This window comes from Pseudoalteromonas sp. S408, assembly GCF_005886645.1.
Classification (GTDB): domain Bacteria; phylum Pseudomonadota; class Gammaproteobacteria; order Enterobacterales; family Alteromonadaceae; genus Pseudoalteromonas.
In genome coordinates this window covers 288,358-346,028 of record NZ_PNDY01000004.1, presented here as the reverse complement: position 1 = coordinate 346,028, position 57,671 = coordinate 288,358, and the positions used below count along the sequence as shown (strand labels likewise).

Annotated in this window: 50 protein-coding genes, 10 tRNA genes and 1 other RNA gene (2 of these 61 only partly in view); 18 read left to right on the top strand and 43 right to left on the bottom strand. The window is 40.2% G+C overall.

Going from position 1 to position 57,671, the window contains the following annotated elements; translation table 11 throughout:
• The 4 genes in view from CWB62_RS05510 to CWB62_RS05495 are tightly spaced (at most 34 nt apart) and all read right to left on the bottom strand, a layout consistent with a single transcriptional unit that may run on beyond the window.
• On the bottom strand, window positions 1-312 hold the 5' end (the start) of the coding sequence (locus CWB62_RS05510; RefSeq protein WP_138529811.1) for an FAD-dependent monooxygenase. Its footprint begins 855 nt before the window's first position; only the first 312 of its 1,167 coding nucleotides appear in the window; it begins with the start codon at window positions 310-312; the stop codon falls past the left edge of the window.
• The gene (gene ubiH, locus CWB62_RS05505) at window positions 309-1,496 is read right to left on the bottom strand and encodes a 2-octaprenyl-6-methoxyphenyl hydroxylase (protein WP_138529812.1); all 1,188 of its coding nucleotides are present in this window, start codon (window positions 1,494-1,496) and stop codon (window positions 309-311) included. Before ubiH ends, CWB62_RS05510 begins: the two co-directional genes overlap by 4 nt.
• Window positions 1,497-1,510: 14 nt before the next feature.
• Entirely contained in the window at window positions 1,511-2,833 is a 1,323-nt protein-coding gene (gene pepP / locus CWB62_RS05500; protein WP_138529814.1) for a Xaa-Pro aminopeptidase, read from the bottom strand.
• 34 nt (window positions 2,834-2,867) lie between these two features.
• A complete protein-coding gene (locus tag CWB62_RS05495; RefSeq protein ID WP_058405129.1) occupies window positions 2,868-3,431 on the bottom strand; it encodes a UPF0149 family protein in 564 nt (187 codons plus the stop codon).
• A 193-nt stretch (window positions 3,432-3,624) separates the two neighbouring features.
• On the opposite strand from CWB62_RS05495, the gene ssrS reads away from it, so the two are divergent.
• Window positions 3,625-3,807: non-coding RNA, 6S RNA (gene ssrS, locus CWB62_RS05490), on the top strand.
• A 155-nt stretch (window positions 3,808-3,962) separates the two neighbouring features.
• Here the strand turns inward: ssrS and CWB62_RS05485 are convergent.
• The 9 genes from CWB62_RS05485 to CWB62_RS05445 all read right to left on the bottom strand — a co-directional run bounded on the left by CWB62_RS05485 (window position 3,963) and on the right by CWB62_RS05445 (window position 11,022).
• A complete protein-coding gene (locus CWB62_RS05485) occupies window positions 3,963-7,046 on the bottom strand; it encodes an efflux RND transporter permease subunit (RefSeq protein ID WP_138529816.1) in 3,084 nt (1,027 codons plus the stop codon).
• The gene (locus CWB62_RS05480; protein WP_058405131.1) at window positions 7,043-8,338 is read right to left on the bottom strand and encodes an efflux RND transporter periplasmic adaptor subunit; all 1,296 of its coding nucleotides are present in this window, start codon (window positions 8,336-8,338) and stop codon (window positions 7,043-7,045) included. The genes CWB62_RS05485 and CWB62_RS05480 overlap by 4 nt, the downstream gene beginning before the upstream one ends.
• Entirely contained in the window at window positions 8,328-9,743 is a 1,416-nt protein-coding gene (locus CWB62_RS05475; protein ID WP_058405132.1) for an efflux transporter outer membrane subunit, read from the bottom strand. The genes CWB62_RS05480 and CWB62_RS05475 overlap by 11 nt, the downstream gene beginning before the upstream one ends.
• A gap of 530 nt (window positions 9,744-10,273) precedes the next feature.
• Window positions 10,274-10,349: transfer RNA gene (locus tag CWB62_RS05470), tRNA-Thr, on the bottom strand.
• Window positions 10,350-10,428: 79 nt separating this feature from the next.
• Window positions 10,429-10,504: transfer RNA gene (locus tag CWB62_RS05465), tRNA-Phe, on the bottom strand.
• A 49-nt stretch (window positions 10,505-10,553) separates the two neighbouring features.
• A tRNA-Thr gene (locus CWB62_RS05460) sits at window positions 10,554-10,629 on the bottom strand.
• Between the two features lie 60 nt (window positions 10,630-10,689).
• Window positions 10,690-10,765 (bottom strand) — tRNA-Phe (locus tag CWB62_RS05455).
• Window positions 10,766-10,814: 49 nt separating this feature from the next.
• Window positions 10,815-10,890, bottom strand: a tRNA-Thr gene (locus CWB62_RS05450).
• Between the two features lie 56 nt (window positions 10,891-10,946).
• Window positions 10,947-11,022 (bottom strand) — tRNA-Phe (locus CWB62_RS05445).
• A gap of 339 nt (window positions 11,023-11,361) precedes the next feature.
• Between CWB62_RS05445 and CWB62_RS05440 the strand changes: the two genes are divergently transcribed.
• On the top strand, window positions 11,362-14,136 hold the full coding sequence (locus tag CWB62_RS05440) for an ATP-binding protein (protein WP_058404845.1): 2,775 nt from the start codon (window positions 11,362-11,364) through the stop codon (window positions 14,134-14,136).
• A 59-nt stretch (window positions 14,137-14,195) separates the two neighbouring features.
• Here the strand turns inward: CWB62_RS05440 and CWB62_RS05435 are convergent, their stop codons facing one another.
• On the bottom strand, window positions 14,196-14,468 hold the full coding sequence (locus CWB62_RS05435; RefSeq protein WP_058404815.1) for an oxidative damage protection protein: 273 nt from the start codon (window positions 14,466-14,468) through the stop codon (window positions 14,196-14,198).
• Between the two features lie 34 nt (window positions 14,469-14,502).
• On the bottom strand, window positions 14,503-15,564 hold the full coding sequence (gene mutY / locus CWB62_RS05430) for an A/G-specific adenine glycosylase (protein WP_138530618.1): 1,062 nt from the start codon (window positions 15,562-15,564) through the stop codon (window positions 14,503-14,505).
• Window positions 15,565-15,727: 163 nt separating this feature from the next.
• On the opposite strand from mutY, the gene trmB reads away from it, so the two are divergent.
• From trmB to arcA, 4 genes are all read left to right on the top strand, one after another.
• On the top strand, window positions 15,728-16,453 hold the full coding sequence (gene trmB / locus CWB62_RS05425; protein ID WP_006794328.1) for a tRNA (guanosine(46)-N7)-methyltransferase TrmB: 726 nt from the start codon (window positions 15,728-15,730) through the stop codon (window positions 16,451-16,453).
• Between the two features lie 45 nt (window positions 16,454-16,498).
• On the top strand, window positions 16,499-17,524 hold the full coding sequence (locus tag CWB62_RS05420; protein WP_138530620.1) for a methyltransferase: 1,026 nt from the start codon (window positions 16,499-16,501) through the stop codon (window positions 17,522-17,524).
• Between the two features lie 150 nt (window positions 17,525-17,674).
• Window positions 17,675-19,279, top strand: coding sequence for a sensor histidine kinase (locus tag CWB62_RS05415; RefSeq protein WP_138530622.1), 1,605 nt, complete (start codon window positions 17,675-17,677; stop codon window positions 19,277-19,279).
• Window positions 19,280-19,731: 452 nt separating this feature from the next.
• Window positions 19,732-20,448, top strand: coding sequence for a two-component system response regulator ArcA (gene arcA, locus CWB62_RS05410; protein WP_138530624.1), 717 nt, complete (start codon window positions 19,732-19,734; stop codon window positions 20,446-20,448).
• A gap of 7 nt (window positions 20,449-20,455) precedes the next feature.
• On the opposite strand, the gene arcB is transcribed toward arcA, so the two are convergent.
• Window positions 20,456-22,774: an aerobic respiration two-component sensor histidine kinase ArcB gene (gene arcB, locus CWB62_RS05405; protein ID WP_138530626.1), complete on the bottom strand. Its 2,319-nt coding sequence runs from the start codon at window positions 22,772-22,774 to the stop codon at window positions 20,456-20,458.
• Between the two features lie 215 nt (window positions 22,775-22,989).
• Between arcB and folE2 the strand changes: the two genes are divergently transcribed.
• The 4 genes from folE2 to CWB62_RS05385 all read left to right on the top strand — a co-directional run bounded on the left by folE2 (window position 22,990) and on the right by CWB62_RS05385 (window position 26,374).
• Window positions 22,990-23,910 carry a GTP cyclohydrolase FolE2 gene (folE2, locus tag CWB62_RS05400; protein ID WP_138530628.1) on the top strand — a complete coding sequence of 307 codons (921 nt, stop codon included), beginning with the start codon at window positions 22,990-22,992 and terminating at the stop codon, window positions 23,908-23,910.
• Between the two features lie 104 nt (window positions 23,911-24,014).
• Window positions 24,015-24,608, top strand: coding sequence for a DUF2726 domain-containing protein (locus CWB62_RS05395; protein ID WP_006794335.1), 594 nt, complete (start codon window positions 24,015-24,017; stop codon window positions 24,606-24,608).
• A gap of 113 nt (window positions 24,609-24,721) precedes the next feature.
• The gene (gene mtnN, locus CWB62_RS05390; RefSeq protein WP_138530630.1) at window positions 24,722-25,429 is read left to right on the top strand and encodes a 5'-methylthioadenosine/S-adenosylhomocysteine nucleosidase; all 708 of its coding nucleotides are present in this window, start codon (window positions 24,722-24,724) and stop codon (window positions 25,427-25,429) included.
• Window positions 25,430-26,374, top strand: a complete 945-nt coding sequence (locus tag CWB62_RS05385) for a cobalamin biosynthesis protein CobD/CbiB (RefSeq protein WP_138530632.1) — start codon at window positions 25,430-25,432, stop codon at window positions 26,372-26,374.
• A 67-nt stretch (window positions 26,375-26,441) separates the two neighbouring features.
• Here CWB62_RS05385 and tyrS read toward each other — a convergent pair whose 3' ends face one another.
• Complete coding sequence (gene tyrS, locus CWB62_RS05380) at window positions 26,442-27,641, bottom strand: tyrosine--tRNA ligase (RefSeq protein WP_058552097.1); 1,200 nt, start codon at window positions 27,639-27,641, stop codon at window positions 26,442-26,444.
• 323 nt (window positions 27,642-27,964) lie between these two features.
• Here tyrS and CWB62_RS05375 point away from each other — a divergent pair, with 323 nt between their 5' ends.
• The gene (locus tag CWB62_RS05375; RefSeq protein WP_138530634.1) at window positions 27,965-29,278 is read left to right on the top strand and encodes a peptidoglycan DD-metalloendopeptidase family protein; all 1,314 of its coding nucleotides are present in this window, start codon (window positions 27,965-27,967) and stop codon (window positions 29,276-29,278) included.
• Between the two features lie 152 nt (window positions 29,279-29,430).
• On the opposite strand, the gene CWB62_RS18625 is transcribed toward CWB62_RS05375, so the two are convergent.
• The 5 genes from CWB62_RS18625 to CWB62_RS05355 form a co-directional block, all read right to left on the bottom strand.
• Window positions 29,431-29,607 carry a hypothetical protein gene (locus CWB62_RS18625; RefSeq protein WP_171034629.1) on the bottom strand — a complete coding sequence of 59 codons (177 nt, stop codon included), beginning with the start codon at window positions 29,605-29,607 and terminating at the stop codon, window positions 29,431-29,433.
• 12 nt (window positions 29,608-29,619) lie between these two features.
• Window positions 29,620-30,591, bottom strand: a complete 972-nt coding sequence (locus CWB62_RS05370) for an aldo/keto reductase (protein WP_058404825.1) — start codon at window positions 30,589-30,591, stop codon at window positions 29,620-29,622.
• A gap of 139 nt (window positions 30,592-30,730) precedes the next feature.
• The gene (locus tag CWB62_RS05365) at window positions 30,731-31,861 is read right to left on the bottom strand and encodes a sodium ion-translocating decarboxylase subunit beta (RefSeq protein WP_058404826.1); all 1,131 of its coding nucleotides are present in this window, start codon (window positions 31,859-31,861) and stop codon (window positions 30,731-30,733) included.
• Between the two features lie 12 nt (window positions 31,862-31,873).
• Window positions 31,874-33,655 (bottom strand): sodium-extruding oxaloacetate decarboxylase subunit alpha, encoded by a 1,782-nt coding sequence (oadA, locus tag CWB62_RS05360; RefSeq protein ID WP_138530636.1) that lies wholly within the window; start codon window positions 33,653-33,655, stop codon window positions 31,874-31,876.
• A gap of 11 nt (window positions 33,656-33,666) precedes the next feature.
• Complete coding sequence (locus CWB62_RS05355; RefSeq protein ID WP_138530638.1) at window positions 33,667-33,912, bottom strand: OadG family protein; 246 nt, start codon at window positions 33,910-33,912, stop codon at window positions 33,667-33,669.
• A 523-nt stretch (window positions 33,913-34,435) separates the two neighbouring features.
• Between CWB62_RS05355 and CWB62_RS05350 the strand changes: the two genes are divergently transcribed.
• From CWB62_RS05350 to CWB62_RS05340, 3 genes are all read left to right on the top strand, one after another.
• Entirely contained in the window at window positions 34,436-34,609 is a 174-nt protein-coding gene (locus CWB62_RS05350; RefSeq protein WP_006794345.1) for a DUF1328 family protein, read from the top strand.
• A gap of 51 nt (window positions 34,610-34,660) precedes the next feature.
• The gene (locus CWB62_RS05345; RefSeq protein ID WP_006794346.1) at window positions 34,661-34,852 is read left to right on the top strand and encodes a hypothetical protein; all 192 of its coding nucleotides are present in this window, start codon (window positions 34,661-34,663) and stop codon (window positions 34,850-34,852) included.
• 133 nt (window positions 34,853-34,985) lie between these two features.
• Window positions 34,986-35,453 carry a YcxB family protein gene (locus tag CWB62_RS05340; RefSeq protein WP_058404829.1) on the top strand — a complete coding sequence of 156 codons (468 nt, stop codon included), beginning with the start codon at window positions 34,986-34,988 and terminating at the stop codon, window positions 35,451-35,453.
• Window positions 35,454-35,504: 51 nt separating this feature from the next.
• On the opposite strand, the gene csrA is transcribed toward CWB62_RS05340, so the two are convergent.
• The 6 genes from csrA to CWB62_RS05310 all read right to left on the bottom strand — a co-directional run bounded on the left by csrA (window position 35,505) and on the right by CWB62_RS05310 (window position 41,573).
• A complete protein-coding gene (gene csrA, locus CWB62_RS05335) occupies window positions 35,505-35,696 on the bottom strand; it encodes a carbon storage regulator CsrA (protein WP_004587515.1) in 192 nt (63 codons plus the stop codon).
• A gap of 91 nt (window positions 35,697-35,787) precedes the next feature.
• Window positions 35,788-37,005, bottom strand: a complete 1,218-nt coding sequence (locus CWB62_RS05330; RefSeq protein ID WP_138530640.1) for an aspartate kinase — start codon at window positions 37,003-37,005, stop codon at window positions 35,788-35,790.
• A 6-nt stretch (window positions 37,006-37,011) separates the two neighbouring features.
• Window positions 37,012-39,612, bottom strand: a complete 2,601-nt coding sequence (gene alaS / locus CWB62_RS05325) for an alanine--tRNA ligase (protein ID WP_138530642.1) — start codon at window positions 39,610-39,612, stop codon at window positions 37,012-37,014.
• A gap of 19 nt (window positions 39,613-39,631) precedes the next feature.
• Window positions 39,632-40,084 (bottom strand): regulatory protein RecX, encoded by a 453-nt coding sequence (locus CWB62_RS05320; RefSeq protein WP_006794350.1) that lies wholly within the window; start codon window positions 40,082-40,084, stop codon window positions 39,632-39,634.
• On the bottom strand, window positions 40,084-40,872 hold the full coding sequence (locus CWB62_RS05315) for a BPSS1780 family membrane protein (protein WP_058404832.1): 789 nt from the start codon (window positions 40,870-40,872) through the stop codon (window positions 40,084-40,086). The genes CWB62_RS05320 and CWB62_RS05315 overlap by 1 nt, the downstream gene beginning before the upstream one ends.
• Window positions 40,873-40,949: 77 nt before the next feature.
• Complete coding sequence (locus tag CWB62_RS05310) at window positions 40,950-41,573, bottom strand: GTP cyclohydrolase II (protein WP_006794352.1); 624 nt, start codon at window positions 41,571-41,573, stop codon at window positions 40,950-40,952.
• Between the two features lie 628 nt (window positions 41,574-42,201).
• Here CWB62_RS05310 and CWB62_RS05305 point away from each other — a divergent pair.
• Window positions 42,202-43,314 (top strand): energy transducer TonB, encoded by a 1,113-nt coding sequence (locus CWB62_RS05305; RefSeq protein ID WP_138530644.1) that lies wholly within the window; start codon window positions 42,202-42,204, stop codon window positions 43,312-43,314.
• A 79-nt stretch (window positions 43,315-43,393) separates the two neighbouring features.
• On the opposite strand, the gene CWB62_RS05300 is transcribed toward CWB62_RS05305, so the two are convergent.
• The 3 genes from CWB62_RS05300 to CWB62_RS05290 form a co-directional block, all read right to left on the bottom strand.
• Window positions 43,394-43,906: a hypothetical protein gene (locus CWB62_RS05300; RefSeq protein ID WP_138530646.1), complete on the bottom strand. Its 513-nt coding sequence runs from the start codon at window positions 43,904-43,906 to the stop codon at window positions 43,394-43,396.
• Window positions 43,907-44,002: 96 nt separating this feature from the next.
• Window positions 44,003-44,452: a low molecular weight protein-tyrosine-phosphatase gene (locus CWB62_RS05295; protein ID WP_138530648.1), complete on the bottom strand. Its 450-nt coding sequence runs from the start codon at window positions 44,450-44,452 to the stop codon at window positions 44,003-44,005.
• A gap of 21 nt (window positions 44,453-44,473) precedes the next feature.
• Entirely contained in the window at window positions 44,474-44,980 is a 507-nt protein-coding gene (locus tag CWB62_RS05290) for a DUF3087 domain-containing protein (RefSeq protein ID WP_138530650.1), read from the bottom strand.
• 146 nt (window positions 44,981-45,126) lie between these two features.
• Between CWB62_RS05290 and CWB62_RS05285 the strand changes: the two genes are divergently transcribed.
• The 3 genes from CWB62_RS05285 to CWB62_RS05275 are packed head-to-tail and all read left to right on the top strand — an operon-like array spanning window position 45,127 to window position 46,965.
• On the top strand, window positions 45,127-45,762 hold the full coding sequence (locus CWB62_RS05285) for an energy transducer TonB (protein WP_138530652.1): 636 nt from the start codon (window positions 45,127-45,129) through the stop codon (window positions 45,760-45,762).
• Between the two features lie 14 nt (window positions 45,763-45,776).
• Window positions 45,777-46,367: an RNA polymerase sigma factor gene (locus CWB62_RS05280; RefSeq protein ID WP_138530654.1), complete on the top strand. Its 591-nt coding sequence runs from the start codon at window positions 45,777-45,779 to the stop codon at window positions 46,365-46,367.
• Entirely contained in the window at window positions 46,354-46,965 is a 612-nt protein-coding gene (locus CWB62_RS05275; protein WP_138530656.1) for a hypothetical protein, read from the top strand. The genes CWB62_RS05280 and CWB62_RS05275 overlap by 14 nt, the downstream gene beginning before the upstream one ends.
• Before the next feature lie 254 nt (window positions 46,966-47,219).
• On the opposite strand, the gene CWB62_RS05270 is transcribed toward CWB62_RS05275, so the two are convergent.
• From CWB62_RS05270 to recJ, 12 genes are all read right to left on the bottom strand, one after another.
• The gene (locus tag CWB62_RS05270) at window positions 47,220-48,056 is read right to left on the bottom strand and encodes a hypothetical protein (protein WP_138530658.1); all 837 of its coding nucleotides are present in this window, start codon (window positions 48,054-48,056) and stop codon (window positions 47,220-47,222) included.
• Window positions 48,057-48,483: 427 nt separating this feature from the next.
• Window positions 48,484-49,860, bottom strand: coding sequence for a Na+/H+ antiporter NhaC family protein (locus tag CWB62_RS05265; protein WP_138530660.1), 1,377 nt, complete (start codon window positions 49,858-49,860; stop codon window positions 48,484-48,486).
• A 177-nt stretch (window positions 49,861-50,037) separates the two neighbouring features.
• A complete protein-coding gene (gene pbp4b / locus CWB62_RS05260) occupies window positions 50,038-51,690 on the bottom strand; it encodes a penicillin binding protein PBP4B (protein ID WP_138530662.1) in 1,653 nt (550 codons plus the stop codon).
• Window positions 51,691-51,699: 9 nt separating this feature from the next.
• Complete coding sequence (locus tag CWB62_RS05255) at window positions 51,700-52,875, bottom strand: exo-beta-N-acetylmuramidase NamZ family protein (protein WP_138530665.1); 1,176 nt, start codon at window positions 52,873-52,875, stop codon at window positions 51,700-51,702.
• 241 nt (window positions 52,876-53,116) lie between these two features.
• Window positions 53,117-53,193 (bottom strand) — tRNA-Arg (locus tag CWB62_RS05250).
• A 49-nt stretch (window positions 53,194-53,242) separates the two neighbouring features.
• A tRNA-Arg gene (locus CWB62_RS05245) sits at window positions 53,243-53,319 on the bottom strand.
• 148 nt (window positions 53,320-53,467) lie between these two features.
• Window positions 53,468-53,544, bottom strand: a tRNA-Arg gene (locus CWB62_RS05240).
• 35 nt (window positions 53,545-53,579) lie between these two features.
• Window positions 53,580-53,672 (bottom strand) — tRNA-Ser (locus tag CWB62_RS05235).
• Window positions 53,673-53,800: 128 nt separating this feature from the next.
• Entirely contained in the window at window positions 53,801-53,983 is a 183-nt protein-coding gene (locus tag CWB62_RS05230; protein ID WP_058405874.1) for a hypothetical protein, read from the bottom strand.
• 281 nt (window positions 53,984-54,264) lie between these two features.
• Window positions 54,265-55,800, bottom strand: coding sequence for a lysine--tRNA ligase (gene lysS / locus CWB62_RS05225; protein WP_138529064.1), 1,536 nt, complete (start codon window positions 55,798-55,800; stop codon window positions 54,265-54,267).
• A gap of 26 nt (window positions 55,801-55,826) precedes the next feature.
• Window positions 55,827-56,925, bottom strand: a protein-coding gene (gene prfB, locus CWB62_RS05220; RefSeq protein ID WP_096801177.1) for a peptide chain release factor 2 whose coding sequence is annotated in 2 segments (ribosomal slippage) — window positions 55,827-56,849 and window positions 56,851-56,925 — 1,098 coding nt in all. Because the reading frame shifts where the segments join, the coding sequence is not laid out codon by codon here.
• A gap of 144 nt (window positions 56,926-57,069) precedes the next feature.
• Window positions 57,070-57,671: the end of a single-stranded-DNA-specific exonuclease RecJ gene (gene recJ / locus CWB62_RS05215; protein ID WP_138529066.1), read on the bottom strand. It continues 1,120 nt past the right edge of the window; only the last 602 of its 1,722 coding nucleotides appear in the window; its start codon lies beyond the right edge, outside the window — the gene reads right to left on this strand; the stop codon is at window positions 57,070-57,072.

The window sequence follows — 57,671 nt, the reverse complement described above, 5'->3', positions numbered from 1 at the left end:
GCCTAAATGATCGAGCTCAAGTTGTTCGTTATTAAAGGTTATTTTACCAAAGCTGTCGGCATCACGAACATCCATACGCGTATAGGCACACGCTCGCTCTGCTACTATATGTGGCCATACGTTTAGCTGCTCTAATAATGTTTGGCTTGCAATACTCAATGCGCTTACGCGTAAACCGTATTCATTATTTGGAGGGGCTTGTGTTGATGCCGCATCGAGCACCACTACACTAATATTAGCCTTAGCTAAGCCTAAAGCTAACGTTAGCCCTACGCAACCACCACCAACAATACAAACCTGTGTTTGCTTCATAAACGTGAACCTTGTTTAACTTGCCCCATTAGCTGTTTTGCTAATGGGGCTTTTAATGCGGGAAATAAATCCATCGAAAACAATCCAATACTACGACCTAGCGCTAATACTCGAGATGAATTTGAAAATAACCTCACTAATGCATCAGTTAAGGTCATCACCGTATTTATATCTTGGCGGCGCAACTGTTCGTACTCGCGTGTAAACGCATAGCTCCCTAACTCATTAGGGCTATTGGCAATTAAGTCACTCAGTACTTGTACATCACGCAGGCCTAAATTAAAGCCTTGCCCCGCAATAGGATGAATAGCATGGGCGGCATTACCAATAACCACCGTTCTATGAGCTATTAGCGATTCGGCTTGCCCATAAACCAGCGGGTAGCTTGCGCGCATGCCCACTTTTACAAATTGCCCTGCGCGGTAACCAAAGGCTGATTGTAATGCACTTAAGAACTCGATTTCATTTAAAGCCATATACGAATCGGTTTGGCTTTTTTCCATACACCATACTAATGAATAACGGTTGTTACTCATTGGTAATAGTGCCATTGGGCCATGCTGGGTAAAGCGCTCAAATGCATGGTTATTATGCCCTGCAGCTACTTCTATATTGGCGATAATAGCGCCTTGCTCATAAGGCTGGGTATTAAAATTAAGGCCCATTAGTTGGCGTGTGGGAGATTGCGCGCCATCGGCTACAATAATTAGCTTAGCGTTAAGTTGTTTGCCACTTTGCAAAGTCAGTGCGTTGCTATGCAGCGTTTGCTTTATATCGGTTACGCTATCGGGGCAAAATAAACTCATGTTTGATTGCACTAATCGCTGATAAAGCGCGCGCCCAAACGGATTAACCTCAACTACATAACCTAAAGAGGGTTTTGCAAATTCATCACACTGTATATGGGTTTTACCAAAATGCCCCTTATCAGACACGCTGACTTTTTTTATGGCCGCTGCATAGGGAGCATTTATTTCAAATAAATTGAGGCTTTGTAAATACTCTACCGATTGCTGGGCAAGTGCGATGCTTCTGTCATCAAAGCTTGGGTGATAATCGGTGGTTACCTGATTTGCTTCAATCACTGCAATATTTAAGCTGGGATTTTTTTTACTTATACTCAGAGCACAACTCGCGCCGACTAACCCACCACCAATTACTACAACATCAAACTGCTTAGCCACTTTACTCTCCAAGCTTATGCGTTTTTAGCGCTTTGCATTAGCGCTTCTATTTCACTAATTGTTTTAGGCACGCTAATGGTTAAGTTGTCGAAGCCCGACTCGGTAACGAGTAAGTTATCTTCAATACGAATACCAATACCTTTGTATTTTTGTGGCGCATTTGAGTCTTCGCTAATGTAAAGCCCAGGCTCTATAGTTAAAACCATCCCGGGTTCAAATTCTCGCTCAACATTATTTATTTTATAGTCGCCTACGTCGTGCACATCTAACCCCAGCCAATGCCCAAGGCCATGCATGTAATAGTCTTTACATGCCTGCTGCGCCATTAGTTCATCAAAGTCGCCGGTTAAAATACCTAAATCAAGCAAACCTTGGGTTAATACTTCCATTGCTAATTTATTGGCATGCGACATAAACCCGCCGGGTTTAATTTCTTCAAAAGCCACTTCTTGTGCTTTAAGTACAATGTTATAAAGCGCGGCTTGCTGTTCGTTAAACTTGCCATTTACGGGAAAAGTACGCGTAATATCGGCGGCATAGCCTTGCAGCTCACAACCTGAGTCAATTAATACTAGGTCGCCATTTTTAAGCACATCGCTATTTTGCGTGTAGTGCAAAATATTAGCGTTATCACCGCTTCCTACTATTGTGCCGTAAGCTGGATGGGGCGCACCGTTCATTGCGTAATGATGATGAAGCTCTGCTTCTAATTGAAATTCAGTTGCCCCTGCATGTGAAAAGCGCATAGCACGCATGTGTCCACGGGCGCTAATCTCACAAGCTTCTCGCATTATCTCTATTTCGCCCGGCGATTTAAACAAACGCATTTCATGAATAAGGCCGCGTATTTCTTTTAACGTACTGGGTGCTTTAAGGCCTTTTCGAGCACCACTTCGAAGTGTGCCTAATAACGAAAACACTTTACTATCAAATGAAGCATAAACTCCTTGTGCAAAATAAATCGCATTTTTAGCATTTAGCAGTTCAAGCAGCTGCTCTTCTAAATCACTTAATGGGTAGGCTTCGTCAAATAAGTAGTCGCTTTTAGCTTTATCAAAACCAACACGGCGGCCATGCCAAATTTCAGCTGATTTGTCTTTATCAAGGCAAAAAAGGGTACTGGGTGTATCGCTGTTATTACAAAGCACGAGTACAGCATCGGGCTCGTTAAAACCGGTTAAATAAAAAAAGTCGCTGTCTTGTCTGAAAGCATATTCAGTATCACGGCTTCGCGTTACTTCACTAGCAGCCGGGATCAGCGCAATGCTGTTATCATCCATTTGTGCAAGTAGGCGCTCTCTGCGTGCTTTAAACTCTGACTTTTGTATTTCAACCATTATTAGCTAACCCGTAGTACTTTTTTAATTAAGTTTAGTGAAGCGTTTTTTTATCATTTTGGCTGCTTTGCTCTTTACCCAGCTCAGCAAAACAAAGTAGTGCCGATACACGTACATATTCAATCACTTCGTGCAGTGCGTTAGCATCTTCTTCAGTTTCTTCGAAAGTCGTATCTAGGCGTGTTATTTCGCTAAAGTCGCTAATAACTTCTTTCACGTCGGCCGACAGCTTACCGTAGTCTTTTTGCTTTAAACCAAAGCCAAGCATAAATCCCGATACCCATGATACGAGGCCATTAGCCTGATCGATGAGTGTTTCGTCATCACTTGGTAAAAATAAATCAAACTGAAATTCTTCATCATTAAAGCTTGCAACAACTTGCTTATAAATAGTGCCAAAAAACGTTTTTAAACCGTTACCGAACGATTCACCATCGTTAAATACATCGCTTAAAAGGCCTAGGTACTCTTTGTCATCAATGCTTAGACCGCATGCTAATAAACCACTAATAACGCCATGCGCTTCGGCAGGAGAGACAAATATTTCGTTTTTTTCTAAAAGTAGTTGGGCTTTTTCGTAATCTGGTAAATCGTTCATAATCAAGTCTTCGCTTTGCTAGTTAAAGCAATGCTACCACTCGATAAAAAGCAACTCCAATTAATTGTATGATCAAGCTCAAAAACCACGCAATAAAGTAAACAGTGAGTTAAAGATGCAGAAAAACTAAGCGAACAACTTAATTTTTTACGTTTTGGGTTTAAGGATTGGACTATGTCTTATATACTTAATTCGTTCCCTGGGATACTGGAGCTGGGTTAAGTCCCTGAGCCGATAAATTTTATACCAGGGTTTCTGTTCGTCTACTATTGTGCAAGCTTGGCATGTACCGAGAAGCCTACGGTAAACCGCAGATTCCCGCCCTGAAACCTTCTGGTTTCAGGACTGAAACCGAGTACCGTATCTTGGGGAACATCATTATCTAACTGCGTTCTCTCACGAACATCCAAACTTCTTCATCTATCTACGCTTATCCATCTGACTAAAAAAACTCTCAATTTTGTACAGCTAAAAACAAAAAAGCTGCAGGCAATTGAATACCTACAGCTTTTGTATTAACCCGTTTTAATATTATTTAAACCAGCCCTGAAAACGTTCCATCAACATGTAATTGACTGGGACTAGCAATAAAGTAATAAAGGTCGCAAAAATAATCCCAAACCCTAAACTTACCGCCATAGGTATTAAAAACTGCGCCTGAGTTGCCTTTTCAAACAGCAATGGCATTAAACCAATAAAAGTGGTTAAACTGGTGAGCATAACTGGGCGAAAGCGCGATGCGCCAGCGAGTTTAACGGCCTCTATTAAATCGCCACCTTCGCTGCGTTTTTTATTGATGAAATCGACCAATACAAGCGAATCATTCACTACCACGCCTATTAACGCAAGCATACCTAGTAAGCTCATAATGGTTAAATCCATACCCATTATCCAATGCCCGACTACAGCGCCAATCATGCCAAATGGAATAACGCTCATAACAATAATTGGTTGCAGGTATGACTTAAACGGAATGGCTAATAGTGCATAAATAATGAAAAATACAAACACTAACGCCCAAGCCAATGACCCAAACGACTCTCTTTGCTCTTTGGCTTCACCTTCGAGTTTATAGTCAACACCCGGGTATTGTTGCATTAGTTCGTCTAGGTATTGTGCTAGGTCGGCTTGAAGCACCGTCATGTTGGTGTTATTTTTTTCTATATCAGCTGTCACATTTAGTGTGCGGTAACGATCAATGCGGTTTATAGTTGACGGGCTTTGCCCTGCCGTAAGTGTTGCCACGTGCGACAATGGCACAGAGCCGCCATCGGGGGTGTTAATTAGTATATTTTGTAAATCAGCTATCGAGCGGCGCTCATCGATAGGCAAGCGCACCATTACACGCACGTCGTCTCGTCCACGCTGAATTCGCTGAACCTGCGAGCCAAAAAACGAATTACGTACTTGTCCTGCTACATTTACACGGTTTAAACCAAGCGCTAAACCTTGTTGTGTAAGCTCTATACGCAACTCTTCTTTACCATCAGACATACTATCGGCAATATCAAACACCGTTGGGTACGTTGCTAAACGGTTTTTAATGTTATCAGCAACATCTTGTAATATTGTTAGTGAAGTACCACTTAGTTGAACGTCTATTGGGTCTGAGCTTCGGCCAATTTCAGCTCTAAATGTTAGGCTTTCTGCTCCAGGAATCACACCAATTAAATCGCGCCATTCACTAGCAAGCTCCCGCGAACCTATATCTGACTCACGCTTTTCTGCAGGTGTAATCTCAAAGCGTACCGCGCCAGAGTTTGACACACCGCCACGTCCGCCAGTAGTCGCTAGTATATTTAAAATAACGCTTTCGCCTGTATCAGGGTCGCGATATTTGTCTTGTAATTGCTGCGCCTTTTCAGACATATCAATTACGTATTTATTAGTTACTTCAAACGGTGTACCTGTTGGCAGTGTTAGATTGACTCGTACAGTTTCGCTAGGAATACGTGGGAAAAAGATAAACTTAGTCCAACCACTGGTGATCATGGTTAAAATAATAAAAAACACACCAACAAATAAACTGACCGTTGCTAATTTATGGCGCAAAGCAGTGTTTAATATAGGTTGGTAATATTTTAAAATTGCACTTTCAAAGCCATCTGCAAAGCGTTGTTGAATCGCTTCAAGCTTTGATGGTTCACCTTTTTGGTGGCGTAGTTTTATGTATTTTAAATGTGCTGGTAACACAAATTTAGATTCAATTAGCGAAAACAGTAACACCGGAATAACCACTACCGGAATTTGTGCAAATAAAGCGCCCCGCGCCCCTTCAATAAATGCTAAAGGTAAAAAGGCAGCAACGGTAGTCAGTACACCAAAGGTAACCGGAGTAGCAACTTCTTGAGTACCCAATATAGCAGCCTGCTCACCCGATTCTGCGGTTTTTAAATGGGTATACACGTTTTCGCCGGTTACTATGGCGTCATCAACCACAATACCAAGTACTAAAATAAAGCCGAATAGGCTCATTATATTTAACGTTACACCAAAAATTGGCATCGCAATAAATGCACCCATAAACGATACAGGAATACCAATAAACACCCAAAATGCAATTGCTGGGCGTAAAAATAGCGTGAGCAGTGCCAGTACTAAAATACCACCTTGTAAAGCATTACTGGTCAAAGTAGCGATACGGCTTTTAACTAGCTCTGAGTCGTCATCCCAATAACTTAGTTTAAAACCCTGTGGTAGCGTGGCTTGCTGCTCTTCAATATAATTTTTAACATCGTCTGCCACGGTTATCGCGCTTTGCGGGCCAATTCGGTAAACGTCTATAAACGCCGCTTGCTTACCATTAAAACGGGTGCGTACTGGCGTTTCTTCAAAATCGTCTTTAATTGTAGCAATATCACCTAAACGGATAATCGTTCCGTCGGCTTGGTTTTTGACTACTATGCTAGCAAATTCGTCTTTACGATAAGCCTGCCCTTTTGAGCTAATTAGTACATCGCCGCCTTCTGTTTTTAAGTTACCAGCAGAAATATCAGAACTTGAATTAGCAATAGCACTCGATATTTGCGCAAGGCTTAGGTTGTACTGGCGAAGTGTGTCTTGGCTAACTTCAATGGCTAACTCGTAGTCTCGTACACCACTTAACTCTACCTGCGTTACGTTAGGTAAGCGAAGTATTTGATCTCGTACTTTTTCGGCATATTCACGCGTTTCTTTTTCGCCGTAATCGCTTGATACGGTAACGGCTATTACTTCTCTTTTACGCTCAGCTAGCGCAACAATTGGTTTTTCTGCATCGCCAGGAAACGTATTAATTGCATCTACTCGGCTTTTAATATCAGCTAATAACTCACGTGGGTCATAACCACTTTCAACCTCAATAGTTACAGAGCCTGCTCCCTCTGACGAGCGGCTAAATATTTGTTTAATACCCTCTAAGTCTTGCACCGCTTCTTCTATACGAATAGTCACGCCCTGCTCTACATCTTCAGGGGTTGCACCACGCAGGCTAACACCTACGCTTATCATATCGGTTTCAAAGGACGGAAATACTTCCAGTGGTATTTTACTGGATAGGCTAAATAGTCCCGACAACAACAAAGTTACTAACAATAAGTTGGCAGCAACATGGTTTTTGGTAAACCAAGCAATCATGCTTTATCTCCTTGCTTGGCCGCGCGACGTTTTTTTATTAGCTCTTCAACACTTATACCAAGCTCTTTTGCTTTTTGCTCTAGCTGCTCACGAGTCGGACGCTTACTTTTAGATACTTTTTCTTTTGGCTGCGCACCTAAAATACTCACTTTAGTGCCTGAACTTACTTGCCCTAGCGGCGTAACAACTAATTTATCGTTCGCTTTTAAACCGGTTTTGATCATTGCTTGGTTGGCGTTTTGCCATGCAAAAGTTACGTCTTTACGCTTTAATACATCACCTTCAACTACGTAAACATAGGTGCCTTGATAAATTGTACTGTTAGGAATGATCAACGCATTTTGCACCGTTTTACCCGCTATTTGCGCTTTTATGTATTGCCCTATTTTAATGGGATACTGATTACTAGCGGTCGATTTATATGGGTCGTCTATTTTTGCCACCACGTATAGTTGCTGCGCGTTTTCGTCAATTGCGCCCTCGGTGCGTGCCAGTTGACCTTGCCATGTTTGCTCACCCACTAAATCAGAACTAAATTTAACTAACGAACCCGCTTGGTTTTTAGCACCATCACGGTATTGCTCTGGCAGGTTAACAAACGAAAGGTCTTTATTTTTTATTGGTAAGCGAATTTCAACACTATCAATAGCGTAAATAGTGGCAAGTTGGGTATTGTTACTCACTACTTGACCTAAATCGACACTGCGACTCAGTATACGCCCAGCATAAGGTGCAGTAACCTTTGTACGCTCTAAATCAAGCTCTGCTTTTTCAAGGGTAGCCTGAGCCGATAGCACTTGTGCTTGCGCCGCTGCTAATTGCGGCTCACGCAATACCAAGCTGCTGGCTTGGCTTGAACCACCAAGACGCTTCCAATCAGTCAGTGCTTGTTGCCCGCGGGCCTTTTCTTCTAATAAGCTTTGCTCTGCTGTGAGCAAGTTAGCTTGCGCAGATTTAACCTCTGCCTGATGATCTCTATCATCTAGCTTTAATAACACGTCGCCTTTTTCAAAAAAGCCACCTTCTCTAAACTCATCACTCACTTCAGTTATTTGCCCAGATGCTTGAGCAACAAGTAAGCTTTGAGTTCTTGGTTTTACCGTACCATAGCTGTCTATCATTACTTGATAGCTTTGAGGCACAAGCTCAAGTACAGACACACTAATTGCTGCTTTTGGTGCTGAGCCAAAACGTCTCGCCTCTGGCGGATTACTCTTTATAAAAAATACAATTAAAAGAGCGGCAACAACAACCGCGGCTGGAATAATAATTTTAGCTGTTTTAGTTTTCATCGTTATTGCTCTTTAAGTCGCCTGACGGTTTTTCAAAATCACCACCAAGGGCAACATGTAGGTTGATTCTATTTGCGATTAATTGATTTTTAATTTGTATTAATGAACTTTGCGCATCAAATGAGCGACCTTGTGCATCAAGTACCGTGGTATAAGTTACTAAGCCACTTTGATATTGCTCAAACGATAACTGCTCGGCAGCAAGTGCATTTTTTTGTGCTTCAAGGGTGCTGGTGTACTGCGCTTTTAAAGACTGCTGCTGCGATATTGCATTTTCTACATCAGCAAATGCATCGTACAAGGTTTGTAAATATTGCTGTTCTTGCTTTTGTGTATTCAGGCGCGCAATTTCTTCATTGGCTTGTAAACGACCGCCCTCAAAAATAGGTGCCGAGATACTTCCGAGTAAAGACCATGCAAGGCTTGAAGGGGAAAACAAATCACTCACTCTGTCGGTACTATCACTTAAGCTTGCCGCTAAGTTTAAGCTCGGAAAGCGCTGCTTATGTGCATAAGCCAGTGACGCATCAGTAGCTAATAACTCGTACCAACTAGCAAGTAATGCGGGCTTTCGAGTGATGAGTTCTGAAGGAATTCCAACTGGGATTTCGGTCTCAATAACCGGTAAGTCAGTACTTGCTGCAATGGCCCCTTTTGGGTACTCACCTAATAAGCGCTCAAGCACTCTTGCTGCACTTGATAGACTCGCTGTTTGAGTGGCAATGCGTGAGCGCTCGTTATTAAGCTCATTGCGGGCTAAATAAACATCAAGTGCCTCGTTAATACCTTGGCGATAACCCGACTCAATTATATCGAGGTTTTGCTTAGCATTTTCTTCACGGCGCTTATATAAATCGAGTAACTGCTGCGCAGACACAACATCAAACCAGCCTTTTACAACATCTGAAACGAGTTGTTGTTTTGCTTGTTCAAAACGCGATTTTTGCGCTAAATAAGAAAGGTTAGCCTCACGCTTTGAATCCGACAGCTTGCCCCACAAGTCAACCTCGTAATTTAAGTTTAAGCTTACCGAGCTAGCATTGTTATAACTAACAGGCCGGTTATTTTTACTACGGCTAGTACGCGTAGATAAATCCAAACTTGGCCATAGCGCTGCCCCTGTTGCTATAAGTTGCTGCTTAGTAATTGCAACATCGTAGCTATTTTGTAAAAGTTGTTGGTTGTTTTTAAGCGCCTGTTCAACATATTTTGTCAGTAGCGGAGTGTTTAGTTGCATTAACCATTCATCTTCCACTTTCAAAACTGAACTTGCTGCTTGTTGTGACCACTGCTGCGGAAGAGCGTTCGGCGCTTGTTCGCGCTGCGAAGGATTTAAGTTACTCGCACAGCCACTGAGCAGCATCACACTAAGTGCCAATAAAGTTGGCTTGCATTGCCAAATCATAATTTAACCTGAATTACTGCTATTTATGAATGTAATTCAAGCACCTTGACTAATTTTGCTCAACTTACTTTACATAACATTACATAGCTAGCGGTGAGTAAACGAATAATTAAGTTATACGGCAAAAATGATTAAATGATCAGCAACAGTGCAAATAAACACACTAATCAAAAACTCCAATATTTAGCTTACAAACAAACAGCCCATAAAAGTTATTAAAAATTTTATAGGCGTTTTAAAGTTGCAAAAATACAAACAACAAAACGTAATAGGCAAATTTTTAATTTAAAGATAAGTGATCAACACTACAGAATAAGTAGGTTACTTAAGCAGACTGCTGATTGCAGTACATTGAAATTACTGTTGAATGAATGGTGCCGACTAACCGAGTAGAACTGGGTAACTTATACAGACTACTGATTAAAGTACATTGAAATTACTGTTGAATGAATGGTGCCGACTAACCGAGTCGAACTGGGTAACTTATACAGACTACTGATTACAGTGCATTGAAATTACTATTGAAGGAATGGTGCCGACTAACCGAGTCGAACGGTTGACCTACTGATTACAAGTCAGTTGCTCTACCAGCTGAGCTAAGTCGGCACGCTAAATTATTTGAAAAGGTAGGTTTTAACACGGGTTAAAAACAAAAAAGCCCTGCATAAGCAAGGCTTTGTATAAATGGTGCCTCGACCCGGAATCGAACCAGGGACACGAGGATTTTCAATCCTCTGCTCTACCAACTGAGCTATCGAGGCACTTAAACAGTGCTAGTTAAATATTATTAAAACACTTAACTAAAATAAATGGTGCCGACTAACCGAGTCGAACGGTTGACCTACTGATTACAAGTCAGTTGCTCTACCAGCTGAGCTAAGTCGGCACACTAAACTGTGTGCTAAGGCACTTTATCAATTTTAAAGATTGATAACTTTTTTGTAAATGGTGCCTCGACCCGGAATCGAACCAGGGACACGAGGATTTTCAATCCTCTGCTCTACCAACTGAGCTATCGAGGCACTTAAGCAGTGCTAATTAAATGTTGTTAAAACACTTAATCAAAATAAATGGTGCCGACTAACCGAGTCGAACGGTTGACCTACTGATTACAAGTCAGTTGCTCTACCAGCTGAGCTAAGTCGGCACACTAAACTGTGTGCTAAGGCACTTCATCAATTTTAAAGATTGATAACTTATAAATGGTGCCTCGACCCGGAATCGAACCAGGGACACGAGGATTTTCAATCCTCTGCTCTACCAACTGAGCTATCGAGGCACTTTAACAGTGCTAATTAAAAATCTTAATAGATTTTTAATGCAATTCCCAACAACCTATACTGAGCCAGCTGTCTGGGCGTGCGGCGTATTAAACGAGTTTTGCCCTTACAAGTCAACTTTTTTTTTATCCTTTACGACTGTTTGAACGGTTTTCAAGCAACTCAGTACGTTTTTTATTGATAACGTGCATTTTTACCACAAACCAGTCTATATATATGAAATATTATAACTAAATCAGACTAAAACCGTAGTGAATTATTTTTGGTAAATGGTACGATTAGTTCAGATACCTATGCTAATGGCTAAAGTAGCAAAAACACATCAATGGGAACATTCAATGCAGAGTAAATTCTCTTCGCCGGTAAAAGGGTTATTACCACTTTTTTTAATATTTAATATTGCAGTTACCGCACTTGCCGTATTTGGTTACTCGTTCTACGTAAAAAATAAAACACAAGTAGTTCAACCTGAACAATCGGTAAATATTAAAACACTTGCATCTACATTAAACCAGCCAATGATCGACGCGCTAACAATGTATGGCCAAGACAAGGTTAAGCAATTACTCGACTTAACATCCTCTTTAGATGATGAGTTTGAATACACTCTTTATCGTTTCAGCGCGACTTCTGATACACAGCTCGTTTATAGCAATAGCGAGACCGCACCTGAGTCTATTAAAATTACACAATATAATGAGAACACAGGTGTGTTGCATCATATTCTCTTACTTAACGACCAGCCAATTGGTGAGCTAATTATTAAGCAGGAGTTAGCCCCACCACCATTAAGCATGCAAGACTCTCAAGTAATTGCGTATGGCATTGCAATCGCAACTGTTATTTCTTTATTTATCTTTGCGTTACTTTTTAATGTGTATATTAATGGGCGTTTGCGTAAGAGTACCGACTCACTGTCACAAGAGCTTCAAGCTATTACGGAACAAGGTAACTATAATAGTAGTATTAATGAACAACTTGATATTGGTTTAGGCGTCGTTGCACAAAATATAAATGTACTCCTTAAACAAGTACAAACAGCCCTAAGCGATAACGAGTCGGTACAAAAAGAACTGAAAAAACTACAAAATGGCTTAGAGTCAGAGGTACAAAACCGCACTATTGCACTCGAGAGAGAAACCTTAAAAGCACAAAGAGCTAGCGAAACTAAAACCACCTTTTTAGCTACTATGAGCCACGAGATCAGAACGCCGATGAATGGTGTTATTGGTACCATTGATTTACTGCGTCAAACCGAGCTAGATGGTGCTCAGCATCGCTTAAGTACTATTATTCGCGAATCAGCATTCTCATTACTGAGTATTTTGGACGATATTTTAGATTTTTCTAAAATTGAAGCCGGTAAGCTTAATATTGACCCAACCCCTTTTTCAGTTGGCGATACCTTAGAAGAAGTAACTCGCGTTTTGTCGTCGGTTGCTAAAAAACGCGAACTCGACTTAGAGCTATCAATTGCGCCAGATATTCCAGTAAATCTAGTCGGTGACAGCGTACGTGTGCGCCAAGTACTTTATAATCTGTGCAGCAATGCAATTAAATTCACAAGCACCGATGAAAAAACCCAGGGCCATGTAAGAATTTCGGTTGAGGTTGCGCATAACACCGCCGATCACTTTACCTTACGCTTTTGCGTAACCGATAACGGCAAAGGAATGACACAAGCTCAGCTAAGAGACATATTTAGCCCGTTTGTTCAGGCTGAGAGCTCGATAACCAGGGAGTTTGGTGGCACCGGCTTAGGGCTTTCTATTTGTAAGAGCCTTACAGAATTAATGTTAGGGACGATTCATGTAAATAGCCATGCTGGTATTGGCAGTGAGTTTACCGTTGAACTGCCTTTTAGTACTTCAGGTAAAATAAAATATGCTCATAAAAATGCCTTAGACGGCAAACCAATTATTGTTGTAAGTAACAATCTTCAACGCGAAAAAATAATGTATCGTTATTTATCGTTTATGGGGGCAAAAGTTATTTACGCACACACAGAAAAAGAAATTGAGCAACACCAAAACACTGAAGGTGCTATTTGGGTTGCTGATGGCATTGATAACATTGATGATATTAACTCTCTATTAAGGCGCCTGTTATATTCACTAGAAGATTACAATCAACAAGTTGTTGTACTGAGTAAATTAGACGAAGCAGCCATTAACCATAAAAATATTTTTTACATCAATGCATCTCCACTTTGTAAATCTAACTTTATGCTTTCGATTTTAGTTGCCGCAGGCTTGCATCAACCAAAACAAATTAAAAAAGCCAAAACACTTAATAACTATTTAAATGTAGAGCAAGCTAGAGAATCAAATAAACTGATTTTACTTGTTGAAGACAACCTTCTAAACCAGCAAGTTTTAACCGACCAACTGCATATATTAGGGTATGGCGTAGAGGTTGCAAACAATGGTGAAGAAGGCTTGGATATGTGGAGAAAGAACAACTATTCACTTATTTTAACCGATCTACACATGCCAAAAATGTCAGGATACGACATGGTTGAAAAAATTCGTAACGAAGCTGAATTGCTAGAAGCTATAGACGCTCAACCTTATATTGTGGCAGTTACAGCTAACGCCCTTAAAGGTGAAAAAGAGCGCTGTTTAGCCGTAGGTATTAACGACTTTATTACTAAACCTATAGAGCTAAATGCCTTAGAAGATACTCTTAAACGCTGGTTTGATAAGCAAGCACCTAAACAAGAGTTAATCCCTCAACAAAGCATGGCGCTCCCCATAGACATGGATGCGGTTTCTAAATACGTAAATGGCGATAAAGCAAAGCAACTACGCTTTTTCAAGATGTATTTAGAGCAAAGTCAAAGTTTAATTAAGTCTATAAATTCTGGTGTTATGGTCAACGACTTAGCAGAAATAATTGAAGGCTGCCATCAACTTAGATCTATATCTAAAACTATTGGTGCGCAAACAGTAGGAACACTAGCTGGTGCATTTGAAGATAAATGCAAAGCGGGAGAGCTAACAACCGATGAATTAATTGATTTACGTGATCAGTTAGAAATTGAATATTCTAAAGCGGCTCAATTTTTAAAAGAGCAAGTTAGAAAGGCAGAGCAGGAAAACGAAGAGTTTTAGCACTTTATAATTAACAATAAAAAAGGGGCTAATAGCCCCTTTTTTATTGTATTTACAATTTATTTTTCTGGCGGTCTATAGCCTTCAATTTCTACATCTTTATCTTCAAACAAAAAGCCAACCATTTGCTCTTCTAAAAATGTACGATGCTCTGGGTCCATCATATTTAAATGCTTTTCGTTAATTAGCATCGTTTGTTTGTGTTGCCATTGAGCAAAAGCTTCTTTAGAGATGTTATTAAAAATCTTTTCACCAATTTCACCCGGATAAAGTTGAAAACCTAAGCCTTCGGCTTCTTTTTGTAACTTTTGACAAAATACAGTACGTGCCATAATTAATTTCTCTTAAGCGTTAAATGCCAACAGTTTAACCTATTGGTGCAATTTGTTTAACCAACTTTTTAGTTGGCGCAGCTAAACCGACTTCCACTGATTGATCTAGCGGGTACCAAACTAGCTGGCGTTCGTTAATTACATCCGGGATTTGTTTAAGATTTAATATATGCGGATTAATAGTCAGCTCAAAATGAGAAAATACATGGGTAAACGCCGCTAATGGTTCAAGTTCTGATATAAAGCCATGTTGAGCTATAAACTCATCTAGCTGTTGGCGTTCAGTAAACTCGAAAAAACCAAACAACCCACCCCAAATACCAGAGCTAGGGCGTTTTTCCATAAGGACCTTATCGTCGCACTTTATAATTAGCTGATGACAGCTTTTTTTAGGCACTGTTTTTTTAGGCTTCGAATGAGGAAACTCTTTAACTTTACTCGCATTAAACGCACCACAGCGACTATTTAACGGGCACGCCTCACAATCAAAACGGCTACGTGAACATAAGCTTGCACCTAAATCCATCATAGCTTGGTTGAATTCTGTCACATTATTTTTAGGTGTTAATTGCGACGATAAATGCCAAAGCTGGTTTTCTACTTTTTTTACACCATACCACCCTTCAACCATAAAATAGCGTGCTAATACTCGCTTTACATTACCATCCAAAATAGGGTGATGTTGACCAAGCGACAATGACAATACAGCCCCTGCTGTAGAGCGGCCAATGCCCGGCAAATCAATAACCTCTTCAAGCGTTTGAGGAAACTGTCCGTTGTATTTGTCGCGAACTATTTTTGCTGTTTTATGAAGATTTCGCGCGCGGGCGTAGTAACCTAAACCAGTCCAATGGTGTAGTACCTGATCTTCTTCGGCATTAGCCAAAGCAATAATATCAGGAAAACTTTTCATAAATTTTTCAAAATAAGGGATCACAGTAACAACTTGAGTTTGCTGAAGCATAACCTCAGAAACCCACACTTTATAAGGCGTTTTACCCAATTGCCACGGCAGCGTTTTTCTGCCATGAAGGTGATACCAATCAACTACTTGCTTTGAAAACCAGTGAGACTGCTCTTTATTTAAGTCCAACATATTATACTTTTTACTCATGCTCAATGGCGGGTCAGTCTATTGCAGTGAATAAAAAGATCAAGCTATAGAGGCTGTAAAACTAGCTAATACTTGTGATTGAGGCCATCGTCAGGGATAATATGCAACCATTTTTAAACACATTGTTTTGTCAGGCCAATAAGATATGAGTGAATCAAGCAATACCAACCTCGAGCAAGCTAAGCAAGAAGGTAAATACATCCGCACCATTCGCAGTTTTGTAAAACGCGAAGGTCGATTAACCAAAGGCCAAGCCGCTGCAATCGAAAAATGCTGGCCAACAATGGGCTTAGAGCATAAAAACGGCATGCTTGATTTAAGCCAAGTATTCGGCAACAACAATGATGTAGTGCTAGAAATAGGCTTTGGTATGGGCAAGTCGCTTGTAGAAATGGCTAAAAATGCCCCACACTTAAACTTTATTGGTATTGAAGTACACCGCCCAGGCGTTGGTGCATGTTTAATGGATGCCGACGAAGCGGGTGTAACTAATTTACGCGTGTTTGAACATGATGCTGTAGAAGTACTTGCTGACTGCCTAAGCGATGAAAGCCTAACTACATTGCAATTATTCTTCCCAGACCCATGGCACAAAAAGCGCCACCATAAGCGCCGTATTGTACAAACTGAATTTGCTGAAAAACTACGTTCTAAATTAAAAATAGGCGGTGTTTTTCATATGGCTACTGATTGGGAAAACTACGCAGAACATATGCTAGAAGTTATGCAAGCTGCCCCGGGTTATAAAAATCAATCAGAAACTAACGATTATGTGCCTCGCCCTGATTTACGCCCTCTTACCAAATTTGAGCAACGCGGCCACCGATTAGGTCACGGCGTTTGGGACTTAATGTTTGAGCGCACAAAGTAATTACACTTTTATATTAATTTAACATACTGTAAGGCAAAGCCATTTATGAGCGTATTAACCAACCCAAGTTTACTGTTGCTGCGAAATAGTGATGCATTAACGGGTAAATCTATATTGGTGGTCAACTTTGTTCAAGATGGCTTTTTAGCTGAGCTTAAAACGCTTAATCCAAATAGCAAAATTACAGCGTTTAGCTATAACCATGCTAATGGTGAATTTGCTAAAAATACTCATGGTGTTGATGTAAAAGTTAACCACACCATTACCGGCAGTGATTATGATTTAGTCATTCTTTATTATCCTAAATCAAAACCAGAGCTTTTAATGGCCCTTGATAACATACGCGCTGTAATAACTACGGACGCAGAGTTATTAGTTGTTGGTGAAAATAAAAGTGGCGTTAAATCCATTGAAAAACAATTAGCAGCTAAAACTGAATATAGTAATAAAATTGATTCGGCTAAACACTGCGTACTTTACTCATTTTCTCAAATTGAACTCAATGCGCAATTTGATATTAGCCACTACCATAAAACATTTACCGTTAGTATTGCCGACATATCATTTTCAGCTATTAGCGTACCCGGCGTGTTTAACCATGGCTGTTTAGACGCTGGTACGAAAATGCTACTCGAAAATGCCCCTTCAACTAAACAAGGTAAAGTACTCGACTTTGGTTGTGGTGCTGGCTTAATTGCGACCTTTTTAGGGTTAAAAAATACAGCTCTTGAATTTGTATGTAGCGACGTAAGCGCACTTGCAACCTATGCAACAACTCAAACTTTAAAGTTAAACGGGGTAACTGGTGAAGCAATTCTCAGTGATGGCCTTAAAAATATTAGTGGTAAGTTTGATTTAATAGTGAGTAATCCGCCGTTTCACACAGGAATTGCTACAGACTACAGCGTTGCCGAAACGTTTTTAGCTAACGCTAAACAGCATTTAACTAAAAACGGAAAGCTAACTATTGTTGCAAACAGCTTTTTAAAATACCCGCCAATTTTAGAAACACAATTTGAAGCGTATCAAACCGTATTCAAAAACAATAAATTTGCCGTATATAGCAGTTAAACACGCTTAAATGCTCAGTTAAACAATTAATATGTTTGGCTTAGTATTTGAATGTATACTTAATTTTATGTGTTTTTTTGCGCCACTCTCTGCCTTCTTTGCTAAACTAATAAAATAATAAAACTTAACGACTCAGGCGACACTTTAATAATGCCTAGAAAAGTTCATCAAAGCAGTATTCGTAAAGCACTTATAAATTTAATCATGCTTATAACTGCTATTTGCTTGTCGTTATCGATTTCTATATCGACTTACCTAAGTGTTAAAGAGCAAAAACAATTAATAGTTAGTAAGCTCGTTATTCTCGCTGAAATTGTTGCCTTTGACGCAGGAATGTCAGTTTTTGAAGATGACAGAGAAACAGAAGAAAAACGCCTTAAATACTTTGAAAAAATCTCTCTAGTTAAAAACATACATGTTTATTCTAATGAGCAAGCATCTCAAAAGCCTGTTTTTTTTATTAGTTTCAACGCAAAAAAAACGCCACCAGTCCCCCTCAGAATCGACAGTATTGAGGAACTAAAAACACCACGTATAACCAACGAAGATATTGAACTAATAAAGCCAATTTTTCATAATGAAAAGCTTGTTGGCCATGTATACATGCGCGGTAGCCTTGAAAGCTTAGACGACTATATAAAACAAAAAATAGTTGTGGATGCCTTACTTACTTTATTGATACTTGTTGTTGTGTATTTTATTGCAATAAATGTTCAAAAAAGAATAGCCCGACCGATAGAAAGATTGAGTATGCTATTACAAGACGTATCAAAAAATCATAACTACGATGTACGCGCACCTGTAACCGACGTAAAAGAAATATCAGCACTTTCAAACAGTTTAAATATCATGCTTACACGCACTCAAAAACAACTGACCCGCCATGAAAAAGACAAAGAAGAAATTAAACAGCTTAACCAGGGGTTAGAAGAAAAAGTAAACCAACGAACCATAGCCTTACGAGAGGCAAATCAAGAATTGTTGTCAACCCTTGAGCGTATGCATCAGTATCAAACACAAATTGTTGAAAATGAAAAAATGGCATCCCTTGGCCAAATGGTCGCCGGTGTTGCGCATGAAGTTAATACCCCAATAGGGCTTGGCATTACTAGTTCAACCTTGCTGCGCGATAAGTTAGCTGATTTACAAATTAGCTTTGACGACAAAAAGCTGACTTCAAATCAATTAAAGCGCTTTATTGATGAAGGCATAGAAAATTTAGATTTAATTTACCGTAACTTAAACCGTGCAGCAGACTTAATTTCAACTTTTAAAAAAGTAGCGGTTATTCAAGATGATGACGTAACTACCTACATCAATATTCATAAGTTAATAACGGATGTTTTGACATCAATAAGCTCTGAACTTGAAGAGAAAAAACCTGTTATTAACATAAATTGTGCAACCGACTTAACAATAGAAAGCAAATCTGAACCACTACAACAAGTATTTATACAACTACTAACAAACTCTCTGCTACACGGGTTTATAGGTAATGAAAATAACGAAATACAGTTTGATGTGGAGTTAACGGGTAAAAAACTCACTATTATTTACAGTGACAATGGCCAAGGTGTAGACAAAAAAATTAAACATAGGATCTTCGATCCTTTCGTAACATCAAAAAGAGGGCAAGGAGCGAGTGGACTAGGTATGCACTTAGTTTACAATTTAGTAACACAAGCTTTAGGCGGCCACATATTAATTGATTTAGAAAAAAAACACGGTGCGCGATTCATCATAACCATCCCTTAAAAGTGAAGTAACCAAGCGCATTTATTTGCTTACACTCCTTGAATTACTTCTTATCGACCATATTTATGCTTCATGTGACAAGTAAGGGTAATAGTTATCGTTTATAGAGCGCAATTTTTTGAACTTTATTACTTTTGCGATATCACATACATTGATGAAAGATTAGATAGTGATATAATTTAACTTTGAATTAGTCTGATTATTTAACAGTTTTGCATAGTCAGCCGGTCCATTAATTTTCAGAGTAAATGAACTTCATACGTGTAATGATCAATTTAACAGTAGTTTTTACACGGGCTTTTTGAGCAAACTTTGAACTCTTGCTGTTTTATTTTTATCCAACTTGTTTTTTCTTGTTAACAATTGGATATAATCCTATAATCTCTAGTAGTCGGATTTATACTAAATACCGATTTTTTGTAAATAAAATATTCCAAAAAGGTTAATTAATAATGCAAACGCCAGTCATTCTAATCGTAGAGGATGAAGACGTAACTCGACTAAACCTCGTTAGTTTATTTGAAGCTGAAGGTTACAAAGTTATTGAAGCCATTGATGGCGATGACATGCATGACAAGCTTACAAATAACGACGACGTTAATCTCGTAGTTATGGATATCAATCTTCCAGGCAAAAACGGCCTTATATTAGCCCGTGAACTACGCCAAAAACGCAAAGTAGGCCTTATTTTCTTAACAGGTCGTGATAACGATGTTGATCGTATTTTGGGGCTTGAAATTGGCGCTGATGATTACATTACTAAACCATTTAACCCTCGTGAATTGACTATTAGAGCTCGCAACCTTATTACGCGTACAGGTCTAAGTGATGATGAATCATCGCTTGAAACCAATGGCGTTATTACATTTAACGGTTGGGAATTAGATGAAAACAGCCGCTGTTTAACATCTCCTAATGGCGATGCTAAACGCTTGCCTAAAGGCGAGTATAGAGCACTGCGTTTAATGCTTGATTCTCCGGGTCGTATTTTTAGCCGTGAGCAACTGATTAAACATATGACTGGGCGTGAACTTCGTGCAAACGACCGTACTGTTGATGTAACTATCCGCCGTATCCGTAAGCATTTTGAAAGCGATAACTCTACATCAGAGCTTATCAGCACCATTCATGGTGAAGGCTACCGCTTTATTGGTAAAATCGACAGCTAATCAGCGTTCATTCTAATTGCTGTAGAAATAAATGAAGGGCATGTTGTCCTTCATTTATTTTATTTGCCAACACGAGCAGCCACTCCTCAAGCACCTCATCTGACTTTTCTATTGCGCCGTACTCCATCACTTTTGCATGCAGTTGAACATCGTTTAAACCAACAGAACCAGCAGCACCTTTAAGCTTATGCGCAACCGATTTATACTCTTCCCTATCACCTGTATTTAATGATGTAAGCAGTTCTTGTTGATACTGCGGATTTAGCTTTTCGAATAGCTGACTGCTGCGTCGAAAAACAACTAACCCCATTGAGTTCACAAAGTCTTCTATTGTTTCAACATCTAGCAAATGTGCATCAATATTTTTAAGTGCCTCGTCGGTTACTTTTAGCTGTGGCTCGGTGCATTGAGCTTGCTTAATATCAAACAAGTCAGCAAGCATTTTATCAAGCTTTACTGTATTGATAGGCTTAGCTAGAGCGCCTTGAATAGAAATGCCTTCAAGCTCTTCTTCTGCACTTCTTACATTAGCGGTTAGTGCAACAATAGGCAGGTTATCAAAATGACTATCGGCACGAATTTGCCTTGCAACTTCGTCCCCATTTATATCGGGTAGCTGCATATCAAGTAATACTAAATCTAGGTCGTCTTCGGTATCTACAAACGAAAGAGCATCTTCGCCTGTTTCAGCCCATAACACTTCGTGACCGCGTTGTTCTAATAAATTGGTGGCTATTTCTGCATTAAGCGGTACATCTTCAACAAGTAAAATGTAAAGCTCTCGTCCAACATAGCTCTGCTCTGTGGGGGCAATACATAAACTAAGCGGTATTTGTACTGTAAAACAACTGCCCTCACCCTCTGTACTATTTACTGTAATACTGCCTTTCATTGCGGTCACTAGCGCTTTGGTTACCGCAAGACCAATGCCTGAACCAATGGCATTTGTGCCTTGTAAGTCAGGTGCTTTGTAGTACATATCAAAAATACGAGAAAGCTGCTCTTGAGGAATACCTTGCCCTGTATCTGATATTTTAATAACTAACCACGGACCTTCAGGGCGATTTTCACGGCTACATTCAAGTGTTACTTTGCCATGCTGGGTAAACTTCACCGCGTTATTTATCAGGTTCCAAACCACTTGGCGTAAACGAGTGGGATCAAGCAGCGCATATATATCTAACTTACCATTTCGCTCAATATCAAACTCCAGCCCTTTTTGCTCTGTAATTAAACCTGCAAAATTCACAACATCGTTTATAAAATCAGATACATTGATAGAATTTGCAGCAATATCGAGCTGTTCTCTGTCTATTTTATCTAAATCTATAATGTCGTTAAAAATATTCCCGAGCGTCTCTGCGCTTGAAAAAACCGTATTACACCAACTGCGCTGCTGCTTATTAAGGTCGGTATCAAGCAACATGCGTGTTAAACCCACAATACCATTAAGCGGTGTACGCAACTCATGGCTTAATGTAGCAATAAACTTACCTTTATCTTTATATGCGGTTTCAAGAGCCTCAGCGGCTTCTTTACGGCTAGTAATATCACGCCCAAAGCCAAGCAAACCAATGTAGTCACCTTCATCGTTTATAAAAGGAAGTTTTCGCAATTCAAACCAGCGTGTTGCACCATCAACTTCATAACCCACATCGATGGTGATTGCTTTGTGAGTTTGCTCTACCTCTTTGTCTGTGCGTAGTACTTCAGATAAAAAGTCATTTGGAAATATTTGTTCTACCGTTTTACCAATGAGCTCACGGCTTGATTTCCCCATTACTTCTTCAAACATTTTATTGCAGCCAGCAAATACCCCATTGTTGTCGCGGTAATAAAATAAATCGGGGGATGAATCAACAATTGAGCGCTGTAACATGCTTTGCTGAGCTAGCTCTTGCTGTGTTTTTTTGCGCTCTGCAATTTCTCTACGAAGCTCTTCAATGGCGCGATGTTTGGCATGAAAGGCCATTTTACGTTCATCTATTTCAATATTAAGCCGATTAATATTATCTTTAAGTGTTTGGTTTAATAGCTTTTCTTGTTTGGTTGCGCTATCTAAGTAGGCGTATGAAGCGTCTAACTGACGAATTGAGTTTATAAGTACGCTAATAATTAGAGGTGACACTACAGCTGAAAAAAATACCACAGCCAAAATATCTACAAGAAACAATTCACCTATCGCTACGTAATAAAACATACTCGATAAAATAAGAGACGCAGCTAAAAATAAAGCGTAACAAATGGCAGCCGTTTTTAACTCGCCAAATCGCGCTATAGAACTTGAAAGCACCCGAACCCAAGGGCTCAAAGAATAATCGGTCATACGTAGTTTTATCTCTTTGCTGTTTGCTTAAATATAAGTAAGGCAATGCTATTTTACAGATTTTAGCATTTTTCTATTCGCTATTTTCGTGTTGTGCGACAAAAACAGTAAAAATTCATACGCGATTTTGACTGGCAATAAAGTCCTCGTTTCAGCCACTGATTATTTCGTGTAAAATAATGCGCCTTATCATTGCCAATAACGAGTAACATAGCATGCAAACCAATATGCCCGATATAGCCGACACCGCTCCCGCATTACAAACAGGTAAATTAGACTGGGTTGGCATGGGTGAAATTGAACTGCCATTTATTTTTGAATCGCGTGATTTAAGCCCTGTTACCGTTAATGCTAAAGCGCGCGCATTTGTAAACTTACATAAAGAAGACGCCAAAGGCATTCATATGTCGCGCTTATTTTTAGCGCTTGATTTACTCTCAACAGAGCAACAAGTAAATCCTAAAACAATTGGCCAAGCGCTTAATACCTTTATATCAAGCCATGAAGGCTTGAGTAATAAGGCGCAAATTGAGTTTAAATTTGAGCTTCCACTTCGCCGCAAGTCTCTATTAAGTGGGAAAGCTGGCTGGAAAAGCTATCCAATCACACTGACAAGTACAATTGAAAACAATATTATTAGTTACGAGCTAACTGTTGATGTTACCTACTCATCTACTTGCCCTTGTTCGGCAGCACTTGCACGCCAGCTAATACAAAACGCATTCAGCGAAAAGTTTAACCAAGACACACTCAACCAAAAAGACGTACTTGATTGGCTTGGCACGACACAAGGCATTGTGGCAACACCTCACTCGCAACGCTCAATTGCTAACGTAAAAGTTAAACTCGATAGCAACATCCAGGAGTTTGATGTAGTTAACTTAATAAACACCCTTGAAGACGAGCTAAAAACCCCCGTACAAGCGGCAGTAAAGCGTGAAGATGAACAAGAATTTGCCCGTTTAAATGGTCAAAATTTAATGTTTTGCGAAGATGCAGCACGTAAAATTAAAGCTATATTAGAAGCAGACAGTTACGCAGATTACTGGCTACAAATAAACCATTACGAATCGCTTCATGCACACGATGCCGTAGCTGTTGCTGTAAAAGGTATTAACGGCGGGTATAAAGCATAAAACACCTGCGTTATCTTAAATCGCCATTCGGTAATTCATATACAACTTAGGCACAGTAATTGCTTTAACAAAACAGTGTCAATTTGTTGTTATGGAGTTACCGTATGGAATTCGCTTTATTGTCGATTTTAGTATTAGTGGTAGGTGCATCAATTGCCGCGTCAAAATTTAGTGACGACGGCGGTAATCCTTATCCTTTCAAACGTAAACAAAGCGTATTTACGCAAGTAGAAAGCGCCTTTTTAAATCTATTAGAGCGTGCTATTGGCGATCAATACAAAATTGTGAGCCGAGTTAAGCTTATTGATGTCATCGACTGTAAAGAAGGTTTATCACCTAAATCAAAACGCGCTGCTATTGCCAAAGCCAAAAATAAGCAGCTTGATTTTGTGTTAATCGACAAAGAAAAGATGACCATAGTTGCCGCCGTTGATTTAGTAAATAACGCCAACAAAGATGGCCACAAAGCACAGCGCGACTGGTTTGTGAATGGCGCCTTAGAAGCTGCAGGTATTCCACACATTCGCATGAAGGTAAAAGCAGGCTATCGTCCATCAGAAGTACGCGATGCCATTATGTTTAAGTTAGGCAAACCTGCACCGACAGCACAGCGCCCATTGCGCAACCGAGTTCACAAACCTGCCGTTTTATCACCTTCACAAGCTAAAGCCCATTCAACAGCATTAGCCGAAATATAATTATCAGGTGACTAAACTTGCATTAAAGCGAGCATTTTAAATGTCTCGCTTTTTTGTTTTTTATTGTTAACTTCACGTATAATCATGCTATTCAAACTCAGGAATCAAACACTATGAATGTTGGTATTATTGGCGCAATGGAGCCAGAAGTTAAAATATTGCGTGAAGCAATGCAAAACCCAGCTATTTTAACTAAAGCAGGTTTTACATTTTACACTGGTAAATTAGCGGGTTGTACAGTTACTCTTGTTCAATCAGGTATTGGTAAAGTAGCATCAAGCATTGCAACTACATTACTTATTGATAACTTTAAACCTGATTGCGTTATTAACACCGGCTCTGCTGGCGGTTTTGATCCATCATTAAGTGTTGGCGATGTCGTCATATCGTCAGAAGTTCGTCACCACGATGTAGACGTAACCGCTTTTGGCTACGAAATTGGCCAAGTACCGCAAATGCCAGCAGGTTTTGTTGCGCACCCTAAATTGGTTGAAGCAGCACAACAAACTATTGCACAAATTAGCGAAGTTAAAACCTTGGTTGGCCTTATTTGTACTGGCGATACTTTTATGTGTGACCCTGTTCATATTGATAAAGCGCGCAGCGACTTCCCTTCAATGCTTGCAGTAGAAATGGAAGGTGCATCTATTGCGCAAACCTGTCATACGCTTGAAACACCTTTTGTTGTTATTCGTTCAATGTCTGATATTGCAGGTAAAGAATCGCCACAATCATTTGAAGAGTACCTAGAAACAGCATCAATTAACTCATCTAAAATGGTTGTTGCTCTGCTTGAAAAGCTAACGGCTGTAACACTGTAAATGCTTAGCAATATTGTTCAAAGCCATTTGGACTTTATTGTATTCATAATAGCGCTCCTTGCTGAGCGCTTTTTACCACTCGTTAGTTGGTACCACCCTAATACCGTTTTAGTGGCCGTGTTTCGCGCCATAGGCAAACGTATTTACAATAAAAAAAATACTAACAGCTACCACTATTTAGCGGCCATCCTTGCCTGCGTGCTAGTGCTTAGTGTTATTTTAATAATTATTACTTTACTGCTTGAATTTGCATTTTACCCCGAGTTACTGGCAGGGCTTATTTTATACCTTTGCCTTGAAAGCCAAAGCCTCACCAAAAAAGCACGTCGCATTGCAAAGTTGACCAAGCAAAACCAAAAGTCAGCAGCGCGCGAACTATTAAAACCGATACTCGCACGTGAAGTAAGCAAGCTTTCTACAGCCGGCATTATTAAAGCACTTATAGAGAGCTTAATACTTCGCACTGCCCGTTATTACTTTGTAGTTATATTTATTTTTTTACTTTTAGGCCCCATTGCAGCTCTTGGGTACCGACTACTTACCTTAATGCAGCAAGCATGGCGCCATGATGTTTCACCAAACAGCGCATTTTTAAAACCATTAAAGCTTATTTTATTCGTTATTGAGTATATTCCGGTACGTTTATTGTCCCTAACAATTGCTGCGAGTAAGGCCACAAAACAAAGTATTCACTACATAAAACACTACGGCCAACACTTCTATCAAACAAATACAGGGTGGTTACTCAGTGCATGTTCAGCATCACTTGGCGTGCAACTGGGTGGGCCGGCTATGTATTTTAACAAGCGGTATAACAAAATGCGTGTTGGTACTGATAGGCTACCTAACGCTGACGATGTGCCAGCCGTATTAAATCGGCTTAATCAGGCGCGTGCCTTTTGGGTACTCGTTATTGTGTGTATTGAAATTCTAAAAAGCATTTAAGCTTTACTTAGTAAAAAATTGAATATAAAAAAACCAGCCTCAGCTGGTTTTTTTATTCCCCGTATACTTAAGCTACGGTAATGTTTGCAAACTTACGTTTACCTACTTGGTAAATATCGGTTGTGCCTTTTGCTATTTCTAGTTTGGTATCGGTGATTTTTTCTTCACCGTTAAGTTTAACAGCGCCTTGTTTTATCATGCGCATCGCTTCTGATGTACTGGCAACTAAATTAGCTTCTTTTAATAAGTTTGCTATTAAAATAGTGTCTTCTGCTATGGTTATTGTCAGCTCAGGAATTTCATCTGGCAGCGCTTTTTTCTGAAAACGTTGAATAAAATCGTTGTGTGCAGCTTGTGCATCTTCTTCACTATGAAAACGTGCAATAAGCTCTTTAGCAAGTTCAATTTTGATATCACGCGGGTTAGTACCCTGCTCAACACGTTCTTTTTGCGCTGCTATTTGCTCAATCGAAAGACCACTTAGTAAATCGTAGTAACGCCACATTAATACATCACTAATCGACATCACTTTACCAAACATGTCATTAGGTGCATCAGTAATACCAATATAGTTACCTAAAGATTTAGACATTTTTTGAACGCCATCAGTACCTTCAAGTAATGGCATCATTAAAACAGTTTGTGGCTTTTGGCCTTCAACTTTTTGAAGCTCACGCCCCATAAGTAGATTAAAGCGCTGATCAGTACCACCAAGCTCTACATCTGACTCTAAAGCAACCGAATCCCAACCTTGTACTAGCGGGTATAAAAATTCGTGTATTGCAATTGGCTGTCCGCCATTGTATCGCTTTTTAAAGTCATCACGCTCAAGCATACGCGCAACCGTTTGGTTAGCAGCTAGTTTAATCATGCCTGCTGCGCCTAACTTTTCCATCCACGTTGAATTAAAAGCAACGGTTGTTTTTGCAGGATCAAGAATTTTGAAAACCTGCTCTTTATACGTTTCAGCATTGGCAAGAACATCTTCACGGGTAAGCGGTTTACGTGTCACGTTTTTACCGGTTGGATCACCTATCATGCCCGTAAAATCACCAATTAAGAAAATAACTTCGTGACCTAAGTCTTGGAAAGTTTTCATTTTATTAATTAGTACTGTATGCCCTAAGTGTAAATCTGGCGCTGTTGGATCGAAACCCGCTTTGATTTTTAACTTTTTGCCCGACTTTAGTTTTTCAACTAACTCGTCTTCAATTAATATTTCTTCTGCACCGCGTTTTATCTCTGCAAGAGCGGTTTGTAAATCCACAGTCTATTACTCCAAAATTCTGCCAACAAAGAGGGCTACTAGTTGTTTTGTATAACCTTAGTTTAACAAGGGCTAAATCAAACTTATATGTGCAACTAACATAACAAATTTCTACCTAATTAAAACAACTTTTTAAGTGATTAATGCAACTAAATAAAATGCGCATAGTCTGAGATAAATTAAGCGCTAAAAAGGCATATAAAGCCCGATTTTAGCGTAATTCAGCGCGATTTAAAATCTACAAAGCACTGGTATTCGCACAATATTAGGTATATCCTGCAATATTATGTATTTATTATCTTGACAGCAGAAAAAGGCACGTTATGGTTCACGTGGTTAATACCCTCCCCAAAAAACACAAATTGCTTATCTTATGTTTGGTTTCTGCTATTGCCGCCTTGACGTTTCTTCCATCTGAGAAAGCAACCGCGTCTAAAGACAACAATGCAAATGCATTAGAGATTGGCAAGCGCTACGAGCTTCAAGTTAAAGTTGATGACAACGAAAAATTAACCGAGTTAAATTCAGAGCAAACAGCCGAAAAACTTCCAGAATACGATTTAGTCGACCACCAAGTAAAAACGGGCGACAACTTAGCAATTATATTTAAACGCGCGGGCTTTTCAGCGCAAACGCTACATAAGCTAATTAACACTAACGCAGAAACTCGCAAGCTAACTAAAATTCACCCAGGCGAAGTACTGAGCTTTGCAACCGGTAAAGATGGAACGCTTGCGCAATTGCGTTACGTTATTTCTAAAACAGATACGTTGTATGTAACTCTAGATGACGAAGGTAACTACAATACATCTATAGATAGCAAAGAAATAGAAACGCTGACCAAAACAGCTGGCGGTGAAATTTCTAGCAGCTTTTGGACTTCTGCAATTGCAGCGGGTTTAAGCGAGCGCCAAATCATGAACTTTGCTGATATTTTTGGTTGGGATGTAGACTTTGCTAACGACATTCGTAAAAACGATCAATTTGGTTTAATTTATGAATCTCACTATGTTGAAGGCGAATTTATTGGTACCGGTAAAATTATAGCGGCTGAGTTCATTAACCAAGGGCAACGCTTTACAGCAATTCGACACACCGATGGCAATTTTTATACCCCCGAAGGCCGTAGTATGAAAAAAGCATTTTTACGTGCCCCCGTTAATTTTAAATATATTAGCTCGAGTTTTAACCCACGTCGCTTACACCCAGTTACAGGGCAAGTAAAAGCACACCGCGGTATTGATTACGCTGCACGTACTGGCACACCCGTTGTTGCATCGGGTAATGGTAAAGTGGTTAAGGCAGGTTACAGTAAGTACAATGGTAACTACGTATTTATTAGCCACGGTACACAGTATGTCACCAAGTATTTACACCTTAACAAAAAGCTTGTTAGAACAGGTCAAAAAGTAAAACAAGGAGACAAAATTGGTACTGTAGGTGCTACAGGTCGAGTGACTGGCGCGCATTTACATTATGAGTTTTTGGTTAACGGTGTTCACCGTAATCCTAAAACGGTTAAATTACCAAAGTCTGAGCCACTCCCCCGCTCTGAGCTTGCTAAATTTAAACCTATTGCCGAAAACTTTATTGCTCAATTAGAGCGTAATCGCGAATTACAACTAGCACTTAAGTAACCGCGTTATTAATTTATTAAAAAGCCCTTGCAGGTTTAGCCTGCAAGGGCTTTTTTAGTGTTTTTATTTTAAAAATAAGTTGGTTAGCTCACATAGAGCCGTTCTACATTAAAGGCTTTGCATCTTAATTTTATATTAATAGCTTTACACACCTAATTCATTAATACATAAATAAGTTGAATAACTAAAGAGCCCATCACTAATGGCCAAATATATTTACTGTATTTTGCCGCCCCCTCAAGCCCCATTTTGCTTTGGTACTTTTCAAGTAATGGGATCAGTATTGCCAATGCTATAAATAAACACACTAAAATAATAATTACGTTCATTAAAAACCCTCTTTATGGCACTTCACAGCCTTTAGCGCTTTCATATAGGGCATACCAATGCTCTCGGCTTAAATGAACATTAATAGCCTCACACGATGCGTTTATACGCTTAGCGTTAGTCGTGCCAATAATGGGTTGAATCGATGCAGGGTGGCGCAGCAGCCACGCAAGTACAATTGCCTCAGCAGAGGTACCATAAATTGCAGCAAGTTTATTTACTAAAATACTTGTGTTGATATCGGCTTGCGACGCCTTTGATAAATCGCCACCGGTATATAAACCTTGGCACAAGCTACCCCAACTTTGTATTTGAATATCAAAGCTGCGGCAGTATTCAATGCTACCGGGCGTAAAGTTAATGTCTTTACCGTCGCTGTTACCAACATACAGACCTTCGTCTATAAATTGATGTTTTTGCAAACTGGCCTCTATTTGATTGGCAACAATCGGCATATCAAGGGCATGCTGTAAAAAGTTGATTTGGTGTTGCTGCATGTTTGATACGGCAAAATGTTTTACTTTGCCACTTTCTTTTAAACAGCTAAATACACGTGCAACTTCATCAACTTCCATTAAAGGGTCTGGACGATGAAGCATTAGTACATCAAGGTATTGCGTATTTAATCGCTTAAGTGAGTTTTCTACCGACTGCTCAATCCAATCTGCTGAAAAGTCATAGCGCTTAGGGCCCTGGTCGTCAGCAAATTTTATTCCGCATTTTGACTGAATATACATGTGCTCTCTAAGTTCTGGTCGCTCACTCAGTGCCTGACCAAATACCTGTTCTGCTTTACCAAAAGTGTATATATCTGCATGATCAAAAAAATTAATGCCGCCTTCAATCGCGTTATCAATGCATTCGTGGGTTTGTTTAAGATGTGCGCTGGTAATTGGGTCTTTATTCCAACCGCCTCCCAACCCCATACATCCAAATACAAGTTTACTAACATTAGGTAAATAGTGAGCCAGTGGAGTGTGAAGCATAATGATCATCCTTAAAATTGCGAAGAACCACCACTTTAAACAAAAAACTTAAAACAAGAAACCATTAACGAACAGAAATTCAGGGCAAAAAAAAGCGCAGTAAACTGCGCTCAATGGTTGGTTGAAATCTAAAATCAATTTAGCCAACAAGTGCCAACAAAATACCTGCAGCAACCGCACTGCCTAACACGCCCGCCACATTAGGACCCATTGCGTGCATAAGTAAAAAGTTATGTGGGTTATTTTCAAGTCCCACTTTATTTACTACGCGAGCAGCCATAGGAACAGCTGATACACCAGCGGCACCAATTAACGGGTTAATAGGTGTTTTAGATATTTTATTTAAGCCTTTAGCCATAAATACACCTGACGCTGTACCAATACCAAAAGCAAGGGCGCCCAACACTAAAATACCAATAGTTTCTAGCGTTAAGAAATCATCTGCTGCAAGCTTAGAGCCAACCGCTAACCCTAAAAATATGGTCGTTATGTTGATAATTTCGTTTTGCGCACTGTTACTTAAACGGTCAACAACACCCGACTCACGCATTAAATTACCTAAACAGAACATACCTACTAGCGGAATTGCTGCTGGTAAAAACATCGCGGTTGCAGTGAGTACCATAAGTGGAAAAATAATTTTTTCCTTTTTAGATACTTTACGTAGCTCAGGCATTTTAATTTGGCGCTCTTCAGGCGTTGTAAGTGCACGCATAATAGGAGGCTGAATTATTGGTACTAGCGCCATATAAGAGTAAGCAGCCACTGCAATTGCCCCTAATAAATCAGGCGCTAGCTTTGAGGCTAAAAATATTGCCGTTGGGCCATCAGCCCCGCCAATAATAGCAATAGCTGATGCATCTTGAAGCGAAAACTCAAAACCAGGTATGAAGTTAAGTAAAATTGCACCAAACAAGGTCGCAAAAATACCAAACTGAGCCGCAGCCCCCAGCAATAACATACGTGGGTTTGCTATTAGCGCACTAAAGTCAGTTAATGCACCAACACCCATAAATATCAATAGCGGAAAAATCCCGGTATCTATACCCACATAGTAAACTGAGTACAAAAGCCCGCCAGGGTCAGACATACCAGCAACCGGGATATTAGTTAATATCGCGCCAAAGCCAATTGGTAATAAAAGCAGAGGCTCAAAGTTTTTAGATATCGCTAAAAACAATAACAAACAGCCTACAGCAATCATTATCAAGCCAGGAAACGTAAAGTTAGCAAGACCTGTTGCATGCCAAAGGTTTAAAAGACCTTCCATTTATACGACTCCTTAAGCCAACGCAATAATTGCGTCACCAGTGGTCACTGAGTCACCCTCAGACACAAGCACTTCAGCAATTGTACCAGTATGCATTGCACGTACTTCAGTTTCCATTTTCATGGCTTCCATAATCACAACAACATCACCTTCGTTTACAACCTGACCCGCTTTCACTTTAACTTTAAAAATATTACCAGCTAAAGGTGCATTTAGCGTTTCACCTGAAGCCACTGAAGCAGACTGAGGTAAATGTTCTGAATCTTTTAATGTGACTTCTTTAAGTTCACCGCCTTGCGCTACGACAACGTCGTAAACTTTACCGTCTACCTTAACGCTATATTGCTCAGCCTTAACACTGTTACTACTTGCTGATGACTTGGCTGGCGATTTACTTGTGTTATCGTCTTCGCTTGGAACCGGTTCAAATGCATCAGGATTATTACGGTTTTTGATGAATTTTAAACCAACCTGTGGGAATAACGCATAAGTAAGTACGTCGTCTATTTTATCCTCAGCAAGCGTTAAACCTTGCTCTTGTGCTTCTTTTAATAGCTCAGCTTCAAGTGTTTCCAGCTCAGGAGCAATGTTATCAGCAGGACGACACGTAATAACGTCGCTGCCATTGAGTACGCGCTCTTGCAGCTCTTTATTCATTGGAGCTGGTGTTAAACCATATTCGCCTTTTAATACGCCTGCGGTTTCTTTAGTGATAGTTTTATAACGCTCACCTGTCAGCACATTAAGTACAGCTTGAGTACCCACAATTTGTGATGTTGGTGTAACAAGAGGAATAAAACCTAAGTCTTCGCGTACACGCGGTATTTCAAGTAGTACTTCGTTAAGCTTATCAGCGGCACCTTGCTCTTTAAGTTGGTTTTCCATGTTAGTTAACATGCCACCTGGTACTTGAGCGAGTAAAATACGTCCATCTACGCCTTTTAAACTCCCTTCAAACGCTGCGTATTTTTTACGAACATCTCTAAAGTAAGATGCAATTTCTTCAAGTTGGTTTAAGTCAAGCTCAGTATCTCGCGCCGTACCTTCAACAATTGCTACAATGGTTTCTGTTGCTGAGTGACCGTAAGTCATACTCATAGACGAGATAGCGGTATCAAGCATATCAATACCTGCATCAATCGCTTTTTGGTACGTAGCAGTACTTAAACCTGTTGTAGCATGGCATTGCATAGCAATTGGAATCGACACTGTTTCTTTCAGCGCTTTTATAAGCTCTTCTGCGTCATATGGCTTTAACAAACCCGCCATATCTTTAATACAAATTGAATGACAACCCAGCTCTTCTAATTGCTTGGCCAGCGTTAACCACATATCAAGTGTATGAACAGGGCTTACCGTATACGAAATAGTACCTTGAGCATGAGCACCTACCTTAACAGCCGCTTTAATGGCTGTTTCTAGGTTACGTACATCATTCATTGCATCAAAAATACGAAACACATCAACACCGTTTTTGTGTGCGCGCTCAACAAACTTTTCAACAACATCGTCAGCATAATGGCGGTAACCTAATAAGTTTTGACCGCGTAATAGCATTTGCTGCTTAGTATTTGGCATCGCTTTTTTAAGCGCACGAATACGTTCCCACGGATCTTCACCTAAATAACGAATACAAGAATCAAAGGTCGCACCGCCCCACGATTCAATTGACCAGTAGCCTGCATCATCTAATTTACTTGCAATCGGTAGCATGTCACCTAAGCGCATACGCGTGGCAAGTAATGACTGATGCGCATCACGAAGAACCAATTCTGTTAATTTTAATTTAGCCATGTGTGTGCCCCTTATTTGTTATTTGATTTGTACTGAGCAATGGCAGCACTAATAGCAGCGATGTGCTCATTTGGCACACCTTGAGATTTAAACGATGGTGACTTAACTGGAGTCGCAACTTCGACAGGGCTAAAACGCGCCACTAAGTTAGACATTATTGTAACTGCGCCAATTAATATCGAAAGAAAGACAAACACTCCAACCATACCTGTTAGCATTAAGCTACCAGCGGTTGTAAGTACAGCACCTATATCCATTTTTCTCCCCTTGAAACCCATATCGAAAATAAAAAGTCGATTTAGTTAAATATTTATTCACTAGATAATAACAAAACAAATAGCTTTGTCTAGCCATTGTAAATTGGTAAAACCAATTAAAATAAAAATAACATATAACCAAATTTATTAACCACAGCAAAAACCCTTACCCATCAACACCCCATAATACACACAAAAAATACTCACTATATTTATAAGCTATAGCTGAATTTTTAACAAAGCCGAATTCCCCGCACTTTACTGAACCTAAAATCACTCATAATGTGTAGAAAAAAACAAACTTGTTAATTGGTCTTACCAAGAGAGGCTTTTTTAAGCACCCTTTAATTGCAACCTATACTTGTGTGTGAATAAGTTACACAACCCAACGTAAAAGTTACCAATTTAACAAAGTCAAAAAACAAACAAAAACATACAAACCACTGATATAAAACAAAAATATATTATGGCACAGTACTGGCATTAACTATTGTGTACAAATTTGATAACCAAGGAGAAAACAATGTTACGCTGGACAATCACATTTTTAGTTATTGCTTTAATCGCTGCAGTGTTGGGTTTTGGTGGCATCGCAGGTGCCGCAGCTGGTATAGCAAAAATTATATTCTTTATTTTTATAGTACTTTTAGTTATTTCGTTAGTTTCGGGTGCGCTACGTGGTAAATCGCCCAGGTAGGCATATACTCAACTAACACTACAATTTTATTTATTTACAAGGAATTACATTATGAACTCTACAACTTTAAAAGCAGCACTAATTGGTCTTTTCGCAAGTTTTTTCATCATGGGTTGTCAAGATAACAACGCAGAAGAAGCCGGTGAACGTATTGATGAAGTAGTAACAGATGTACAAAATTCTGTTGAAGATACGTGCGAAGAAGTCAAAGAAGGCGTAAACGCTGAAGAAACTAACTGTTAATCGTTAGTATATTATTAAAAAAACGGCTCTTAAGCCGTTTTTTTGTGCCTAAAATAAATGCACGCATTATAAAGCTGCTCATTTATAAGCGAACTTGCTAAAATATATAAAACGATTTTTAAAGCAAGGCACTATGTCATTTTCAACCACCTACACACTTGATAAACCCTACTTTTACGAATGCTTTGACGAATCACTTCCTTACAGCAAACGCGCACAACCTAAGTACTTTTTACTGGTACTGTTAGTCTCGCTTGGTTTATTTAGCATTTACGGTTTAGCTGATCATTATTTAGGAACATTTTTGATCATGGTTGCTGTGCTTGAATGCGTTGCTTTTTATTACCGCAGGCCATGGTGGGTGACCAGACAAATGTTTAGCCGAGCATCAGGTTCTGAGGTTACACTCACTTTTGATGATGAAGGCATTAAATCGGCAAACCATTACAAAAGCTACCAACTAGCTTGGCAAGACATCGCTGAGGTAATTGAAACGCCACGGGGCGTGTTAATTAAAAATAAAAACAGCCTGCAATATATTTCAAAGCAAATACTCACAGATGAAATGCTCGATTTTATAAACAAAAAAGCCACTCAATGAGTGGCTTTTTGACTTAACTAAATAATTTATTTAGCTAGGTATACGTGTTGATTAAGCATTGCCCGGATTAGGGTTAGACTTTTCAGCTTGTATACGCATGTAAATTTCTTCACGATGCACTGATACGTCTTTTGGTGCGTTTACACCAATTCGAACTTGATTTCCTTTAACACCTAAAACGGTCACTGTTACTTCGTCACCGATCATAAGGGTTTCACCTACTCTACGAGTTAGTATTAGCATTCTCTTGCTCCCATGTTCCAATTAAAATTATAAGATTCCGCTTATCCATATTAATGAAAAATAGACTAAAAAGTAAGTAAAAACTCACTATCTATCTACTTTCCGTTAAAAATGCTTTATGTAATGCACGAACTGCCAACTCAAGGTACTTTTCATCTATTAAAACAGAGATTTTAATCTCTGAAGTAGACACTAAAACAACGTTAATATTTTCCTGCGCCAATGCATCAAAAAATAAACTGGCAACACCCCAGTGCGATTTCATGCCCATACCAACAGCAGATACTTTTGCTACGGTTGTTTTCCCGCTTATATCTTCAGCACCTAAGGACACCTTTTTCTCGGTTAGTAATTCAAGTGCTTGCAGGTAGTCATTCGAGTGCACAGTAAAAGCATAGTCTATTTTTTCAAAGATATGATTAACTTGATTAATCATATCTATTTCGATGCCGTTATCAGCAAAAAGTTTCAATATTTTTACAAGATTTTGAGTGCCACTTTGTACACCCTGTACCTTAATTAAGCACTCATCTGCGTTAAATGCAATACCCGAAACAACTTTACTTGGTATGTCGTTTTCCTCAAACGTAATCAATGTCCCTTCATCGGGATTAAAGCTCGAAAGCACCCTTAGTGGGACATTGTGTTTACCCGCCGCCTCAACAGAACGAATATGCAATACTTTAGCACCTAAGCTTGCTAACTCTAGCATTTCAGCAAAGGTCACTTTACTCATTCTTCGTGCGGTAGGTTCAACCCGAGGATCTGTAGTATATACGCCATCAACATCGGTATAGATCTGACATTCGTCGGCTTTTATAGCCGCAGCTATTTCTACCGCCGACGTATCAGTACCGCCTCTGCCAAGGGTTGTTATATTGCCTTCAACATCACGCCCCTGAAACCCGGCAATAATAGCAATACGGTTATGCTCAAGCTCATGCTTTAAACGTGTAGCTGCAATGTCTGTAATGCGGGCTTTACCGAACATATTATCGGTTTGAATATTAACTTGATCGGCCAATAGGCTTACGGCTGAGTGGCCGCGTTTGATTATAGCCATAGCCAATAAAGAAACCGATACTTGCTCGCCGGTACTAATTAGCACGTCGAGTTCTCGGTTGCTTGGACGGGAATCTATTTGTTTGGCAAGATTAATTAAGCGGTTGGTTTCTCCCGACATAGCCGAGAGAACCACAACCACTTGATGACCTTGTTGCCTAGTTTTAACAACAAGGTCGGCGACCGCTTCTATTCGCTCTATTGAACCAACCGACGTGCCGCCATACTTTTGTACAATTAACGCCACTTAGGCTTAAGTACGCTCAGTTAACCAAGCAGTAACGCTATCAAGTGCAGCAGCAAGGTTTTGTGGCTCAGAACCACCGGCTTGTGCCATATCAGGACGGCCGCCACCTTTACCGCCTACTTGGCCGGCCATGTGGTTAACTAACTCACCGGCTTTTACTTTACCAGTTAAGTCTTTAGTCACACCGGCAATTAGGCTTACTTTGTCGCCGCTAGCAACACCGAGGGCAATAACACCTGAGCCAATCTTGTTTTTAAGGTCGTCAACCATACCACGAAGCGCTTTAGACTCAGTTCCTTCAACGTTTGCAACCAATAGCTTAACGCCATTAATTTCTACAATCGAATCAAGTAAAGACGCACCTGCAGCGCTCGCTAATTTGTCGTTAAGCTGAGCAATTTGCTTTTCAAGGCCTTTAGACTTCTCAAGTAATGCTGTTACTTTTTCAAGTACTGATGCGCTATCGCCTTTTACCAGCGCTGCTACATCGCTAAGCTGTTGCTCTTGCTCACTTACATAAGCAACTGCATCTGCGCCAGTGACTGCTTCTATACGGCGAACACCGGCAGCAATGCCGCTTTCAGATACAATTTTGAATAAGCCAATATCACCCGCGCGCTCTACGTGTGTACCACCACAAAGCTCGATTGAATAATCACCAATAGTCACAACGCGTACTTCGTCATCGTATTTTTCACCAAACAACGCCATAGCACCTTTTGCTTTAGCATCATCAATTGCCATTAGTTCAGTGTTAAGTGCAAAGTTACGACGAATTTCGTCGTTAACTACACGCTCAATATCACGTAGCTCGTCTTTAGTAACGGCTTCAAAGTGCGAGAAATCAAATCGTAAACGATCCGCTTGAACTAACGAGCCTTTTTGGCTTACATGTTCACCTAATAACTGGCGTAATGCTTCATGTAAAATATGCGTAGCTGTATGGTTTTTCTTAATACGATCACGGCGTGCGTCATCAATAGTGGCATCCACTTTATCGTTAATACCAATACGGCCTTGTACTTTACCGTGGTGCGCAAATGCATTACCCAATTTAGTGGTGTTAGTCACATTAAACTCGCCACCAGCAACTATAATTGTACCGGTATCGCCCGTTTGGCCGCCAGATTCTGCGTAAAACGGTGTGCGGTCTAGTACAACAATACCTTCTTGGCCATCTTCTAATAACTGTACGGCTTCACCACCAGCAAACACTTCAACCACTGTCGCACTATAATGCGTGCTGTCGTAGCCTTTAAAGTCAGTGTGTTTATCTGATTTTAATTGCTCGTTGTAATCGGCACCAAATTTACCCGCTTGCTGTGCAGTTTTACGCTGTACAGCCATGCATTCTTCAAAGCCTTTATGATCAATCGTCATTTGGCGTTCACGCGCAACATCGGCTGTTAAATCGGCAGGGAAACCATAGGTATCGTAAAGTTTAAAGACTAAATCACCTGGGATCACATCGCCTTTAAGGTCACTTAAGCTTTCTTCTAAAATAGCTAAGCCACGCTCAAGTGTTTTACCAAATTGCTCTTCTTCAATGCGTAATACTTTTTCGATAATTTCTTGTTGCTTAGCAAGCTCAGGGTACGCTTGACCCATTTGCTCAATAAGTGCAGCAACTAATTTAAAGAAAAACGCGCCTTGTGCGCCAAGCTTATTACCATGGCGAACTGCACGGCGAATAATACGACGAAGCACGTAACCACGGCCTTCGTTAGATGGCATAACACCATCTGAAATTAAAAATGCACACGAACGAATATGATCGGCTACTACGCGAAGTGACTTATCGTCCATATCTTGCGCGTTAGTGACACTTGCAGCTGCTGCAATTAAGCCTTGGAATAAATCGATTTCATAGTTTGAATGCACGCCCTGCAAAATAGCAGAAATACGCTCAAGCCCCATGCCCGTATCTACAGATTGCTTAGGTAGTGGCTCCATAGTACCGTCGCTTTGACGGTTGTACTGCATAAATACTAGGTTCCAAATTTCGATAAAACGGTCACCGTCTTCCTCTGGAGAGCCTGGAGGACCACCCCAAATATGCTCACCGTGATCGTAAAATATTTCAGAACACGGACCGCACGGACCTGTATCGCCCATTGACCAAAAGTTGTCTGAGGTAGCAATACGAATAATGCGGTCTTCGCTTAAGCCAATATCTTTTGACCAGTACTCAAACGCTTCTTCATCATCATGATAAATAGTAACAAGCAGTTTTTCTTGAGGTAATTTAACAACCTCAGTTAAAAACTCCCACGCAAACTTAATAGCTTCTTGCTTAAAGTAGTCACCAAAACTGAAGTTACCTAACATTTCAAAAAATGTGTGGTGGCGCGCCGTGTAACCTACGTTTTCTAAATCGTTATGTTTACCACCAGCACGTACACAACGCTGTGAGCTTGTTGCACGTGTATATGGGCGAGATTCAGCGCCTAAAAATACATCTTTAAATTGCACCATACCGGCATTGTTAAACAATAACGTGGCATCGTTGCCCGGAATAAGCGAGCTTGAAGGTACAACTTGGTGTTGTTTGCTGGCAAAAAAGTCTAAAAACTGTTGCCTAATTTGTGCGGTAGTCATGTGCTGCATGTGAAAATCTCACCTGTATTTACTGTGATTGCATTGCAAAATCGATTTGTTCATAGCTAAAACCTCGATACATTAAGTAGCGCACGCGCTTAGCCTTGTCTTTGTAGTCGAGGTTTGCCGGTGTATTTGAATATTTTTTGTTGTACGCATCCTGCGCAAGCTCAAACCAGTCTATTTCAAGCTCTTCAACTACCCTTTCGAGTAGCGAACGGTCAATCCCTTTGCCCATGGCCTCGCTTTGAATTCGCTTGAGCCCATGGCATTTAAAAATGTGTTTTCTTACAAAGCCTTCACAGTAACGTTGCTCGTTTATAAAGTTGTGCTTTTCGCACCAATCAAGCAAATTTTCGATAAACTCATCTGTGGCTTCTTTTTGCTGTAATTTAAAGGTTAACTCACGGCGCGAGTATTCTTGGCGTCCGAGTAACCAAAGTACATAATTTTTTAATTTTTGTTTTAACTTATCATCCATTAAGCGTCAAAGCGTCCGCTTGTTTCACTGCTAAGTGGTTTAACATTTTTGTCGTCACTTGGCGGGACAATCGGCATAAAAATCGCTTGATAAGAAACAAAAAAACTAATGTAGCAAATCGGCATTAAAATCAACAGTGGTAAGAACGATAAGAACATAGAAACCGCCATAAATAGTACGCAAATAACACCAAAAACACTTAGCGGAAACAAATTATGATAAAAAACCATAAGCGATTGCTTAAGCGCCGTTAAAATACGTTGCTCTTTATTAAAATAAACAAGCGGTACCGCATAGGCAAAGGCTGTTAAATAAATAAGCATGGCCATAAAAAATAAAATAACACTCGCACCCGAAATACTCGCAAGAGTTTGCTCAAGTGCAGCCTGAGGCTCAAGCCCTGGCTGGCTCATAATTGCTACGGCATCGGCAAATAAACCGTTTGCTAATAACGCCATTAAAATACCCGCCCCCATTTGGTATAACGCCAAACGCACCAAACCTAAACGGTTTCCTTTGGCTGAAAATGGCTTAAGAATGTCAGCCAACATAATTTTGCCGCCTTGCTGCTTGGTCAGCACCGCTTGATAAAAACCGGCAGTTAAAAAAGGCGTAGCCAGTGCAGCAACCACTTGCAGTAAAGGTAAAAACAACGACAGTAAGCCCACAATGCCAATAAATAAATGCATAAAAATAAACGTCATTGGCTGGGTTTTAAAAATAAGCCATCCCGCTTTTAACCACTTTAGCCCGGCATCTGCTTTAAATACTCGTAATTGTGTAGACATACTTGCTCTTAATTTATAACGAAACACGCCAAGTATAACTTGGCGTTGGGTGGGATCACAGAGGCAGATCAGTAATATTAAGGTTTTTTAATTTTTTTAATATCTAGCATATGTGCGCCATGCTTTATTTTGGTTTCTAAGTAGGCTTTATTACCTGCTACACCCGCTTTTATGTGCGCATGTGTACCAATAACCGTATCAACTTCAATACCTGCATCTTTTAAGGCATTGAGCTTTTTAGGGTTGTTGGTCATTAATTTAACGTGCTTTAAATTAAGCGCATTAAGCATTAATACCGCATCAGAAAAGTCGCGTAAGTCATCTGCAAAACCTAAATGATTATTGGCCTCATAGGTATTCATACCTTGCGATTGCAGTACATAAGCATCAATTTTATTGTATAAACCAATACCACGGCCTTCTTGGCGTAAATACAGCAAAATACCGCCTTGCTCGTGCATCATTTCAATACATTCGTTTAACTGTTCGCCGCAATCACAACGTGATGAATGAAATACATCCCCCGTTAAACACTCCGAATGCATACGAATAAGCGGTACATCTTGCTCGGTATCTGCGTTATTAAACACCATAGCAATATGCTCTTGACCATCTTTTAGGTCAGTAAATGACACTATTTCTGCAGGGATATCACTGTTTTTGCCAACATTTAGCTGGACTCTTGCTCTTACTTGCGCCACGACAAATCCAAATATTTAAATAACTACGACACGACAATAAAGTGATAATATCACAAAAGAGTAAAATTAGATCGTAGTACAACACTGTTTATCGCAATTATATGGCGACGACAGCCCCTGTTTTCAATGATTAAACCTAATTAACCTGAACTCTGAATAATAAACCTATCTTTAGCAGCTATTTTTAGCGCTAACTGCGTTGAATTTACTTGCAATAGGCCTACTATTGACGCGTAAATTCGCCTTGTTTCATTGAAAATCTCTGACTAGAAAAATAAAATTTAAATATCACCATTATTCAATACGTTAGCAACTTTCTTAACCAGCGTTCAGGCTAATTAAAAAACAGATTAAATCAGCACATAATAGTGGCTTTTGTACCTGTATAATGACAATGGTTATAATGTATAGTAAGTTATTATTAATTAGATTATTCGTAATTTTAAATAATACGAGGATAGTAATATTTAAGTTTGCTGCTTTTGATCAATACTTTAGTGAAAGCAATGTAAATTCACTCGTACAGTTACATGCGTATTGTAATTAAATTTAATGCAGCTAACGCTAAAATAGCGATTTAAAATTGCGTTACTATTCACGTTCAGGTTCACAATTAATAAGGATCATTATGAAGCCACAACACCTTGCTCTACTTGTTGGATTAAGTTTATCTGCCTTTACAAATAATGTACTTGCTAGCCAAGCTGATAACGCTAAAGCCGCATTTTCAACTGCTTACCAGAGCTACCTAAACGCTGTAGAAACAAAACACGATATTGAGCAAGCCGCGAAACAGGCTTACACCACAGGGCTTAATTTTTACGGTGATAAAAGCGACAACACAGCAAACCTTGCTATTAATTATGCTAAAGCCATTACACCGCCAAGCACAACAAGCAGCAAAAAAAACATCAGGCAACAGCGTTACAGCCTTTACTCGCAAGCCTATACAATTTTAGCTGATAACCATGGTAAAAATTCAATACAAACACTCGACGCACTTTTAGGTAAAGCCGAAAATGCTAAATCAGCGTCTTTGGCAGAAGATCATCTCGAGCGTATAATCGACATTGCCAAAGCACAAAATAAACCAAAGTTTGTTGCCGATATGCAATTTGAAGCCGCGTCGTTGTTAGCAAGTAAGTTTGCACATAAAAAATTTCGTGCAGCCCAAAAATGGCTAACCGAAGCCGATGAGTACTACCGTGAAAATTTAGACGAAAACACGGTTGAGCGAATCAAAGCAGACTTTTTAGTCGCCTCGTTTGCGCAAAGTAAGAAAAAATATAAAAAAGCGATTGAGCGTCTAAACCATGTTGTTTCGGTATTCGATAGCAACCTAAGCTTTGATCATAACGCCGAACTTACCGCGCACTCAAAACTTGTAAACCTTTACGAAAAAACAGGTCAAAGCGAGCAAGCAACTAAACATTGTTTAGCCATTGCTGAAATGGTGCCATGGAAAGATTCACAAGAACAAACACCGGTTTATCGCCAACCACCTGAGTACCCAATAAACAAAGCCCGCCAAAATACAGATGGTATTGTTGTTCTTAAGTTTGATGTAGACACCGCGGGTTTTGTAAAAAACTCATCAGTAATAAGCTCAGAAGGTGGCCACGCATTTGAAAAGTCAGCACTAGAGGCACTTAAAAAATGGCGTTACGCACCCAAGTTTGAAAACGGAAGCCCTGTAGTAGCAAGCACTCAGGTGCAAATAGATTTTAAAATAAACCGCTAGCGGTTTTACAAATGCAAAAGGCGCTATTTAGCGCCTTTTATTTTTGTATTGTTTTAGTGTTGTTTTAGTTTACGGCGTCCTAAAATTCGTAACTGATACGAATAGCCCCATCGGCTCTTTTTTCGTTGCTGTCGCTTGTTTTACCGTAGCCCGCATCAAGTATGAGTCTAAAACCACGACTATTTAAGCCGTTAAAGTTATAACTGTATGTAAGCCCAACACCATGTGTGGTTTCATCATCAAATATTTGCCCGAGCGCACAACCAAAAATATTACCCAGCTCACTAGCAATGTCGTCAGTGTTTGTGCTTTCACATGGTTGATCGGTATCACGTGCGCCAATAGCCCCAACTAATACACCAAATGCATGTTTATTGTTATTACTTACAGCTTGTTCAAAGCCCACTGAAAAGCCATCATCTAGGCCAATTTTATAGTTTGCATACCAGCGCTGGGTATTGTTGTCTGCCGATAAAGACGCTTCAGGAACAACCAAATAAGGGTAACCACCCCCAATCGAAAAGCTCACATCATTGGCAAAAGCAGAACCCGAACTAAGTGATAAAGCCAGTAGTAATATTTTTGTATTCATAACATTCCTTTTAAGTAAGCATAAATCGTACTTAATTAAGGAACAAAGGGCAATAAAACAAATGTTCGTTAATGTAACAAAGCTGATAAAAGGCGCTTACATTTTAGCAAGTATGTTATCGCTGGCCGCTTCTATTAAATCGAGCACGTTTTCAAAGCCGTCGTCACCACCGTAATATGGGTCGGGTATAGCGCTAATACTTTGATCGCCGTACTCTAAAAACAACGCTAATTTATAATGTAAATGCGGTGGGCACTGCTCTTGTAAATCAGCTAAATTTTGTTTGTCGGCCGCTAAAATTAAATCAAACTCGGTAAAGTCGCTGGTTCGAACTTTACGCGAGTGTATTCCTTTAAAGCTATAGCCGCGCTTTTCACCCGCCGCCATTGAGCGGCTATCTGGCGGATTACCTTCGTGATAGCCAATTGTACCTGCAGAATCGACCACCAGCTTTACACCCAAGGTTTTTGCACGCGCTTTTAGTACCGCCTCGGCAGTAGGTGAACGGCAAATATTACCTAAACATACAATCAATACCTTTTTCATTGCGGCTCCTTAAGTTGGGCTTTAAAACTGTTTTAGTATGCTCTCTTCGTAATCGTCAGCATTAAGCGTTAAATTAAACTGTGCAGCAACCGAATCTAACTCAGCTTGCTTAATGGCTAGGTCTTCCATTGTTATAAGGTTGTCGTCTAGCTGCCACAATAAACGCGAGCCCGCATAACTGTAATGAATGGCTAATAACGCAGCAGGGTTACCCTCGCGCCCAGCCGCTTTTAACTTTGGCATTTTACGGGTTATTTTATTAAGTGCCTGTTTTAGCTCCCATACATAAACCACTTCGGTCATATAAGGATGAGTACGGTATTTATTTAACAACCACCCTATGGCTAAACTTGTAATAACCACACCAGTTAAGTTCCAATGAAAATGGCTTCCGCTATCATCCGGAAGCAACGCAATTAGCGTTTGCGATATAGCTAAGCTCCCCACCGCAAGCGAGGCCGCACAGCCCACAATGACACGATTTAAATGCTTACGGTAACGCGCTTTATTTATTTCAATGAGTTGCATAACAGCCTAAAAAGTTAATAAGTAAAAGAATGCGAAACGCTATTGTAACTAAACCCCACATTTTTTATAAAAATATTTCACCCCTTTTTGATTTGCCACCCGTTATAGCTCTGAAAACCACATAATGAGTTAACTAGGAGCGGCTTATGCACACACTTGAAACCCCAAATAACCCAACATTTATAAAAACATCAACCGCCGTTATTGGTGGTGCAGCAATGACCTTTGCCGCCTTTGCATTTATGCAATACCTAATCAGTGGCGACCAACGCGCACCACTCGACCCAGGCAAAGAAATAACGGTTGAAATATTTAAAGTGCCCGAAGATTCAAAAGTAAGGCACATAGATAAAATGCCAGAACCACCTACACCAAAAATGCCGCCTAAAGCGCCACCGCGGGTAACACCGAGTGCCGACCCCGTTATGGCAATCAACACGGCGCCGCCATTAATAATGAATAACTTTGGTGACGGCATTAACAATACCCTTAATCGCCCAACGGGAGATGCCTCACCCATAGTGCGCATAAATCCAAAGTACCCAACCACTGCTGCGCGCGATGGCATAGAAGGCTGGGTACAACTTAGCTTTAATATTTCGCCGACTGGCGAAGTAATAGACGCGGTAGTTTTAAACGCCGAACCAAAACGTATTTTTAACCGCGAAGCACTACGCGCTATTAAACGTTGGAAATACCGCCCAAAAGTAATTGAAGGTGTGGCACAATTACAAACAGATCAAACGGTTCAACTTGACTTTAAATTAGATAACTCTATTTAACGGACTAAACGCCTATGCTAATGAGTATTAAAACCTGGTTATTTGAAACGCCCAGCAAAGACTGCATGGCGCGTTATGCAAAAAGTGGAGAAAACCGTCACTTAGAGCAGCTTATTGCGCTTTACAGTAACGATTTATACCACTACCTTGTTACGCAGTCTAATACTCACTTAGCATACGACGTAAGCCAACAAACATGGCTAAAAGTAATTGAAAAGCGCCACCTTTACCAAGCGCAAACCACGCCTAAAGCGTGGTTATTTAAACTCGCACGTAACACGTTAATAGACGAATACCGCAAACAGCAACATTTTGTAGAGCTGGACGAAAACAGCCTACAACCTTTGCAAAGTGCCTATCAAAGCGAATTAACACATAGTGACTCGCACATAGGTGACACACACATAAGTTACGAAGCATTCAACACAGCGCTCAAGGAACTGAGCTTTGTGCAGCGCGAAGCCATCACCTTACAACAAGAAGGTTTTAGCCTTGCCGACATAGAGCTTATAACGCAAAGCAACGCACAAACCATAAAAACAAGGCTACGCTACGCCAAAAAAAACCTAAAACAATTATTAGGAGATTATAATGAACAAGCCTGATGAGCAGTTTGATGAAAAGCTTACAAACCACTTTAAAGCGCGTAAAGCACGTACCACCCTTTCACATGCTCAACAACAGGCGTTAAAACACAGCGTAGCCCAAAAACAACCTAAAAAGTTAGGTTTTGCCCTGCAACTCACAAGCCTTACCTGCGCTCTGGGCTTACTGGCCTTTATAGTGCTCAACAGCAACAACGTAATAAATACTGCCCCTACAACCGTATTAAACACCATAGACATTCACGACTACTCGTTTATAACAACGCATGAAATAGATCAAACAGGCAGCTACGCAAGCGCCATAACGCAACAAAAACGCGCGCTCGACACCCAATTAGCAAACGATTTACGCCGCCACCAGCAACGCCACATAGAATACGGCACGCTCGTAAAGGTCGATAACGACTGGTATATAGCCAGCTGTCATGACGAGGTGCTAGTGCAAATTAAGCAGTCATTGCTTAGCGATTTAAAAGGTAAGCATGCAGTTGAAAGTAATATAAATACGGGTGATATGCTGGCCATGGCACATAATGGCAAAGGGCAGATTGTAGGGCTTAAACATGCAGGATCTGGAGTTAAGATGTGTAGGGGGTGATTCCTTGCCTTATAGTGATTTGAAATGTTCTTTATATAAAAATCACCCGTGCTGCCGAGCAATACTCAGCTAAATGGTATAATAAAGCAAATAATTTAATCCCTTGCCTTGACTGCATATCATTTATTTTGTGTAAAATAGAAATGTATCGAAAAATCGAAGTACTTTCTATTTGATTATCTAGTCTTTTTTAAAGTGAAAGTCAAAAAAGAAAAAGCTGAGCCTCTGAGGTCATTCCTATAACTTATTAAAGCTTAATCACCTTCGTTTTCAACGATTCTTCCTTTTTGGTAAAGTACATAATTGTAACGTCCTAACGGGTTAATAGATTTTTCATAATCGAATGTAGTACCTGAAAAGAAAGCAAGCTCCTTCATAATGTTGAAATAAAGCTCCCAAGTCTGTGTTATTGACCCATTAACTAACTTCAATGGCATATAATGCTTAATCCCAATATCTGCAATTTCATCTTTTAAGAACAACCTGTTGACTGAACCTGATAACTGAATTTTTATACCTGAAGTACTATCAAACCTATCTAGCTCATGAAGTAAGCTTATTGCATCAGAAGTATCAACCTTACCATTAACTTCTGAAAGTCTATCGAATAGTTTCAGGTAATTTTCATCCAGAGAAAAATAATCTGATAAGGAAGGATCATAACTCAAGTTAACTTTTTCATTGTTAATATTATTGGAGAATATTGCGTTGTATATTTCCTGCCAATTTATAGTTACAGGGTGCTTCTCTTCTATTTTTTTACACAACTCAGCAAACTCTTTCCTATGCATAAAAAAATTAGCCGTTTTATTTTGATTAGACGATTGAATTATTTGAGTTTTAGTTTGCTGCGATTTATGTAAAGTTAAAAATATAGCGCAAATAGGGAGTGCAGCAGCTAAGGATGTCAGAGGAACTAACATTACTTCAGAAAAAAAGAAATTTAAACACTGATAAGAAAAACACATTTCATATGTTTTTACTGAACTTAAAGCTACAGTGCTTAATGTAAAAAAAGCAAAGATGGATACTAAAACTGTGCCCCAAAAAAGTTTTATATAAGGGTCTTTATTTAATTTTTGACTGTCCATAGGCTTGTTAAATAATTAAATTTTTTACATGCTAGCATCATTTGAAGGAAGGCTGAAATTAATGTCTCGAAGTTTAAACACTTTTTAATTTCGTCACATGTCTATAGTCTGCTTTTGCATCTTACTGAGACCAAAAAACAATCTAGCGTTTACCCCCGTCATCAGGCCCTGAAAATAAGTAATTGATGAGTAATATCACGCATGGATGCGCGATAAGGCGAAACTAGGCCATGGATGGCATATCTTCGCCGCTTACGTTCATATCAATTATGTTTTGAAGGATTAAGCGTGATGCTCGGGTGGCGCTGGGAGAGTCCAGAGAGGGGTCAGCGGCAGCCCCTCTTTGGCTGTAATCGCCAGCGCGACAAAAAAGCCTGCAATTAAGCAGGCTTTTAAATGTTTAGAACTGTCTTGTCCTGAAATGTGTTTACAACACAATAATGCTAATAACCAAATAAGCAATAAAGGTCAGTGCGCCACCAAATAACGCGTACGGTAGCTGGGTTTTAACGTGGGTGAGTAGGTCACACCCCGATGCAAGTGCCGATACCGCGCTGGTGTCGGATATAGGCGAGCAGTGATCGCCAAATATGCCGCCACCTAAAATAGCGCCTATAACCAATGAAGGTGGTAAACCTAATGCTTGTATTAGCGGTACGCCAATAGGGATAAGTATGGCAAACGTGCCCCACGATGTCCCCGTAGTAAACGACATAACCGCCCCTGTTAAAAACAGCACGGGCACTATTAAATAAATAGGTAAGTAGTCGCCTACTAAGGAGGCAACAAACACACCCGTTCCTAGATCTTTTAAGCTTGCGCCCAGTGTGAGTGAAAGCAAAACAATACTTACCAGCGGAAGTAACTCACCCATGCCCTTAAAGCCAGTATCAACTAGTTGATGGTGAGTGAATTGGCGCGAACTAATCATTAATAAGTAAGCAACCACAATAGCAAGCACGGTTGCGTATAATACCGATTTAGAGCCGCTACCTTCTGCCAACACACCGTTACCAGTGTAAAACATAAAGCCTACCATGCTGGCAATTAGCGTGATGAGTGGCACTAGCATAAAGCGTGCTTTAGAACCTTTTACTTCTTCTTTTAGCTCGTTTGTTTGTAGTTCTAATTTTTGTTCGGCCTCTTTCATTGGGCCGTGTACTTTATCAAACGCAATGGTGTAAAAAACAATAACCAGGGTGATTATGGCGTAAAAGTTATAACCTACGCTGCCCCACAGTACCGATACCGCCGATTCGCCCAATTCGTAATTACCTAACAAACCCAGCACAAATGCGCCCCAGCCGTTAAGGAGTATTAAAATACACACAGGTGCGCTAGTACTATCAATAATGTAGGCAAGGCGCGCACGGCTCATTTTAAATTTGTCGAACAGGCCGCGTGACAAAATACCCGACGTAAGCACGCTTAGGTTTGACTCTATAAACACCGCAACGCCGGTAAACATAGTTAAAAAGCCAACTTGGCGTTTACCTTTTGCAACCCCTTTGTTCATTAGTAAATTAACCGTTGCCGCTACGCCGCCAGATTCGCGAATGTAGGCAAGTAAGGCACCTATTAAAATACTAAATATGAGTATACGGCTGTTACCCGGCGAACTTGCCACCGAAATAATACGCTCTATGGTATTTAAAAACGTTGTAAATACGCTATTTCCTTCCCCTTGTAAGGCAAGTAAAAACTCAGAAGACGCCACGGCAACTAGCAGCGCCATAATGACTTCTTTGCGCCAAAACACGATAGCTATCGCAATTAGCGGCGGTAAAATAGAATACCAATGCATAAAAAGTTAACCTTAATTATTAACAACCCGCGCTTAAACGCTTATATGTTAAGCCCAATACTTAAAAAGTGGCTTAATGGAGTAAACCGCTTAGCTTAATGGATTGATGTTGCCAAGTCACCTGCAAATAAGCCATTGGGTATAACTGTATTAGCCCATTTTAACCTATACGATAATTTATTGATTTAACAGCGCTTCGTAAATAAGCGATACCACAGATCCGTACTGAGCGGTTTCGAATTGTTTGCCTGTAAATTCATAACGTTTTTGTGTGCCTTTAATTGCAGTGTGGCGCGCGTTAGTAAGCAAAACAATGGCCAAGTCGTAAGCGGGATCGATTACTGTTACGGTGCCTGTCCAACCGGTATGGCCATACGCTTGTGCGCTGGCATAAGGGCCAAAGTGCCAACGCCGTGCTTGGTTATTGCCTGCAAGCCTAAAACCTAGGCCGTAAGTTTCGTTAGTGCTTTGCGGCGTTAAAAACTGCGCCAAGGCACTTGCACTAAATAATTGTTGGTCGCCGTAGCCACCATTATTTAATAGTAGCTGGCAAAGCACAGCTAAATCGTGGGCGTTACTAAATAACCCGGCATGCCCAGCAACGCCGCCAAACGAGTAAAATGCGCGTTCGTCATGAACCTGACCTTGCAAAACATGAGTACGAATATTATCAAAAGTAATACGCCCATCGCGGGTGTTACCGCTAAGCTCAGTGGCTGCAAATTGATTGCGTTCAAACCCTTTTTTAAGTGGATTAAATAGCGTGTTACTCAGTTCAAGGGGCGCATAAATGTGCTGCTCTAAATACTCGTCTAATGGCTGCCCTGTTATGCGCTCAACCAGTACACCTAAAATCATGTAATCAATATCAGAATAAACATGTTGCACTGGGCTTTTGTTATTAAGCGGTACTTTTGTTAACAAAAGCTGTTTAGTGGTTTGGCTATTTTGAGAATAAAATGTATTGCCTTGCTGTGTATCTTTTCGGTGAAAATCAAACACGGGTGGGTAACCGGCGGTATGCGTAAGTAACTCTTTTACTGTGCGTTGCTCTCGCCCATCACCGGTGTATTCGGGCACATAGCTTTGCACAGGTTTGTTTATATTTAGTTGCCCTTCGCTTATTAATTTCATAAGTGCAAAATTAGTGGCAAATATTTTGGTGTTTGAGGCTAAATCAAACAGAGTGTGTGTTTGCATAGGTTCTGGGCGCATTAGCATTAAATCGTTTTGTTGGTACTGCTTTGCATCGCCATAGGCACTGAGTTTTATTAACTCGCCATTTTTAACAACTGCCAGTACTGCACCAGGAAACCCCGCTTTAATATCGCGTTTAATGAGTTCATCAACGTCTGTAAAATCAATAGGCTTGTTAGGCGTTAAATTTAAGGTAGGAAATGCAAAGCGCAGCGTTAAGCTTGTGCCTTTAGGTAAAATATTTTCTACCTTAAATGTGTTTATACCATTATGGGTATGCGCCGCTAAACTGTAATTATAAAGCGTATTAGCGGTTAACGTATTGGTATTAAGTTTTTGGTTGTTAATATAAATATCAGCACTTTCGGCGTTGTGGTTTTGTATTAATAATTGGCCACGCCCTTTATACGCTTTAAATGTGCCGCGGTTGTTTACATAAAACCGGCTACTTGGGTTTGGATCAGGAAAGCGGGCTACAACTTGCGCATTTGGCAGCTGTACTAACTGGCTTTTAGTCAGCACCTGCTGCGATTTTAATGAGTTATGTGTACTACCACAGCCCACAATAATTAAACTCATAGCAACTAACCACGTGTTTTGAATTAAGCGGGTATTTTTTAAAGTAAATAGCATGGTTAGGCCTTACTTATATAGCAAATAAGGCGCTCGTTGCGTTTTAAATCGTGTAAGGCCGCTTTGCCAGCCTTGCTTTATTTGCTCAGCCGACTGCCCTGCTTCAATAGCTAAACGTAACTTATTAGTACCTGCTAGTTTATCCATAAAATCAGCGCGTTCAAAAAAGGTAATATTGTTTTTAGTTAATTTACTATAAGCCGTTATTAAGTAACTTAAATTAAGCCCATGCGTATTTTCCGTGCGTAAATCGAGCCCTTTTACAGAGGTATTTTTAAATTTAGGGTTTGCTGAGGCGCCTTTAATAGAGCGTGGTGTAAAACTAAACTCTCCAAGCGCAACAGGCGAGTAACCAATTACCTGAAATGCAAAGTCAGTACCTCTGCCAATACTTATAGGTGTGGCTTCAAAAAAACAAAGCGACGGGTAAAGCGCGATTGATTGATCGTTTGGTAAATTAGGACTGGGCTTTACAGGTAAGCTAAAACGGGTTGTGCGTGTATAACGATCAACGGGGATCACGGTGAGCTGTAGATCGGCCGCTTTATTGATCCAGCTTTCGCCTTTGATCATGTTAGCAAGTTCGCCTACCGTCATGCCGTGCAGCACGGGGATTGGGTGCATACCTACAAACGACTTAAATTCGCGTTCAAGAACTGGCCCATCAACATAGGCAATATTCGGGTTTGGCCTATCAAGTACCATAAATTCAATACCTTGCTCGGCTGCGGCTTCCATCATGTAATGCATAGAGCTTATGTAGGTATAAAAACGTACGCCCACATCTTGAATATCAAAAACAATAACATCCACATTGCTAAGTGCCTCCGCACTTGGTTTTTTGTTTTTGCCATAAATAGAAATAAGCGGGATTCCCGTTTTGCTATCAACTGCATTTTTAACATGGGCACCGGCGTCGTGATCGCCTCTAAAGCCATGCTCGGGTGCAAAAATTTTAGTTATGTTTATATTTTTAGTCAGCAGGCTGTCGACTAAATGGATAGGCCCAACTAAAGAGGTTTGATTCACCACCAGTCCAACACGTTTATTTTTTAATTGCGGTAAGTATAAAGCAGGTTGCTCAGCCCCCACGGTTATTGAATGCTTTGCTTCATTTGCGGGTGCGTTAACAGTAAAAAGTGCGCTTAAAATAAATAAGAATATAAAAAATACGGTTTTAAACATACAGCAAGATCCTTTTAAACAAGGCGTTTAAAATAACACAGCTTAGGTTAAAGAGCAGTGAATAGTTTTGAGTAGATACATAAGTAATTAGAAGCTGCGCTTCTCACGCGAACAAGTTCTGCGTCTACGCTGAAGTTTTTAACATGGGTGTTTGTTTGGCTTAACTGAAATCTGATATCTGAAAGCTTTCTCAAATTTCAGACACAAAAAAACCGACTTAGTGTCGGTTTATGTATGAAAGTGGTGGGCGCAGGAGGATTCGAACCTCCGACCGCCTGGTTCGTAGCCAGGTACTCTATCCAGCTGAGCTATGCGCCCACTTTCATTCTTTTTACTTGTTTATACTCTAAGTAGAGTGTTGTAAAAGTGGTGGGCGCAGGAGGATTCGAACCTCCGACCGCCTGGTTCGTAGCCAGGTACTCTATCCAGCTGAGCTATGCGCCCACTTTTACTATTTGCTAGTTTATACTCTAAGCAGAGTGTGTGAAAAGTGTTGGAAGCAGGACGTATCTTGTAAGAATGAACCTCCGACCATTTGGTTAAAAACCAAACACTTTAACTTATTTATACTCTAAGCAGAGTGTGTAAAGAGTGGTGGGCGCAGGAGGATTCGAACCTCCGACCGCCTGGTTCGTAGCCAGGTACTCTATCCAGCTGAGCTATGCGCCCATCTTTACGTTTACAAGATTTCGCCATTTAGAAAATGGTGGAGAGGGAGGGATTCGAACCCTCGATAGAGCTACAAACTCTATACTCCCTTAGCAGGGGAGCTCCTTCGGCCACTCGGACACCTCTCCGTCTTGTGGGGCGTATAATAAAGATTTCAGAAAATATGTCAAACACTTTTCTATCAAAAGTGTCTATATGGTTACAGAACACACATATGTTATGTTTTTATATGAAAGAAGCCTAATTTTTAAGCTAATCAACTCTCTTCGTTAGGCGTAAGTGTGTCGTCGGTTGGTGCACATTTATCTTTTAAACTAGCCAGGTACTGCTCTTGATAACCTAGTTGTTGAAACTCGGCAATGCATGCTCGGTAAAACGCCTCTCGCTCTCGCTCGGTTTGACTGAGTTCTTCCGACTCTTCGATAGTTTTATCTGTCATTTTATTATTTTATAAATCCGTTTTTATTATTTACAGCACCTAAAAGTTAGGCCGTTTAAAATTTGGCCGTATTGTAGCTAACAAAGTTACAAAAATACAACATAATGTTTAAAAGTTACTCATTAATTTGTTATATGCACATAAAAATTTTCATAAAAAAATTACAACTAAATATCAACAGCTTAATATATGAATAATGGTCTTATTAGCTATGAATAAACAAAATTAAAACAAAAACGCCGCAATTAAGCGGCGTTTCAGGGTGTTATTTTACATTAAGCTTAGTCAGCTTGCGGGCGCATATGCGGGAATAAAATAACGTCTTTAATTGTAGACGAGTCAGTAAACAACATTACTAATCGGTCAATACCAATACCTTCACCAGCGGTAGGCGGTAAACCGTACTCTAGTGCGCGTATGTAGTCTTCATCGTAGTGCATTGCTTCATCATCACCGGCGTCTTTCTCTTCAACTTGACGAGTAAAGCGTTCAGCTTGATCTTGTGCATCGTTAAGCTCCGAGAAACCATTTGCAAGCTCACGTCCGCCAACAAAAAACTCAAAACGGTCGGTAACAAATGGGTTTTCGTCGTTACGACGCGCCAGTGGCGATACTTCCCATGGGTAACCTGTAATAAATGTAGGTTGGATAAGCATGTGCTCAGCCGTTTCTTCAAATATTTCACATAAAAACTTACCTGGGCCCCACACACAATTTTCAGGAATTTTAACGTGTACTTGTTTAGCGTACGCTTTTAATTCTTCAAAGTGGTTTTCTGGGTCGTTAAATACCGCAGCATCAAACTCTGGGTTATATTTTAAGATAGCATCAGCCATGCTTAGGCGCTCAAACGGTTTGCCAAAGTCGTACTCGACTGAGTCGGTTACTTCGCCGTTTTCATCTTTTGTTGTATTAATAACAATTGGGCTGCCCAATACGTTAGTTGCAACAGTGCGTAGCATGTCTTCGGTGATGTTCATCAGGTCGATGTAATCAGCATACGCTTGGTAGAACTCAATCATAGTGAATTCTGGGTTATGACGCGTTGATAACCCTTCGTTACGGAAGTTACGGTTAATTTCAAATACGCGGTCAAAACCACCTACTACTAAACGCTTAAGGTAAAGCTCTGGCGCAATACGTAAGTACATATCGATATCAAGTGCGTTATGATGAGTCACAAATGGACGCGCAGATGCGCCGCCAGGAATAACCTGTAGCATGGGCGTTTCTACTTCCATAAAGTCGCGCTCTGCTAAAAAGCGACGAATACCTTCAACTACTTGTGAGCGAATGCGGAATGTTTCGCGCGTTGCTTCGTTAGTAATTAAATCAACATAACGCTGGCGGTATTTTGTTTCTTGGTCTGAAAGGCCATGAAATTTTTCTGGTAATGGGCGTAGTGACTTAGTAAGTAATTCGTACTCGGCCATGTCTACGTATAAATCGCCTTTACCCGATTTATTAAGCGGACCTTTAACACCAATAATATCGCCAATATCAAGTTGGCCATATTTTGCTTTTAAATCTTTTTGTACGTCTTTTGATGCGTAAACTTGTACACGGCCTTTCATGTCTTGAATAGACATAAACGGGCCACGCTTGGCAAGAATACGACCAGCAATTGATACTACGTGCTGTAGCTCAATTAATTCTTCTTTTGTTTTATCACCAAACTCAGCTTGCAAATCAGCCGTGTAATGTTCACGACGGAATTGGTTTGGATGACCGTTGGCTGGGCAATTTTCGCGAATAGCATCTAACTTGCCGCGACGCTCAGCGATTAACTTGTTTTCGTCTTGGATTTTATCAGTCATTTTTTAGCTCTTTATTAGCTTGGTGGTTATAGGCCAGATTTAAGGCTGGCTTCAATAAATTTGTCTAGGTTACCGTCAAGTACCGATTGGGTATTGCGGTTTTCAACGCCGGTGCGTAAATCTTTAATACGCGAGTCATCAAGAACGTATGAACGAATTTGACTGCCCCAACCAATATCTGATTTTGCATCTTCTTGCGTTTGTTTTTCAGCATTTTGCTGCTGTAGCTCAAGCTCAAATAATTTAGCTTTTAATTGCTTCATTGCTTGGGCTTTATTTTTATGTTGCGAACGCTCGTTTTGACATTGCACTACCGTGTTTGTAGGCACGTGAGTAATACGTACTGCCGATTCGGTGGTGTTAACGTGCTGACCACCTGCGCCCGATGCACGGTACACATCTATACGTAGGTCAGACGGATTAATGTCAATTTCAATATTGTCGTCTATCTCTGGGTATACAAACGCAGAGGCAAACGATGTATGACGACGACCACTTGAGTCAAATGGGCTTTTACGCACTAAACGGTGTACGCCTGTTTCTGTACGTAACCAACCGTAAGCATATTCACCAACAAAGCGAACTGTTGCGCCTTTTATTCCGGCTACATCGCCATCGGTTGCTTCTACTAGCTCAACTTTAAAGCCTTTTGCTTCACCCCAGCGTAAATACATGCGAAGTAACATGTTACACCAGTCTTGAGCTTCAGTGCCGCCTGAACCTGATTGTAAATCAAGGTATGCATCGTTTGCGTCGTGCGTGCCCGAAAACATGCGACGAAACTCTAAACCTTCTAATTGCTCGTTTAGACCTTCAAGCTCTGCATTTGCTTCGTCAAAGGTGTCTTCGTCTTCGGCTTCTATTGCAAGCTCAAGCAAGCCTTCAACGTCATCAGCGCCAGCAACTAAGTTGTCGATTGTTTCAACAACCGCCTCTAATGCTGACTTTTCACGGCCAAGTGCCTGTGCGCGTTCAGGTTCATTCCATACAGCTGAATCTTCAAGTTCGGCGTTAACCTCTTCTAAGCGTTCTTGTTTAAGAGCGTAGTCAAAGGTACCCCCGAAGCAGTTCAGTACGATCGCGAATTTCCTTGATTTGATTAATCACAGGATTCACTTCAAACATGTACATTACTCCAAAATGGCTAGATTATTACGGCCCGACTTAAGGAATATCCGCAATAAGTTATCGTCAAATGATAAAAACGCCCGATTTTAACAAAAAATCGCGCGTTTTATTAGCCTTTTATGCATGTATTGTGCATATTTTTTAATGTAATTTTTCAAGTTCTCGGACGATTAGCTGTAGGCTAAACTTACCCCTAAACTCGTTAATATCGAGTTGATAAGCCACTTTAACAAAGCGCGCTTCGGTATCTGGCCATTCTTTTACGTCAATACCAAAAGCAATAGCGTCAACTAACCGCCCTGATTGATGTTTAAGCACCAGTTTTAAATGTTTTTCACCAACAATACGTTGCTGAATTAATTCAAAGGTATGTTCAAACACCGGCTCTGGGAACTGCTGCCCCCATGGACCTGATTGCTTTAATAATTGGGCAAACTCCATGGTAAAGCAGTCGTTTGGCAGTTCACCGTCGGTAAACACAATACAACGCTTACTTTCTTCGCTTAATTGCGCACTGACTGCGGCATCAAACGCTTTTTTAAAGGCGTTAAAGTTTTGCTCGTTAATACTTAAACCCGCCGCCATGGCATGGCCACCAAACTTATTAATTAGGTGGGGGTCCGCGGTATTTAACCCTTCGAGTAGGTCGCGCATGTGTAGCCCTTCAATGGAGCGGCACGAGCCTTTAATTTCGCCGTTTTCGCCACCAGCAAAAATAACGGTTGGACGATGGTATTTTTCTT

What these genes read in the sequence shown, in the direction of transcription:
- pepP (WP_138529814.1), bottom strand. Translation starts at nt 2,833, where the DNA reads ATGGTTGAAATACAAAAGTCAGAGTTTAAAGCACGCAGAGAGCGCCTA.
- CWB62_RS05495 (WP_058405129.1), bottom strand. Translation starts at nt 3,431, where the DNA reads ATGAACGATTTACCAGATTACGAAAAAGCCCAACTACTTTTAGAAAAA.
- CWB62_RS05485 (WP_138529816.1), bottom strand. Translation starts at nt 7,046, where the DNA reads ATGATTGCTTGGTTTACCAAAAACCATGTTGCTGCCAACTTATTGTTA.
- CWB62_RS05480 (WP_058405131.1), bottom strand. Translation starts at nt 8,338, where the DNA reads ATGAAAACTAAAACAGCTAAAATTATTATTCCAGCCGCGGTTGTTGTT.
- CWB62_RS05475 (WP_058405132.1), bottom strand. Translation starts at nt 9,743, where the DNA reads ATGATTTGGCAATGCAAGCCAACTTTATTGGCACTTAGTGTGATGCTG.
- CWB62_RS05440 (WP_058404845.1), top strand. Translation starts at nt 11,362, where the DNA reads ATGCAGAGTAAATTCTCTTCGCCGGTAAAAGGGTTATTACCACTTTTT.
- CWB62_RS05435 (WP_058404815.1), bottom strand. Translation starts at nt 14,468, where the DNA reads ATGGCACGTACTGTATTTTGTCAAAAGTTACAAAAAGAAGCCGAAGGC.
- mutY (WP_138530618.1), bottom strand. Translation starts at nt 15,564, where the DNA reads ATGTTGGACTTAAATAAAGAGCAGTCTCACTGGTTTTCAAAGCAAGTA.
- trmB (WP_006794328.1), top strand. Translation starts at nt 15,728, where the DNA reads ATGAGTGAATCAAGCAATACCAACCTCGAGCAAGCTAAGCAAGAAGGT.
- CWB62_RS05420 (WP_138530620.1), top strand. Translation starts at nt 16,499, where the DNA reads ATGAGCGTATTAACCAACCCAAGTTTACTGTTGCTGCGAAATAGTGAT.
- CWB62_RS05415 (WP_138530622.1), top strand. Translation starts at nt 17,675, where the DNA reads ATGCCTAGAAAAGTTCATCAAAGCAGTATTCGTAAAGCACTTATAAAT.
- arcA (WP_138530624.1), top strand. Translation starts at nt 19,732, where the DNA reads ATGCAAACGCCAGTCATTCTAATCGTAGAGGATGAAGACGTAACTCGA.
- arcB (WP_138530626.1), bottom strand. Translation starts at nt 22,774, where the DNA reads ATGACCGATTATTCTTTGAGCCCTTGGGTTCGGGTGCTTTCAAGTTCT.
- folE2 (WP_138530628.1), top strand. Translation starts at nt 22,990, where the DNA reads ATGCAAACCAATATGCCCGATATAGCCGACACCGCTCCCGCATTACAA.
- CWB62_RS05395 (WP_006794335.1), top strand. Translation starts at nt 24,015, where the DNA reads ATGGAATTCGCTTTATTGTCGATTTTAGTATTAGTGGTAGGTGCATCA.
- mtnN (WP_138530630.1), top strand. Translation starts at nt 24,722, where the DNA reads ATGAATGTTGGTATTATTGGCGCAATGGAGCCAGAAGTTAAAATATTG.
- CWB62_RS05385 (WP_138530632.1), top strand. Translation starts at nt 25,430, where the DNA reads ATGCTTAGCAATATTGTTCAAAGCCATTTGGACTTTATTGTATTCATA.
- CWB62_RS05375 (WP_138530634.1), top strand. Translation starts at nt 27,965, where the DNA reads ATGGTTCACGTGGTTAATACCCTCCCCAAAAAACACAAATTGCTTATC.
- CWB62_RS18625 (WP_171034629.1), bottom strand. Translation starts at nt 29,607, where the DNA reads ATGAACGTAATTATTATTTTAGTGTGTTTATTTATAGCATTGGCAATA.
- CWB62_RS05370 (WP_058404825.1), bottom strand. Translation starts at nt 30,591, where the DNA reads ATGCTTCACACTCCACTGGCTCACTATTTACCTAATGTTAGTAAACTT.
- CWB62_RS05365 (WP_058404826.1), bottom strand. Translation starts at nt 31,861, where the DNA reads ATGGAAGGTCTTTTAAACCTTTGGCATGCAACAGGTCTTGCTAACTTT.
- oadA (WP_138530636.1), bottom strand. Translation starts at nt 33,655, where the DNA reads ATGGCTAAATTAAAATTAACAGAATTGGTTCTTCGTGATGCGCATCAG.
- CWB62_RS05355 (WP_138530638.1), bottom strand. Translation starts at nt 33,912, where the DNA reads ATGGATATAGGTGCTGTACTTACAACCGCTGGTAGCTTAATGCTAACA.
- CWB62_RS05350 (WP_006794345.1), top strand. Translation starts at nt 34,436, where the DNA reads ATGTTACGCTGGACAATCACATTTTTAGTTATTGCTTTAATCGCTGCA.
- CWB62_RS05345 (WP_006794346.1), top strand. Translation starts at nt 34,661, where the DNA reads ATGAACTCTACAACTTTAAAAGCAGCACTAATTGGTCTTTTCGCAAGT.
- CWB62_RS05340 (WP_058404829.1), top strand. Translation starts at nt 34,986, where the DNA reads ATGTCATTTTCAACCACCTACACACTTGATAAACCCTACTTTTACGAA.
- csrA (WP_004587515.1), bottom strand. Translation starts at nt 35,696, where the DNA reads ATGCTAATACTAACTCGTAGAGTAGGTGAAACCCTTATGATCGGTGAC.
- alaS (WP_138530642.1), bottom strand. Translation starts at nt 39,612, where the DNA reads ATGCAGCACATGACTACCGCACAAATTAGGCAACAGTTTTTAGACTTT.
- CWB62_RS05320 (WP_006794350.1), bottom strand. Translation starts at nt 40,084, where the DNA reads ATGGATGATAAGTTAAAACAAAAATTAAAAAATTATGTACTTTGGTTA.
- CWB62_RS05315 (WP_058404832.1), bottom strand. Translation starts at nt 40,872, where the DNA reads ATGTCTACACAATTACGAGTATTTAAAGCAGATGCCGGGCTAAAGTGG.
- CWB62_RS05305 (WP_138530644.1), top strand. Translation starts at nt 42,202, where the DNA reads ATGAAGCCACAACACCTTGCTCTACTTGTTGGATTAAGTTTATCTGCC.
- CWB62_RS05300 (WP_138530646.1), bottom strand. Translation starts at nt 43,906, where the DNA reads ATGAATACAAAAATATTACTACTGGCTTTATCACTTAGTTCGGGTTCT.
- CWB62_RS05295 (WP_138530648.1), bottom strand. Translation starts at nt 44,452, where the DNA reads ATGAAAAAGGTATTGATTGTATGTTTAGGTAATATTTGCCGTTCACCT.
- CWB62_RS05290 (WP_138530650.1), bottom strand. Translation starts at nt 44,980, where the DNA reads ATGCAACTCATTGAAATAAATAAAGCGCGTTACCGTAAGCATTTAAAT.
- CWB62_RS05285 (WP_138530652.1), top strand. Translation starts at nt 45,127, where the DNA reads ATGCACACACTTGAAACCCCAAATAACCCAACATTTATAAAAACATCA.
- CWB62_RS05280 (WP_138530654.1), top strand. Translation starts at nt 45,777, where the DNA reads ATGCTAATGAGTATTAAAACCTGGTTATTTGAAACGCCCAGCAAAGAC.
- CWB62_RS05275 (WP_138530656.1), top strand. Translation starts at nt 46,354, where the DNA reads ATGAACAAGCCTGATGAGCAGTTTGATGAAAAGCTTACAAACCACTTT.
- CWB62_RS05270 (WP_138530658.1), bottom strand. Translation starts at nt 48,056, where the DNA reads ATGGACAGTCAAAAATTAAATAAAGACCCTTATATAAAACTTTTTTGG.
- CWB62_RS05265 (WP_138530660.1), bottom strand. Translation starts at nt 49,860, where the DNA reads ATGCATTGGTATTCTATTTTACCGCCGCTAATTGCGATAGCTATCGTG.
- pbp4b (WP_138530662.1), bottom strand. Translation starts at nt 51,690, where the DNA reads ATGCTATTTACTTTAAAAAATACCCGCTTAATTCAAAACACGTGGTTA.
- CWB62_RS05255 (WP_138530665.1), bottom strand. Translation starts at nt 52,875, where the DNA reads ATGTTTAAAACCGTATTTTTTATATTCTTATTTATTTTAAGCGCACTT.
- CWB62_RS05230 (WP_058405874.1), bottom strand. Translation starts at nt 53,983, where the DNA reads ATGACAGATAAAACTATCGAAGAGTCGGAAGAACTCAGTCAAACCGAG.
- lysS (WP_138529064.1), bottom strand. Translation starts at nt 55,800, where the DNA reads ATGACTGATAAAATCCAAGACGAAAACAAGTTAATCGCTGAGCGTCGC.